The sequence below is a fragment of the Pseudomonas putida genome (assembly GCF_004357765.1).
Lineage (GTDB): Bacteria > Pseudomonadota > Gammaproteobacteria > Pseudomonadales > Pseudomonadaceae > Aquipseudomonas > Aquipseudomonas putida_U.
This window is the reverse complement of sequence record NZ_SMTE01000011.1, coordinates 226,547-284,217: the sequence shown is the minus strand read 5'-3', so window position 1 is coordinate 284,217 and position 57,671 is coordinate 226,547. Positions and strand designations below refer to the sequence as shown.

At 61.7% G+C, this 57,671-nt stretch carries 48 protein-coding genes, 2 tRNA genes and 1 other RNA gene (2 of these 51 running past the window's edge); 21 read left to right on the top strand and 30 right to left on the bottom strand.

Going from position 1 to position 57,671, the window contains the following annotated elements; all coding sequences use genetic code 11:
* From E2H86_RS18705 to E2H86_RS18670, 8 genes are all read left to right on the top strand, one after another.
* A protein-coding gene (locus E2H86_RS18705) for a polynucleotide adenylyltransferase PcnB (RefSeq protein ID WP_133330462.1) crosses the window boundary here: on the top strand, nucleotides 1-688 show its 3' end. It extends 704 nt beyond the left edge of the window; 688 of the gene's 1,392 nt are visible here — the last part of the coding sequence; its start codon lies off the left edge, out of view; it ends in the stop codon at nucleotides 686-688.
* A complete protein-coding gene (gene folK, locus E2H86_RS18700) occupies nucleotides 685-1,164 on the top strand; it encodes a 2-amino-4-hydroxy-6-hydroxymethyldihydropteridine diphosphokinase (protein ID WP_133330460.1) in 480 nt (159 codons plus the stop codon). The genes E2H86_RS18705 and folK overlap by 4 nt, the downstream gene beginning before the upstream one ends.
* 260 nt (nucleotides 1,165-1,424) lie before the next feature.
* Complete coding sequence (gene panB, locus E2H86_RS18695; RefSeq protein WP_133330458.1) at nucleotides 1,425-2,225, top strand: 3-methyl-2-oxobutanoate hydroxymethyltransferase; 801 nt, start codon at nucleotides 1,425-1,427, stop codon at nucleotides 2,223-2,225.
* Nucleotides 2,222-3,085 (top strand): pantoate--beta-alanine ligase, encoded by an 864-nt coding sequence (gene panC / locus E2H86_RS18690; RefSeq protein ID WP_133330456.1) that lies wholly within the window; start codon nucleotides 2,222-2,224, stop codon nucleotides 3,083-3,085. Before panB ends, panC begins: the two co-directional genes overlap by 4 nt.
* A 215-nt stretch (nucleotides 3,086-3,300) precedes the next feature.
* Nucleotides 3,301-4,965 carry a glucose-6-phosphate isomerase gene (pgi, locus tag E2H86_RS18685; RefSeq protein ID WP_133330454.1) on the top strand — a complete coding sequence of 555 codons (1,665 nt, stop codon included), beginning with the start codon at nucleotides 3,301-3,303 and terminating at the stop codon, nucleotides 4,963-4,965.
* Between the two features lie 187 nt (nucleotides 4,966-5,152).
* A complete protein-coding gene (gene acs, locus E2H86_RS18680; protein ID WP_133330452.1) occupies nucleotides 5,153-7,087 on the top strand; it encodes an acetate--CoA ligase in 1,935 nt (644 codons plus the stop codon).
* A 40-nt stretch (nucleotides 7,088-7,127) separates the two neighbouring features.
* Nucleotides 7,128-7,997 carry an oxygenase MpaB family protein gene (locus tag E2H86_RS18675; RefSeq protein ID WP_133330450.1) on the top strand — a complete coding sequence of 290 codons (870 nt, stop codon included), beginning with the start codon at nucleotides 7,128-7,130 and terminating at the stop codon, nucleotides 7,995-7,997.
* Between the two features lie 78 nt (nucleotides 7,998-8,075).
* Entirely contained in the window at nucleotides 8,076-11,012 is a 2,937-nt protein-coding gene (locus E2H86_RS18670; protein ID WP_133330448.1) for a DUF748 domain-containing protein, read from the top strand.
* A 709-nt stretch (nucleotides 11,013-11,721) separates the two neighbouring features.
* Here E2H86_RS18670 and E2H86_RS18660 read toward each other — a convergent pair.
* The 16 genes from E2H86_RS18660 to rlmE all read right to left on the bottom strand — a co-directional run bounded on the left by E2H86_RS18660 (nucleotide 11,722) and on the right by rlmE (nucleotide 27,859).
* On the bottom strand, nucleotides 11,722-12,078 hold the full coding sequence (locus tag E2H86_RS18660; protein ID WP_133330444.1) for a BON domain-containing protein: 357 nt from the start codon (nucleotides 12,076-12,078) through the stop codon (nucleotides 11,722-11,724).
* A 422-nt stretch (nucleotides 12,079-12,500) separates the two neighbouring features.
* Nucleotides 12,501-14,606: a polyribonucleotide nucleotidyltransferase gene (gene pnp, locus E2H86_RS18655; RefSeq protein WP_133330442.1), complete on the bottom strand. Its 2,106-nt coding sequence runs from the start codon at nucleotides 14,604-14,606 to the stop codon at nucleotides 12,501-12,503.
* A gap of 249 nt (nucleotides 14,607-14,855) precedes the next feature.
* Nucleotides 14,856-15,125: a 30S ribosomal protein S15 gene (gene rpsO / locus E2H86_RS18645; RefSeq protein WP_003249971.1), complete on the bottom strand. Its 270-nt coding sequence runs from the start codon at nucleotides 15,123-15,125 to the stop codon at nucleotides 14,856-14,858.
* A gap of 147 nt (nucleotides 15,126-15,272) precedes the next feature.
* Complete coding sequence (truB, locus tag E2H86_RS18640) at nucleotides 15,273-16,190, bottom strand: tRNA pseudouridine(55) synthase TruB (RefSeq protein ID WP_133330438.1); 918 nt, start codon at nucleotides 16,188-16,190, stop codon at nucleotides 15,273-15,275.
* A 3-nt stretch (nucleotides 16,191-16,193) separates the two neighbouring features.
* Nucleotides 16,194-16,592 (bottom strand): 30S ribosome-binding factor RbfA, encoded by a 399-nt coding sequence (gene rbfA / locus E2H86_RS18635; RefSeq protein WP_133330436.1) that lies wholly within the window; start codon nucleotides 16,590-16,592, stop codon nucleotides 16,194-16,196.
* Nucleotides 16,593-16,711: 119 nt separating this feature from the next.
* Complete coding sequence (gene infB, locus E2H86_RS18630) at nucleotides 16,712-19,249, bottom strand: translation initiation factor IF-2 (RefSeq protein WP_133330434.1); 2,538 nt, start codon at nucleotides 19,247-19,249, stop codon at nucleotides 16,712-16,714.
* A gap of 27 nt (nucleotides 19,250-19,276) precedes the next feature.
* Nucleotides 19,277-20,758, bottom strand: a complete 1,482-nt coding sequence (nusA, locus tag E2H86_RS18625) for a transcription termination factor NusA (RefSeq protein ID WP_133330432.1) — start codon at nucleotides 20,756-20,758, stop codon at nucleotides 19,277-19,279.
* Between the two features lie 59 nt (nucleotides 20,759-20,817).
* Complete coding sequence (rimP, locus tag E2H86_RS18620) at nucleotides 20,818-21,276, bottom strand: ribosome maturation factor RimP (protein WP_165976091.1); 459 nt, start codon at nucleotides 21,274-21,276, stop codon at nucleotides 20,818-20,820.
* Nucleotides 21,277-21,406: 130 nt separating this feature from the next.
* Nucleotides 21,407-21,483: transfer RNA gene (locus E2H86_RS18615), tRNA-Met, on the bottom strand.
* A gap of 100 nt (nucleotides 21,484-21,583) precedes the next feature.
* Nucleotides 21,584-21,669 (bottom strand) — tRNA-Leu (locus tag E2H86_RS18610).
* 21 nt (nucleotides 21,670-21,690) lie between these two features.
* The gene (gene secG, locus E2H86_RS18605; protein WP_133330428.1) at nucleotides 21,691-22,083 is read right to left on the bottom strand and encodes a preprotein translocase subunit SecG; all 393 of its coding nucleotides are present in this window, start codon (nucleotides 22,081-22,083) and stop codon (nucleotides 21,691-21,693) included.
* A gap of 4 nt (nucleotides 22,084-22,087) precedes the next feature.
* Nucleotides 22,088-22,843 carry a triose-phosphate isomerase gene (tpiA, locus tag E2H86_RS18600; RefSeq protein WP_133330426.1) on the bottom strand — a complete coding sequence of 252 codons (756 nt, stop codon included), beginning with the start codon at nucleotides 22,841-22,843 and terminating at the stop codon, nucleotides 22,088-22,090.
* A gap of 66 nt (nucleotides 22,844-22,909) precedes the next feature.
* Nucleotides 22,910-24,250, bottom strand: coding sequence for a phosphoglucosamine mutase (glmM, locus tag E2H86_RS18595; RefSeq protein ID WP_133330424.1), 1,341 nt, complete (start codon nucleotides 24,248-24,250; stop codon nucleotides 22,910-22,912).
* A gap of 16 nt (nucleotides 24,251-24,266) precedes the next feature.
* Nucleotides 24,267-25,118: a dihydropteroate synthase gene (folP, locus tag E2H86_RS18590; protein WP_133330422.1), complete on the bottom strand. Its 852-nt coding sequence runs from the start codon at nucleotides 25,116-25,118 to the stop codon at nucleotides 24,267-24,269.
* Between the two features lie 8 nt (nucleotides 25,119-25,126).
* Nucleotides 25,127-27,031, bottom strand: a complete 1,905-nt coding sequence (gene ftsH / locus E2H86_RS18585; protein ID WP_133330420.1) for an ATP-dependent zinc metalloprotease FtsH — start codon at nucleotides 27,029-27,031, stop codon at nucleotides 25,127-25,129.
* Nucleotides 27,032-27,232: 201 nt separating this feature from the next.
* A complete protein-coding gene (gene rlmE / locus E2H86_RS18580; RefSeq protein ID WP_133330418.1) occupies nucleotides 27,233-27,859 on the bottom strand; it encodes a 23S rRNA (uridine(2552)-2'-O)-methyltransferase RlmE in 627 nt (208 codons plus the stop codon).
* A gap of 102 nt (nucleotides 27,860-27,961) precedes the next feature.
* Between rlmE and yhbY the strand changes: the two genes are divergently transcribed.
* Nucleotides 27,962-28,270: a ribosome assembly RNA-binding protein YhbY gene (gene yhbY, locus E2H86_RS18575; protein ID WP_054892619.1), complete on the top strand. Its 309-nt coding sequence runs from the start codon at nucleotides 27,962-27,964 to the stop codon at nucleotides 28,268-28,270.
* Nucleotides 28,271-28,282: 12 nt separating this feature from the next.
* On the opposite strand, the gene E2H86_RS18570 is transcribed toward yhbY, so the two are convergent.
* The 8 genes from E2H86_RS18570 to grpE form a co-directional block, all read right to left on the bottom strand.
* Nucleotides 28,283-28,732, bottom strand: a complete 450-nt coding sequence (locus tag E2H86_RS18570) for an MFS transporter (protein ID WP_133330416.1) — start codon at nucleotides 28,730-28,732, stop codon at nucleotides 28,283-28,285.
* Nucleotides 28,710-29,192: a transcription elongation factor GreA gene (gene greA, locus E2H86_RS18565; RefSeq protein WP_165976090.1), complete on the bottom strand. Its 483-nt coding sequence runs from the start codon at nucleotides 29,190-29,192 to the stop codon at nucleotides 28,710-28,712. The genes E2H86_RS18570 and greA overlap by 23 nt, the downstream gene beginning before the upstream one ends.
* Nucleotides 29,189-32,410, bottom strand: a complete 3,222-nt coding sequence (gene carB, locus E2H86_RS18560; RefSeq protein WP_133330414.1) for a carbamoyl-phosphate synthase large subunit — start codon at nucleotides 32,408-32,410, stop codon at nucleotides 29,189-29,191. Before carB ends, greA begins: the two co-directional genes overlap by 4 nt.
* Before the next feature lie 106 nt (nucleotides 32,411-32,516).
* On the bottom strand, nucleotides 32,517-33,653 hold the full coding sequence (gene carA / locus E2H86_RS18555; protein WP_133330412.1) for a glutamine-hydrolyzing carbamoyl-phosphate synthase small subunit: 1,137 nt from the start codon (nucleotides 33,651-33,653) through the stop codon (nucleotides 32,517-32,519).
* Nucleotides 33,654-33,852: 199 nt separating this feature from the next.
* Nucleotides 33,853-34,659 carry a 4-hydroxy-tetrahydrodipicolinate reductase gene (dapB, locus tag E2H86_RS18550; protein ID WP_133330410.1) on the bottom strand — a complete coding sequence of 269 codons (807 nt, stop codon included), beginning with the start codon at nucleotides 34,657-34,659 and terminating at the stop codon, nucleotides 33,853-33,855.
* Between the two features lie 13 nt (nucleotides 34,660-34,672).
* Nucleotides 34,673-35,797, bottom strand: coding sequence for a molecular chaperone DnaJ (gene dnaJ, locus E2H86_RS18545; protein WP_133330408.1), 1,125 nt, complete (start codon nucleotides 35,795-35,797; stop codon nucleotides 34,673-34,675).
* Nucleotides 35,798-36,000: 203 nt separating this feature from the next.
* Nucleotides 36,001-37,923, bottom strand: coding sequence for a molecular chaperone DnaK (dnaK, locus tag E2H86_RS18540; protein WP_133330406.1), 1,923 nt, complete (start codon nucleotides 37,921-37,923; stop codon nucleotides 36,001-36,003).
* 101 nt (nucleotides 37,924-38,024) lie between these two features.
* Entirely contained in the window at nucleotides 38,025-38,579 is a 555-nt protein-coding gene (gene grpE / locus E2H86_RS18535) for a nucleotide exchange factor GrpE (RefSeq protein ID WP_133330404.1), read from the bottom strand.
* Nucleotides 38,580-38,769: 190 nt separating this feature from the next.
* On the opposite strand from grpE, the gene recN reads away from it, so the two are divergent.
* On the top strand, nucleotides 38,770-40,443 hold the full coding sequence (recN, locus tag E2H86_RS18530; RefSeq protein ID WP_133330402.1) for a DNA repair protein RecN: 1,674 nt from the start codon (nucleotides 38,770-38,772) through the stop codon (nucleotides 40,441-40,443).
* A 76-nt stretch (nucleotides 40,444-40,519) separates the two neighbouring features.
* Here the strand turns inward: recN and fur are convergent, their stop codons facing one another.
* The gene (gene fur / locus E2H86_RS18525) at nucleotides 40,520-40,924 is read right to left on the bottom strand and encodes a ferric iron uptake transcriptional regulator (protein ID WP_008096237.1); all 405 of its coding nucleotides are present in this window, start codon (nucleotides 40,922-40,924) and stop codon (nucleotides 40,520-40,522) included.
* A 97-nt stretch (nucleotides 40,925-41,021) separates the two neighbouring features.
* On the opposite strand from fur, the gene E2H86_RS18520 reads away from it, so the two are divergent.
* A complete protein-coding gene (locus E2H86_RS18520) occupies nucleotides 41,022-41,552 on the top strand; it encodes an outer membrane protein assembly factor BamE (protein WP_133330400.1) in 531 nt (176 codons plus the stop codon).
* Nucleotides 41,553-41,617: 65 nt separating this feature from the next.
* On the opposite strand, the gene E2H86_RS18515 is transcribed toward E2H86_RS18520, so the two are convergent.
* Entirely contained in the window at nucleotides 41,618-42,052 is a 435-nt protein-coding gene (locus E2H86_RS18515) for a type II toxin-antitoxin system RatA family toxin (RefSeq protein WP_133330398.1), read from the bottom strand.
* A gap of 162 nt (nucleotides 42,053-42,214) precedes the next feature.
* On the opposite strand from E2H86_RS18515, the gene smpB reads away from it, so the two are divergent.
* Nucleotides 42,215-42,697, top strand: a complete 483-nt coding sequence (smpB, locus tag E2H86_RS18510) for an SsrA-binding protein SmpB (protein WP_133330396.1) — start codon at nucleotides 42,215-42,217, stop codon at nucleotides 42,695-42,697.
* Between the two features lie 124 nt (nucleotides 42,698-42,821).
* Here smpB and E2H86_RS18505 read toward each other — a convergent pair whose 3' ends face one another.
* A complete protein-coding gene (locus E2H86_RS18505) occupies nucleotides 42,822-43,589 on the bottom strand; it encodes an FCD domain-containing protein (protein ID WP_133330394.1) in 768 nt (255 codons plus the stop codon).
* 253 nt (nucleotides 43,590-43,842) lie between these two features.
* Here E2H86_RS18505 and E2H86_RS18500 point away from each other — a divergent pair, with 253 nt between their 5' ends.
* The 8 genes from E2H86_RS18500 (at nucleotide 43,843) to E2H86_RS18465 (ending at nucleotide 53,085) form a co-directional block, all read left to right on the top strand.
* Entirely contained in the window at nucleotides 43,843-45,513 is a 1,671-nt protein-coding gene (locus E2H86_RS18500) for a lactate permease LctP family transporter (RefSeq protein ID WP_133330392.1), read from the top strand.
* A 61-nt stretch (nucleotides 45,514-45,574) separates the two neighbouring features.
* The gene (lldD, locus tag E2H86_RS18495) at nucleotides 45,575-46,720 is read left to right on the top strand and encodes an FMN-dependent L-lactate dehydrogenase LldD (protein WP_133330390.1); all 1,146 of its coding nucleotides are present in this window, start codon (nucleotides 45,575-45,577) and stop codon (nucleotides 46,718-46,720) included.
* 81 nt (nucleotides 46,721-46,801) lie between these two features.
* Complete coding sequence (locus E2H86_RS18490; RefSeq protein WP_133330388.1) at nucleotides 46,802-49,612, top strand: FAD-binding and (Fe-S)-binding domain-containing protein; 2,811 nt, start codon at nucleotides 46,802-46,804, stop codon at nucleotides 49,610-49,612.
* 403 nt (nucleotides 49,613-50,015) lie between these two features.
* Nucleotides 50,016-50,297 (top strand): hypothetical protein, encoded by a 282-nt coding sequence (locus E2H86_RS18485; RefSeq protein WP_133330386.1) that lies wholly within the window; start codon nucleotides 50,016-50,018, stop codon nucleotides 50,295-50,297.
* A gap of 150 nt (nucleotides 50,298-50,447) precedes the next feature.
* Nucleotides 50,448-50,699 (top strand): DUF3077 domain-containing protein, encoded by a 252-nt coding sequence (locus E2H86_RS18480; protein ID WP_133330476.1) that lies wholly within the window; start codon nucleotides 50,448-50,450, stop codon nucleotides 50,697-50,699.
* A 162-nt stretch (nucleotides 50,700-50,861) separates the two neighbouring features.
* Nucleotides 50,862-51,158, top strand: a complete 297-nt coding sequence (locus E2H86_RS18475; protein ID WP_133330384.1) for a hypothetical protein — start codon at nucleotides 50,862-50,864, stop codon at nucleotides 51,156-51,158.
* A gap of 102 nt (nucleotides 51,159-51,260) precedes the next feature.
* Nucleotides 51,261-51,652, top strand: a transfer-messenger RNA (tmRNA) gene (gene ssrA / locus E2H86_RS18470).
* A 185-nt stretch (nucleotides 51,653-51,837) separates the two neighbouring features.
* Nucleotides 51,838-53,085: an integrase domain-containing protein gene (locus E2H86_RS18465; RefSeq protein ID WP_133330382.1), complete on the top strand. Its 1,248-nt coding sequence runs from the start codon at nucleotides 51,838-51,840 to the stop codon at nucleotides 53,083-53,085.
* A gap of 202 nt (nucleotides 53,086-53,287) precedes the next feature.
* Here the strand turns inward: E2H86_RS18465 and E2H86_RS18460 are convergent, their stop codons facing one another.
* Nucleotides 53,288-54,166, bottom strand: coding sequence for a helix-turn-helix transcriptional regulator (locus E2H86_RS18460; RefSeq protein WP_133330380.1), 879 nt, complete (start codon nucleotides 54,164-54,166; stop codon nucleotides 53,288-53,290).
* A 349-nt stretch (nucleotides 54,167-54,515) separates the two neighbouring features.
* On the opposite strand from E2H86_RS18460, the gene E2H86_RS18455 reads away from it, so the two are divergent.
* The gene (locus E2H86_RS18455; RefSeq protein WP_019470431.1) at nucleotides 54,516-54,761 is read left to right on the top strand and encodes a hypothetical protein; all 246 of its coding nucleotides are present in this window, start codon (nucleotides 54,516-54,518) and stop codon (nucleotides 54,759-54,761) included.
* 56 nt (nucleotides 54,762-54,817) lie between these two features.
* On the opposite strand, the gene E2H86_RS18450 is transcribed toward E2H86_RS18455, so the two are convergent.
* Together E2H86_RS18450 and E2H86_RS18445 are read right to left on the bottom strand one after the other, a co-directional pair.
* Nucleotides 54,818-57,166: an AAA family ATPase gene (locus E2H86_RS18450; RefSeq protein WP_133330378.1), complete on the bottom strand. Its 2,349-nt coding sequence runs from the start codon at nucleotides 57,164-57,166 to the stop codon at nucleotides 54,818-54,820.
* A gap of 9 nt (nucleotides 57,167-57,175) precedes the next feature.
* A protein-coding gene (locus tag E2H86_RS18445) for a DUF1269 domain-containing protein (RefSeq protein ID WP_133330376.1) crosses the window boundary here: on the bottom strand, nucleotides 57,176-57,671 show its 3' portion. It continues 758 nt past the right edge of the window; 496 of the gene's 1,254 nt are visible here — the last part of the coding sequence; its start codon lies beyond the right edge, outside the window; the stop codon is at nucleotides 57,176-57,178.

The following is a 57,671-nucleotide window of genomic DNA, read 5'->3' as shown; positions in this document are numbered from 1 at the left end:
AATCCCCCCGGCTCGCCTGTTCGAAGAAAGCCTCAAGCTGTTCCTCTCTGGTCAGGGTGCGATCGCCTTCGAGATGCTGGTCGACCTGCACTTGTTCGAGCCGCTGTTCCCGGCCAGCGCCCACGCCCTGGAAGAGCGCCCGACCTATACCCATACCCTGATCAGTCAGGCACTGAACAACACCGACCTGCGAGTCAAGCAAGGCAAGCCGGTCACCCCGGCGTTCCTCTTCGCCGCCCTGCTCTGGCCAGCCTTGCCGGGCCGCGTGCTGCACCTGCAAAACCAGGGTGTACCACCGATCCCGGCCATGAACGGCGCGGCCCACGATCTGATCGCCGAACAATGCCAGCGCATTGCCATTCCAAAGCGCTTCACCCTGCCGATCCGCGAGATCTGGGACATGCAGGAGCGCCTGCCACGACGCAGCGGCAAGCGTGCCGACCAACTGCTCGACAACCCGCGTTTCCGCGCCGGTTACGATTTCCTGCTTTTGCGTGAAAGCGCCGGCGAAGAAACCGATGACCTCGGCCAATGGTGGACCGATTACCAGGACGCCCACGACAGCGAGCGCCGCGAGATGATCCGCGAGTTGGGCGGTCGTGATGACGGCGGCAGCGGTGCCGGTCCACGCAAACGCAAGCGCAGCGGCAGCAAGCGCAAGCGTTCGGGTGACGAGGCAGGCGAGTGATCACGCGCGCCTACGTAGGTCTGGGCAGCAACCTCGATGCGCCTGCCGAGCAGTTGCGCAGCGCATTGCGTGCGCTCGACCAGCTCGATGGCTGCCGGCTGGTCGCCAGTTCCGCGCTCTATACCAGCGACTCGCTGCTCCCCGGCCAACCACGTTACACCAATGCCGTGGCCGCGCTGGACACCTCGCTCGAGCCCTTGGCCCTGCTCGATGCGCTGCAGGCCATCGAAAACGACCAGGGCCGCGTGCGCGCCGAGCGCTGGGGCCCGCGCACGCTCGACCTGGACATCCTGCTGTTCGGCGAGCAGGTGCTCGACCTGCCCCGTCTGAAGGTCCCGCATTACCATATGCACGCTCGCCCGTTCGTGCTCTACCCCTTGGCCGAGCTGGTAGCCAGCGACTTCGTGCTGGCCGACGGCCGCACCCTCGCCCAACTGCTGCAAGCCTGCCCATTCGTCGGCCTGGAGCGCCTGTAAAAGGCGCAGCCGACCAGACACAGCCTCGGTAACGCCAGTAACATCTTTACCGTAACAACGCGGTAACAGGATGATTGACTTCCCACATCTTGCTCACGACTATAGGCGTCCTTGAGTGGCACCCAAGTGCCGCATACCCGTATCTAGGCCCGGACGGACCTGTGCCCGAACATCACACCCGATGATGTGCCGCTCCGGAAGATGACTACACGCGTTGTCCGCAGTCGTTTTTCACAGCGCCTGAACGAGGATTTTGCCAAATGCCTGAAGTAACCCTGACCACCCTGCACGGCCTGAAGGCCAAAGGGGAAAAGATCACCATGCTGACCTGCTACGACGCGACCTTTGCCCGGGCTGCCAGCCAAGCCGGCGTCGAAGTGCTGCTGGTGGGCGACTCCCTGGGGATGGTCTTGCAGGGCCACGACAGCACCCTGCCGGTCACCACCGCCGAAATGGCCTACCATACTGCCTGCGTGAAACGCGGTAACGATGGCGCACTGATCCTCGCCGACCTGCCGTTCATGGCCCACGCCACACCCGAACAGGCCTTTGCCAACAGCGCCAGCCTGATGCAGGCCGGTGCGCACATGGTCAAGATCGAAGGCGCCGCCTGGCTGGCCGAGACCATTCGCCTGCTGGCCGAGCGCGGTGTGCCGGTGTGCGCGCACATGGGCCTGACTCCACAAACCGTCAACGTGCTGGGCGGCTACAAGGTACAGGGCCGCCAGGAGGCCCAGGCGAGGCAGATGCGTGCCGATGCCATCGCCCTTGAGCAGGCTGGCGCCGCCATGCTGCTGCTCGAATGCGTGCCCAGCGAGCTGGCCAAGGAAATCACCCTCGCCGTGAACATCCCGGTGATCGGGATCGGCGCCGGCAGCGCCACCGACGGCCAGGTCCTGGTGCTGCACGACATGCTCGGCCTGTCACTGAGCGGTCGCGTACCGAAGTTCGTGAAGAACTTCATGGCCGACCAGCCGGACATCGCCAGCGCCCTGGCTGCCTACGTCAAGGCGGTCAAGGAGGTCAGCTTCCCCGGCAGCGAACATGGATTCAGCGCATGAACACAGTCAAGACCGTCCGTGAGCTACGCGCCGCTGTGGCGCGCGCGCGCAGCGAAGGCAAGCGCATCGGTTTCGTGCCGACCATGGGCAACCTGCACGCCGGCCATGCCGCATTGGTGACCAAGGCGGCGCAACGTGCCGACTTCGTGGTCGCCAGCATCTTCGTCAACCCACTGCAGTTCGGTGCCAACGAAGACCTCGACAAGTACCCCCGGACCCTTGCCGCCGACCAGCAACGTCTGCTCGACGCCGGTTGCAACCTGCTGTTCGCCCCCAGCGTCGAGGAAATGTACCCCGACGGCATGGCGGTGCAGACCCGGGTCGCCGTGCCGCAGTTGTCCGAGGGCCTGTGCGGCGCCAGCCGACCAGGCCATTTCGAGGGCGTGGCGACCGTGGTCAGCAAGCTGTTCAACATGGTCCAGCCAGACCTCGCGGTGTTCGGCGAGAAGGACTTCCAGCAACTGGCAGTGATCCGCGCCATGGTGCGTGACCTGAACATGCCGATCCAGATCATCGGCGAACCCACTGTGCGCGCCGAAGACGGCCTGGCGCTGTCGTCGCGCAACGGCTATCTGACCCCGGAAGAACGCGCCACCGCTCCGGTGGTGTACCGCACGCTCAAGCAGATGGGAGAGGCCATCGTTGCTGGCCAGGTCGATTTCCCGGCACTGGTCGAGCAAGGTAAGCAGCAACTGCAGACGGCAGGCCTGCGCCCGGATTACCTGGAAGTTCGTCACGCCGTAACCCTGCGGCCAGCGACCTTCGGCGACCGCGACCTGGTCATCCTGGTGGCGGCGTACCTGGGCAAGACTCGCCTGATCGACAATTTGTATCTGCATCTGGACGAACCGAGCGCCTGATACGCGCGCTTCTGCGCAGCCTGATCAGCGCTGGCTGACGCTTGGCCGAACCCGCCCCCGGCAGTGACGGGTTCGGTCAAGGATTGATCCTACGCAACTCCTCTTCACTCCCCCCATTCCCTGCGCGCGGGCTATGCCTATAATGATGGCCAGCCTGAACCCGGCAGTGACCGCCAAGGTCAAAGGCCACACCACGCATCAAGGAACTCCGCGCAATGGCGTATTACCGTACACCCCACGATGTTACGGCCCTGCCCGCTTGGCAGGCACTCCAGCAACACCGCGACGCCATGCAGGGATTCAGCATGCGCGAAGCGTTCGCCGCCGATGGGCAGCGTTTCGACCAGTTCTCGCTGAGCAGCTGTGGGCTGTTCCTGGACTATTCGAAGAACCTGATCACCGAGCAGACCCGCGAGCTGCTGGTGAACCTGGCCAACGAGGTCGACCTGCAGGCAGCGATCAAGTCGATGTTCAGCGGCGAGATCATCAACGCCTCCGAAGGCCGCCCGGTGCTGCATACCGCGCTGCGCCGGCCGGTGGGCGACAAGCTCAGCGTCAACGGCGTCAACGTGATGCCCGAAGTGCACAAGGTGCTGAACCAGATCACCGAACTGGTCGGCCGTATTCACGACGGCCTGTGGCGTGGCTACAGCGAAAAGCCCATCACCGACGTGGTCAACATCGGCATCGGCGGTTCGTTCCTCGGCCCCGAACTGGTGTCCGAAGCTTTGCTGCCTTATGCCCAGCGCGGCGTGCGCTGCCACTACCTGGCCAATATCGACGGCAGCGAGTTCCACGAACTGTCGGCCAACCTGCGCGCCGAGACCACCCTGTTCATCGTTTCGTCGAAGTCGTTCAACACCCTGGAAACCCTGAAGAACGCCATGGCCGCGCGTACCTGGTACCTGGCCCAGGGCGGCTCGGAGGCCGAGCTGTACCGCCACTTCATCGCCGTTTCCAGCAACAAGGCCGCTGCCGTGGCCTTCGGCATCCGTGAAGAGAACATCTTCCCGATGTGGGACTGGGTCGGTGGACGCTACTCGCTGTGGTCGGCCATCGGCCTGCCGATCGCCCTGGCCATCGGTACCGCCAACTTCAAGGAGCTGCTGTCCGGTGCCTACACCATGGACCAGCACTTCCAGACCGCGCCATTCGACAAGAACATGCCGGTACTGCTGGCGCTGCTCGGCGTCTGGTACGGCAATTTCTGGGGCGCCAAGAGCCACGCCATCCTGCCGTACGACCACTATCTGCGTAACATCACCAAACACCTGCAGCAGCTGGACATGGAGTCCAATGGCAAGAGCGTGCTGCAGGATGGCAGCCCGGTGCACACTGATACCGGTCCGGTCATCTGGGGCGGCGTCGGCTGCAACGGTCAGCATGCCTACCACCAGTTGCTGCACCAGGGCACGCAGATGATTCCGGCCGACTTCATCGTACCGGTGGTCAGTTTCAACCCGGTCGCCGACCACCACCAGTGGCTGTACGCCAACTGCCTGTCGCAGAGCCAGGCGTTGATGCTCGGCAAGACCCGCAGCGAAGCCGAAGCGGAGTTGCGCGCCAAGGGCCTGAACGAAGCGGATGTGGCCAAACTGGCCCCGCACAAGGTGATTCCGGGTAACCGCCCGAGCAACACCCTGGTGGTCGAGCGCATCAGCCCACGCCGCCTCGGTGCCCTGGTTGCGATGTACGAGCACAAGGTATTCGTGCAAAGCGTGATCTGGGGTATCAACGCCTTCGACCAATGGGGCGTGGAGCTGGGCAAGGAACTGGGCAAGGGCGTGTACCAGCGCCTCGTAGGCAGCCTGGAAGAAGGTGCCGAGGACGGCTCGACACAAGGGCTGATCAACTACTTCCGCGGCCGTCACCGCGGTTGACCCGGCCGTGCCCTTGCCCGCTGTCGTGCGCAAGGGTACCTGCTGAATATCTGCCAAGGCCCACTTCACGTGGGCCTTGGCTTGTCCGGGATCCTACCCTGACAGAACGGGCGAACCCAGCCTGTCTACACTTGTCCATCGAATAGCCGTTGCAGTCCATCGCCCCACAAGAGCAGGACCACCCGCCATGTTCGATATCCGCAATTACCCCCAGGCATTGGCTGTCAGCCAATCTGCCGCCCTCAGCCAAGACGACTACCAGCGCCTGTACCGCCAGTCGGTGGAAGATCCCGATACGTTCTGGGCCGAACAGGCCAAGCGCCTCGACTGGATAAAACCCTGGTCGAGCGTGCAGCAATGCGACCTGAAAACCGGCACCGCCCGTTGGTTCGACGGCGCTCAGCTCAACGTCAGCTATAACTGCATCGATCGCCACCTGGCCCAGCGCGGCGAACAGACCGCCCTGCTCTGGGAGGGTGACGACCCCAAGGATGCCAAGGCCATCAGCTACCGCGAGCTGCATCGCCAGGTCTGCCGCCTGGCCAATGCCCTCAAAGCACGCGGCGTGAGCAAGGGCGACCGGGTGTGCATCTACATGCCGATGGTGCCCGAGGCCGCCTACGCCATGCTCGCCTGCACACGCATCGGTGCCATCCACTCGGTGGTCTTCGGTGGTTTCTCACCCGATGCCCTGCGTGACCGCATTCTCGACGCCGACTGCCGTACCGTGATCACCGCCGACGAGGGCGTGCGCGGCGGCAAGCGCATCCCGCTCAAGCAGAACGTCGACCAGGCCCTGGCCAGTTGTCCGGGCGTCAGCAGCGTGTTGGTAGTCCGTCGCACGGGCGGGAAGGTCGACTGGAACGACAATCGGGATCTCTGGTACCACGAAGCGATTGCCACAGTCGACGACGACTGCCCGCCCGAACCCATGGAAGCCGAAGACCCGCTGTTCATCCTGTACACCTCCGGTAGCACCGGCAAACCCAAGGGCGTGATGCACACCACGGCCGGCTACCTGCTACAGGCCACGCTGACGTTCAAGGTGGTGTTCGACTACCGCGACGGCGAGGTGTTCTGGTGCACCGCCGACGTCGGCTGGGTCACTGGGCACAGCTACATTGTCTATGGCCCGTTGGCCAACGGCGCCATCAGCCTGATGTTCGAAGGGGTGCCCAATTACCCGGACACCTCACGCTTCTGGCAAGTGGTGGACAAGCACCAGGTCAACATCTTCTATACCGCGCCCACCGCCCTGCGCGCACTGATGCGAGAAGGACCGTGGCCACTGCGCAGCACCTCGAGAAAGAGCCTGCGCCTGCTCGGCAGTGTCGGCGAGCCGATCAATCCGGAAGCCTGGGAATGGTATTTCGAGGAGGTCGGGCAGACCCGCTGCCCCATCGTCGACACCTGGTGGCAGACCGAGACCGGCGGCATCATGTTGACTCCACTGCCCGGCACCCCGGTACTCAAGCCCGGTTGCGCCACCCAACCGATGTTCGGCGTGCAGCCGGTACTGCTGGATGACAAGGGGCAACTGATCGAAGGCCCGGGGGCGGGGATGCTGGCGCTCAAGGCCAGCTGGCCAGGGCAGATCCGCAGCGTTTATGGCGACCACCAGCGCATGGTCGACACCTATTTCAAACCGATGCCGGGTTACTATTTCACTGGCGACGGGGCTCGTCGCGATGCCGATGGCCATTACTGGATCACTGGCCGTGTCGACGATGTGATCAACGTGTCCGGCCATCGTATCGGCACTGCAGAAGTGGAAAGCGCGCTGGTGTTGCACGACAGCGTGGCGGAAGCGGCAGTGGTCGGCTACCCCCATGATCTCAAAGGCCAGGGCGTGTATGCCTTCGTCACGCCCATGAACGGTGTCAACGCCACAGACGCGCTCAAGGCCGAACTGCTGGCATTGGTCAGCAAGGAGATAGGCAGCTTTGCCAAGCCCGAACTGATTCAATGGGCACCGGGTCTGCCCAAGACCCGCTCGGGCAAGATCATGCGGCGTATACTGCGCAAAATCGCCTGCAACGAACTCGACAACCTGGGCGACACCTCGACCCTGGCCGACCCGAGCGTGGTCCAAGGGTTGATCGACAATCGCCTCAACCGATAGCCGGCGGCCATGCCGTGGCCGCCCCGAACGACAGGTCACCATGGAAGCCATCCGCCGTCGCATCGAAACCCAGGTCATGAGCCTCACCGGGCTGGCCCTCGGCCAGCTCGATCTGGAGTCTCCCAAGGGCGACCCTGGCTTGTTCGGCCCGCAGAGCATGAGCTGGCGGGTGCATGGCGATTTCCCCAGCATGCTGATCGGCGGCATCGCCGCCTTGCTCCTGCAATTGCTGCATCCAGCCGCACTGGCCGGAGTATGGGACCACTCCAACTTTCGCGGCGACCTGCTCGGCCGCTTGCGCCGCACCAGCCAATTCATCTCCGGCACCACCTTCGGCTCCACCCGCGATGCCGAATGGCTCATCGCCAAGGTGCGCGACATTCATCTCAAGGTCACCGGCAACACGCCCGATGGTCAGCCCTACGCCGCAAGCGACCCGGACCTGCTGACCTGGGTGCACGTGGCCGAAGTCAGCTGTTTCCTGGCCGCCCACCTGCGCTACCGCGACCCTCACCTGCCCCGCACGGAACAGGACCGCTACTACGATGAAATCGCCCTGATCGCCGAGCGCCTAGGTGCCCGGAACGTGCCGCGCTGCTGTCAGCAGGTCGATGACTACCTGCGCGCCATGCGCCCAGACCTGAAATGCGACGCACGCAGCCAGGAGGTGGTCGCGATCCTGCTCGCCGCCCCTGCACCCAGCCGCCTGGCGCAGCCGGTCGGAAAACTGATGCTTCAGGCAGGGATCGACCTACTGCCCGAATGGGCCGTCGAGATGCTGGCCCTTCAGCAAGGCCCGCTGCACCGGCAACTGGTGCGCCAAGGGGTATTGCGCACTGCCCCGGTGTTGCGCTGGGCCATGCGCAATGGCTCGGCACAGCGGGCCAAACGCCGCATGGGTCTCGAGTGACACTATTTGGCCCTCTCAGCGGAACCGATTTAACGTGCCATACTCCAAGCACTCCTGCTAAGCCAGACGAAGCGACACATGTACAAAGGACTGATACGCGCCCTTGGCGCTCTGCTTGCTCTCGTAGCGCTCTACAGCCTTCTTGGCTTCCTGATCCTCCCCGGCATTGCGCTGCGCATCGCCAACCAGCAACTGACCCAGTACGCGACGGTGCCGGCGCACCTGCAGCGGATCGAACTCAATCCGTTCAGCCTTGAATTGACCTTGTGGGGCCTGCAGATCGGCGAACCTGGCAAGGAACAGGTCGGCTTCGAGCGGCTGTACGCCAACCTGGCGCTGGACAGTCTATGGAGCGGCGCCTTGCACCTGGATGCCGTGGAGCTCGACAAGCCGCGCAATGAGGTGCTGTTCGCCAAGGACGGTACGCTCAACCTGACCCAGCTGTTCAAACTACCGGCCAGCGAACCGAAGCCGGACGAGCCGCCCAGCGACCCGTTCCCGCTGCGTATCGGCAGCATCAAGCTGAGCAACGGCTACCTGCACTTCGAAGATGCGCGGCCAAGCGAGCCGATCGAGTTCGTCTACGACGATATGAACCTTGAGCTGAAGAATCTCAGCACCCTGCCTGACGACAGCGCCGACATGACCCTGGTAGCCCTCGGCCCCAACGGTGGACGTGTCGACTGGAGCGGCACGCTCAGCCTGACCCCATTGGCCTCCGAGGGTAAGCTGAAGATCACCGACGGCAAGATGAAGCTGTTCTGGCCCTATGTCCGCGATACGGTGCCGCTGGTGCTCGAAGAGGGCGTGTTCAACCTCGATACTCACTACACGCTGAACCTGGCCAAGGAAACCGAGCTGCTGCTGGACAACCTGTCGTTGCGCGTCGCCCCCTTCGCCATCAAGGCCCCGGACGACCGTCAACTGGCACGCTTGGCCAGCCTGGAGGTCAATGAGACCTCCATCGACCTGGCCAAGCAATTGGTCACCGTCGGCAAAGTCCGCAGCGAAAAGCTTGAGACCTGGGCCGCATTGGAGAAGGACGGTCAGCTGGATTGGCAGAAGCTGTTCGCCAGCCAACCGGCCAAGGCCACACCGAAGCAGAAGGCCGAACCTGCCGCCGCCGAACCCGCACCCGAGCAGAAAGCCGCCCAGATACCGAGCAAACCCTGGCAGGTCCTGCTCAAGGACGTCCAGTTGCGCAACTATCAGGTGCACTTGGCCGACCGCAGCCAGAAGGAGCCGGTGGCCCTCGACGTCGGCCCGCTGAACCTGGACATGCAGGGCTTCGATAGCCTCAACGAGTCGCCCTTCACGCTCAAGCTCGATACTGGCGTCGGCAAGCAGGGCAAGCTCCAGGCTGCAGGTCAGGTCAACCTTGCTCCGGTCACCGCCAAGCTCGACGTCAGCACCCGCGACATCGACCTGCGCGTGGCCCAGGCCTATATCAGCCCGTTCATTCGCCTGGAGCTGCGCAGCGGTATGCTCGCCAGCGACCTCAAGGTCGACCTCAAAAACACCGATCCACTGGCATTCACTGTTACCGGCAAGGCCCAGGTCAACCAGCTGCACACCCTGGACACCATCAAGGACCGCGATTTCGTCAAATGGCAGCAGGTCAACGTCGATGGCCTTTCGTATGTCCATGGCGATGCCCTGTCGATCGACAAGGTCACCCTGCAACAGCCCTACGCACGCTTCATCATCAACGAAGACCGCACCACCAACGTCGACGACCTGCTGATCCCGCAACCAGCGACGCCTGCTGGCGGCTCGCCGGCCAAATCGGCCAGTGCCGGTAGCGATAAACCGCTGGGCATCCGCATCGGCCAGATCGCCATCAACGACGGTTCGGCCAACTTCGCCGACCTGACCCTGACACCGAACTTCGCCACCGCCGTCCAGCAGCTCAACGGCCAGATCGGGACCATCGACAACCGCAAACCGACGCCGGCCAAGGTCGACATCAAGGGCAAGGTGGACCGCTATGCACCCGTGACCATCAAGGGTGCGTTGAACCCATTCAACCCGTTGGCCAGCCTGGACATCGCCACCAGCTTCAAGCGCGTCGAGCTGACCACGCTGACGCCCTACTCCGGCAAGTTTGCCGGCTTCAGAATCCGCAAGGGTCGCTTGAACCTCGACCTGCACTACCTGATCACCAACGGTCAGCTCAAGGCGGAAAACAAAGTGGTGGTCGAGCAACTGCAACTGGGCGAAAAGGTCGACAGCCCGGATGCGGTGGATCTGCCGATTCGCCTGGCAGTGGCCTTGCTGAAGGACACCGAGGGCAAGATCTCCATCGAACTGCCCGTCACCGGCGACCTCAACAACCCTCAATTCAGCGTCATGCCGATCGTGTGGCAGACCCTGCGCAACCTGGTGTTGCGCGCGGCCCAGGCGCCGTTCAAGTTCATCGGTGGCCTGATCGCTGGCGGCGGCGCCGAAGACCTCGGCAGCGTGGCTTTCGCACCGGGCTCCAGCGAACTCAGCGGCGATGCTCGGGGCGCCCTCGACAAACTGGCAGCGGCCTTGCAGAAACGCCCGGAATTGCGCCTGGAAATCGAAGGCACCAGTGCCCAGAGCAGTGACGGCCCCTTGATTGCCCAGCAGCGCCTGGAGCGCGAATATCAAGCCACCTGGTACAAAATCCTGCAACGCCGGGGTGACAAGGTGCCGGCCAATGCCTCTATGCTCACCGTCGATGACAGCGACAAGCCGGCCATGCTCGAAGGTATCTATCGCAGCCGCCTGAAACAGCAGCCACCGGCGGAGTGGGAAAAGCTCAGCCGCGACGAGCGCACTGCCAAACTGCGTGAGGCGGTGATCAAGTCATGGGCCGAAAGCCCCTCTCTGCTACGTACTCTGGGCCAGGAGCGAGCCAGTAGCATCAAGGACTACTTGGTCGACAAGGGCAAGCTCGAAGACGACCGGGTCTACTTCATCGACACGACCTTGGGCCAGGCCGAGAGTGATGGCCGAGTCATCACGCCCATGCATCTGGATGCCGAATGAGCTGATGCACAGCGTCTATGAAAAAGGCTCTTCACGGATTGTCGCAGAGCTGGTTTGGTTTGGTTTGGTTTGGCAATGGGAGTGGGAACGATCCATTTTGTGTAGCGGCGCTACCGGCCCCTTCCGCCTTTACGGCGACGGCGCCGCCACTGGCGTTATCTTCGAAAGACAGATCGCGCGATCCGCAACAACACAAAACGATAGGTAAAGGGAAAAGCGAGAGCGCAGCGATTCGCCTGCCATTGCTCTGGCTTTTGATCTTGCTTTTGATCTTGCTTTTGATCTTGCTCTTGCTCTTGCTCTTGCTCTTGATCTACCCGCGACCTCAGGAGGCCGAGTGGAGGTGGCTGGAGGGCCAGGTGCGCAGCACCCTCCGGCGTAGCCGGAGGCGCGAGATGTAGACTTGCGTAGCAAGTCGTAGGCCGCGCGGGCCCGCAAGCCGCCGGAGCGAGGGGACCCCGAAGCGCAGCGTAGGGGCCGTATGTGGGAGCAAGCGGTTTTGCGTCCCTTTTGCCAAGACAAAAGGGACCCGCCGTAAAGGCGGAAGGGGCCAGTAGCGCCGCTACACCCCTCGGATCAGCCACCCAGCCCCAAGCCCCAAGCCCAAACCCCAGCCCCACTAATCCGTAAGCCACGAAAAAGCCCCGGCAAATATGCCGGGGCTTTTTTTACATCGGTGGCCAAATCCATCTGGCCGGCTGGACGTTCCTTATTCGGCTTTCAGGCCGTCAGACATGACGCTCTTGACGCCCTTGATGTTCTTGGTGATGCGTACGGCTTCTTCTTTCTGCGAAGCGGTGACCTTGACGTCCGAGGACAGCGAGACGACGCCCTGGCTGGTTTCAACTTTGATGTCGCTGCCTGGAATACCTTTCTCGGTCAGCAGGTCTGCTTTGACCTTGGTGGTGATCCAGGTGTCGGAGCCTTCTTGCTGAACTTGGTCCACTGTATCGTTAGCAGCCAGCATGACCGGAGCTTGGGTTGGCTGTTGCGCGGCGAAGGCGCCGTTGGCCAGAGTCAGGGTCAGGGCGGTAGCAGTAGCGGCAGCAATGGCAAACTTCTTCATGTGGGTCACTCCTGTTTTTCGAAAGGTCTGCGCCGTGGTTCCTGGCGTCAGGTACAAGAGTAATTGCACGCCCTGTGCCAGCTTTTCCGTTTCGCCTGAAGCCTTATAAATCAATGGGTTAGGCCATTACCCAGGAAGACTGCATCGTGCAATCTGCAATGGCGGCGGAAAAACCCTATGCAAGATGCATGTTCGCAACGTCGCAATTCATTGCAGGAGCAACCATTGCGCCATTCACCAGGCACAAAAAAGGTTCTTCACGGAATATTGGGTAAGACTGGCTGTGATGGGTCTAGCGGCAGACTGGTGGGAGCCACCAAGTGCTTGGCTGGGGGTGGAGGCGGCGCTCGATCTCACAGGCGCCAAATACCTTACAGCATTGAAAAAGGGCCCCGAAGGGCCCTTTTCACTACTGCAGTCGCTTAGACGCCGGAGGCCTTGGCCGCAGCTACGTCTTTGATCGACAGCTTGATACGGCCGCGGTTGTCCACGTCCAGTACCAGCACTTCGACTTCCTGACCTTCTTTCAGCACATCGGTCACTTTCTCTACGCGAGCATCGCTCAGCATCGAGATGTGCACCAGGCCGTCTTTGCCAGGCAGGATGTTGACGAAGGCACCGAAGTCGACGATGCGCTCGACCTTGCCCACGTAGATCTTGCCGATCTCCGCCTCGGCGGTGATGCCCAGGATGCGCTGCTTGGCAGCTTCCGCCGCTTCCTTGGTTTCGCCGAAGATCTTGATCGAGCCGTCGTCTTCGATATCGATCGAAGCCTTGGTCTCTTCACAGATCGCGCGGATGGTGGCACCACCTTTACCAATGACGTCACGGATCTTGTCGGTGTCGATCTTCATCGCGATCATGGTCGGTGCGTTGGCCGACAGCTCGCTGCGCGATTGAGCGATGATCTGGTTCATCTGGCCGAGGATGTTCAGGCGCGCTTCCAGGGCCTGGCCCAGTGCGATTTCCATGATCTCTTCGGTGATGCCGTTGATCTTGATGTCCATTTGCAGCGCGGTAACGCCTTTGGCGGTACCGGCGACCTTGAAGTCCATGTCGCCCAGGTGGTCTTCGTCACCGAGGATGTCGGTCAGGACCGCGAACTTGTCGCCCTCCTTGACCAGACCCATGGCAATACCGGCAACCGGCGCTTTCATCGGTACACCGGCGTCCATCAGGGCCAGAGAAGCACCGCAGACCGAAGCCATGGAGCTGGAGCCGTTGGATTCGGTGATCTCCGACACCACACGGATGGTGTAGGGGAACTCGCTGTCGCTCGGCAGCATGGCTTGCACGCCACGACGGGCCAGACGGCCGTGGCCGATTTCACGGCGACCGGCGCCACCCATGCGACCACACTCACCGACCGAGAACGGCGGGAAGTTGTAGTGCAGCATGAACGGATCTTTTTTCTCGCCTTCGAGGGTGTCCAGCAACTGGGCGTCACGCGCGGTACCCAGGGTCGCGACGACCAGGGCCTGGGTTTCGCCACGGGTGAACAGGGCCGAACCGTGGGTCTTGGGCAGTACACCGACTTCGATGTTCAGCGGGCGCACGGTGCGGGTGTCACGGCCGTCGATACGCGGCTTGCCGTTGACGATGTTCTCGCGGACGGTGCGGTATTCCAGCTCGCCGAAGATTTCCTTGATGGCGCCGGCCGATGGACCGGTCTCTTCGTTGGCCAGACGGGCGATGGCTTCGTCACGCAGCTGGCCCAGACGGTTGTAGCGGTCGGCCTTCTGGGTGATGGTGTAGGCCTGCGAAATGGCCTCGCCGAACTCGGCACGTACCAGATTCAGCAGTTCGGTGTTGGCAGCAACCGGCTGCCAGTCCCAAGTCGGCTTGCCAGCTTCGGCAGCCAGTTCCTTGACGGCCTGGATAACGGCCTGGAACTCGTCGTGGGCGAACAGTACAGCGCCCAGCATCTGGTCTTCGGTCAGCTCCTGGGCTTCCGATTCAACCATCAATACGGCCGACTCGGTACCAGCGACGACCATGTCCAGGCTCGAAGCCTGCAGCTGTTCGTAGGTCGGGTTCAGCAGGTAGCCGGTGCTCTCGTGGAAGGCAACGCGGGCTGCGCCGATCGGGCCTTCGAACGGAATGCCGGAAATGGCGAGGGCCGCCGAGGTACCGATCATCGCGGCGATGTCCGGATCGGTCTTCTTGCTGGTAGAGACGACGGTGCAGACGACCTGCACTTCGTTCATGAAACCTTCTGGGAACAGCGGGCGGATCGGACGGTCGATCAGGCGCGAGGTCAGCGTCTCTTTCTCGGAAGGACGGCCTTCACGCTTGAAGAAGCCACCTGGGATCTTGCCGGCAGCGTAGGTTTTTTCCTGGTAGTGGACCGACAGCGGGAAGAAGCCCTTGCCTGGATCGGCCTGCTTGGCGCCGACCACGGTCACCAGCACGGTGACGTCGTTATCGACGGTGACCAGTACGGCGCCGGTCGCCTGACGGGCGATTCGGCCGGTTTCGAGCGTTACGGTCGACTGACCGAACTGGAATTTCTTGATTACCGGGTTCACGGTTTCCTACCTTTTCAGTGGCTCTTGGGGGAACTGGTTTCTTGCGAATTCTTGGGCAGAACGGGGAATCGGCCCCGTTGACCGTCCAGATACAACACGAGGCTGGGAGCCTGGCGCCAAGCGGAAAAACCGCTCAGCACTGCCAGGCTGCCAACCTCGGAGATACGCGTGGCGTGTCCAACCCAAGCGCTGCGAAACCGCGCTTGCGAAGCCTGCGACACGCCATGCACACCACTGGCCAGGCCGCTATTAGCGACGCAGACCCAGGCGACCGATCAGGGCGCTGTAACGAGTGGTGTCTTTGCCCTTCAGGTAATCCAGCAGCTTACGACGCTGGTTGACCATGCGAATCAGACCACGACGGGAGTGGTGGTCTTTGTCGTTGGCCTTGAAGTGGCCTTGCAGCTTGTTGATGTTGGCGGTCAGCAGAGCAACCTGCACTTCCGGGCTACCGGTATCGCCGGCGGCTTGCTGGTATTCGGCAACGATCTGAGCTTTTTCTTCAACGCTGAGGGCCATTTGGCTTCTCCTGATAAACGGATCCCGCAAGCGGGTCCAATAGGCCAGGGACAAATCCCTGTATTAATAAAAAAGGCGTGACCGTGCCTACTAACAGCCACCCTTGGTTCCGCAGGCCTTGGGGTTAGCCTCGGCCTGAGGTTTCGATCATTCCGATCGAATCAGTCGACGTGGCGCAATACGCCCGTCTTCGCTCACTTCACCGATACCGATGAAGCGACCATTGTGATCCTGTACCCGGACCATGCCGAATTGCGGCGCGTCCGGCGCCCGTACTGCCTGCCCATGCAGCCAGTAAAAGGCACTGTGTTCCGACAGGCACACCAGGGGCCAGTCTTGCAGGCCGCTGTCTGCTGGCATCAGGAAGCGATCGAGCGCTTCGTTGCCGCCTTCGGCGTGGGCCTGCTCGAGTTCCTCGAGGGTGACCGTCTGGGCCAGTTCGAACGGCCCGGCTTGGGTTCTACGCAGCTCGGCGACGTATGCGCCGCAGCCCAGAGCCTCGCCGATATCCTCCACCAGGGTGCGGATATAGGTGCCTTTGCTGCAACCGACCGACAACCGCGCACGGGTGCCTTCGCACTCGAGCAACTCCAAGCGGCCAATAGTAACAGAACGCGCCTCGCGCTCCACTACCTCTCCTGCACGTGCCAGCTTGTACAGCGGTTGGCCATCACGCTTGAGCGCCGAGTACATAGGCGGTACCTGGCTGATCGGACCGCGAAAACGCGGCAGCACAGCTTCGATATCGGCGCGACCAACGGTCACCTCGCGGGTCTGCAGCACTTCGCCTTCGGCGTCCGCGGTGGTCGTAGTCTGCCCCAGTTGCATGACCGTCTCGTAGCCCTTGTCGGAATCGAGCAGGTACTGCGAAAACTTGGTCGCCTCGCCGAAGCACAGCGGCAGGACGCCGGAAGCCAGCGGGTCGAGGCTGCCGGTATGACCGGCCTTCTCGGCGTTGAGCAACCAGCGGACTTTCTGCAGCGCTGCGTTGGAGGTGAACCCCAGGGGCTTGTCGAGCAGGATGATGCCGCTGACATTGCGGCGGATACGTTTGACCTGGGCCACCGCTTACTCCTTGGTGTCCGGCTCGTCGGCATCCTTGTGCAGGCGGTCTTCGGCCACCGCACGCTCGATCAGCGCCGACAGGTGGGCACCGCGGCTGACGCTTTCATCGAAATGGAAGTGCAACTGCGGCACGCTACGCAACTGCATGGCGCGGCCCAGGTGCAGGCGCAGGAAGCTCGCGGCGCTGTTGAGGGCCTTGAGGGTCTGCGGCACGGCATCTGCGTCGTCCTGGCCCATGACGGTGATGAACACCTTGGCATGGCCCAGGTCGCGGCTGACGTCGACGGCGGTGATGGTCACCAGGCCGACGCGTGGGTCTTTGACTTCACGGCGGATCAGCTCGGAAAGCTCACGTTGCATCTGATCGCCGATGCGTTGGGTACGGCTGTATTCTTTTGCCATTCTTGCTACCTGTAACGTAAAGCGGCAAACGCCCGGTCAAGCTGAAGCCTGACCGGGCGCTACCTTCAGAGGCGCAGCCAACTGCCTTGCGGCGGGGCCTGCACCACGACTCGGGCCCCTTACAGGGTACGAGCCACCTGGACTTTCTCGAAGACTTCGATCTTGTCGCCGACCTTGACGTCGTTGTAGCTCTTGACGCCAATACCGCACTCCATGCCCGAACGCACTTCGGCAGCGTCGTCCTTGAAGCGACGCAGCGACTCCAGCTCGCCTTCGAAGATGACCACGTCCTCGCGCAGTACGCGGATAGGACGGTTGCGGTACACGGTACCCTCGATGACCATACAGCCAGCGATGGCGCCGAACTTCGGCGAACGGAACACGTCACGTACTTCGGCGACACCCAGGATGTTCTCGCGAACATCGCTGCCGAGCATGCCGGTCAGGGCCTTCTTGACGTCTTCGATGATGTCGTAGATCACGTTGTAGTAACGCATATCCAGACCTTCCTGCTCGACGATCTTGCGCGCGCCGGCATCGGCACGCACGTTGAAGCCGAACAGCACCGCGTTGGACGCCAGCGCCAGGTTGGCGTCGCTTTCGGTGATACCACCGACGCCGCCACCGATCACGCGAACCTGAACTTCGTCGTTGCCCAGGCCCGACAGCGAACCCTGCAGTGCTTCCAGGGAACCGCGCACGTCGGTCTTGAGGACGATGTTGAGGGTCTTCTTCTCTTCCTGACCCATGGTCTCGAAGATGTTTTCCAGCTTGCCGGCATGAGCACGGGCCAGCTTGACCTCGCGGTACTTGCCCTGACGGAACAGAGCCACTTCGCGGGCCTTCTTCTCGTCGGCAACCACGGACAGCTCGTCACCGGCTTCCGGAGTACCGTCCAGGCCGAGGATCTCGACCGGGATCGACGGGCCGGCTTCCTTCACAGGCTTGCCGTTCTCGTCGAGCATGGCGCGCACGCGACCATAGTTCGAGCCGCACAGGACCATGTCGCCCTGACGCAGAGTACCGTCCTGAACCAGGATGGTCGCCACTGGACCGCGGCCCTTGTCCAGGCGCGATTCGACGACCACACCACGACCAGGAGCGGTCGGCGTTGCGGTCAGCTCGAGGATCTCGGCCTGCAGCAGGACAGCTTCGAGCAGTTCGTCGACACCGGTACCCATCTTCGCGGAAACCTTGACGAACGGCGTATCACCACCCCAGTCCTCGGAGGTCACGCCTTCGACGGCGAGTTCGTTGCGGATGCGATCGAGGTCGGCACCCGGCTTGTCGATCTTGTTGACCGCGACCACCAGTGGAACGCCAGCTGCCTTGGCATGCTGAACGGCCTCACGGGTCTGCGGCATCACGCCGTCGTCCGCTGCCACCACGAGGATGACGATGTCGGTGGCCTTGGCACCACGAGCACGCATCGCGGTGAACGCGGCGTGGCCCGGGGTATCGAGGAAGGTGACCATGCCGCGGTCGGTTTCCACGTGGTAGGCACCGATGTGCTGGGTAATACCACCGGCTTCGCCAGCGGCAACCTTGGCACGACGGATGTAGTCGAGCAGCGAGGTCTTACCATGGTCGACGTGACCCATGACGGTCACGACCGGAGCGCGCGATTCGACTTCACCTTCGAACTTCAGCGATTCGGCCAGGGAATCTTCCAGGGCGGTATCGCTGACCAGGGTCACTTTGTGGCCCAGTTCTTCGGCGACCAGCTGAGCGGTTTCCTGGTCGAGCACCTGGTTGATGGTGACCGGGGTACCCAGCTTGAACATGAACTTGACCACCTCAGCGGCCTTGACCGACATCTGCTGGGCCAATTCCGAAACGGTGATGGTCTCGCCGATGGTCACGTCACGGATGACAGGACCGGTCGGGTTCTGGAAGCCGTGCTGATTGCGTTTCTTCAGCTTGCTCTTGCCACCGCGGCCACGGCGTACGCCATCGCTCTCTTCATCGGTGGTGCGCGGTGCGGCGCGAGGAGTCGGAGCCTTTTCCTTCTCCTTGACCTTGACCTTGATCGACACGCGCGGCGCCTCGCCACGACCGCCACGACGGTCTTCGTCGCGGGCACGGCTTTCGTTGCGACGGGTCTCGTCCTTCTTGCGCTCGGCGGCACGGGCAGCGGCATCTTCCGATGCCGGAGCCTCGGCGACGACTGGAGCGGCGGCCTGGGCAGGCGCGGCTTCGGTCGGCGCAGGCGCAGCGGCAGGCGCGCTGGCAGCCGCTTCGGCAGCCTGACGACGAGCCTGTTCCTCGTTGCGCTGGCGCACTTCGGCCTCGACCTTTTCGCGAGCGGCGTTTTCGGCCGCGCGGCGCTCTTCCAGCTCACGCTTCTGCTCAGCCTGGATTTCTTCCGGGCTGCGCTGAACGAATACTTTCTTCTTGCGTACTTCTACGCTGATGCTTTTGCTACCGGCGACACGCAGCGTGCTGGTGGTCTTGCGCTGCAAGGTAATCTTGCGCGGCTCTTCCGCCTTGCTCTTGTGGCTGCTCTTCAAATGGGTCAGCAGCGTCTGCTTTTCATTGTCGGTCACTACCTGACCGGCGTCGGTGTGCGGCAGACCTGCCTCACGCATCTGCTGCAGCAGGCGCTCTACCGGTGCCTCGACCTCTTGGGCCAGTTCTTTCACCGTGACTTGCGTCATGCACTTCTCTCCTCAGGCCGCGCCTAATTACTCGAACCAATGGGCTCGGGCGGCCATGATCAACTTGCCGGCACGCTCTTCGTCGATGCCGTCGATGTCGAGCAGGTCGTCAATCGACTGCTCGGCCAGGTCTTCGCGGTTAACCACGCCGCGCACCGCCAGTTCAGCCGCCAGGTCCTTGTCCATACCCTCCAGGGAGAGCAGGTCTTCGGCCGGGTGGGCGTCTGCCAGTTTTTCTTCGGTAGCGATGGCCTTGGTCAACAAACGATCCTTGGCACGAGCGCGGAGCTCGTCGACGATTTCCTCGTCAAAGCCGTCGATGTTGAGCATTTCTTCCAACGGTACGTAGGCAATCTCTTCGAGGCTGGTAAAGCCTTCGTCGACCAGCACTTGGGCCAGCTCCTCGTCGACTTCCAGTTCCTCGATGAAGTTGCGCAGGATGTCGCCGGTTTCAGCCTGTTGCTTGGCTTGGATATCCTTCTCGGTCATCACGTTCAGGGTCCAGCCGGTGAGCTGGCTGGCCAGGCGAACGTTCTGACCACCACGGCCAATGGCCTGGGCCAGGTTGTCCTCGGCGACGGCGATGTCCATGGCATGGGCATCTTCATCAACGATGATCGCCGCGACTTCAGCCGGCGACATGGCGTTGATGACGAACTGCGCCGGGTTCTCGTCCCACAGGACGATATCCACACGCTCGCCGCCCAGCTCGCCGGATACGGCTTGGACGCGCGACCCACGCATGCCGATACAGGCACCTTGCGGATCGATGCGCTTGTCCTTGGAGCGGACGCCGATCTTGGCGCGCGAACCCGGATCACGGGATGCGGCCATGACCTCGATGAGGCCTTCAGCGATTTCCGGCACTTCGATGCGGAACAGTTCGATCAGCATCTGCGGCGCGGTGCGCGACAGGATCAGCTGAGGACCGCGGTTCTCGGTGCGGATTTCCTTGAGCAGTGCACGCAAGCGTACACCGACACGGAAGGTCTCACGTGGAATGATGTCTTCGCGGGCCAGCAGCGCTTCAGCGTTGTTGCCCAGGTCGACGATAACGTTGTCGCGGGTGACCTTCTTGACGGTGCCGGAGATGATCTCACCCACGCGTTCGCGGTAGGCGTCGACCACTTGGGCACGCTCGGCCTCGCGAACCTTCTGCACGATGACCTGCTTGGCAGTCTGGGCGGCGATGCGGCCGAATTCGATCGATTCGATCTTCTCTTCGATCACGTCACCGACCTTGGCTTCCGGGTGCGTCTCGCGGACCTTGCTCGGCCAGACTTCGATCGCCGGGTCGTCGAGGTCGTCTTCTTCGACCACGGTCCAACGACGGAAGGTCTCGTAGCTACCGGTGTGGCGGTTGATTTCCACACGCAGGTCGACTTCGTCCTCAAAACGTTTCTTGGTCGCAGTGGCCAGGGCCACTTCCAGCGCCTCGAAAATGACGCCGGGCGGTACACCTTTTTCGTTGGATACCGATTCAACAACCAGCAGTACTTCTTTGCTCATCGTACGCCTCGCCTTGCGCAAGCCATTGGGCCCGGATAGTCCGCCGGGCCCGGCACGTCTCAGTCAAAACTGGGAATAATATTGGCCTTGTCGATCGAGTCGATCGGCAACAAGAATTCGTGATTGTCCACCTGGACCACCACGTCCTGCTCCTCCACACCGCGGAGAAGGCCCTGGAAGTTACGACGACCTTCGAAGGGCGTACGCAGCTTGATCTTCACCTGCTCGCCGGCATGCGAGGCAAACTGTTCAAGCGTGAACAGTGGGCGATCCATGCCAGGAGAGGACACCTCAAGGGTATATTCGGAGCTGATCGGATCTTCCACATCGAGGATGGCACTGGCCTGACGGCTGACCGCTTCGCAGTCGTCCACCAGGATCCCGCCTTCCTTGTCGATGTAGATACGCAGTACCGAATGCTTACCTTGGGAGATGAATTCGACCCCCCAGCATTCGTAGCCCAGACCCTCGACAACCGGGGCCAACAAGGCCTGCAACTGTTCTAGCTTGCTCGACACCTGAACCCCCTCGTGCATGCTGTGCAAATAAAAAATGGGCGAAGCGCCCATCCCTGAAAGCGCCGTTGGACAACGACGCCGATAACTGTTCGGCTAGCAAAAAGCCCCTGAAAAGGGGCTCCGCTGAAGCTGGTTGCGGGGGCTGGATTTGAACCAACGACCTTCGGGTTATGAGCCCGACGAGCTACCAAGCTGCTCCACCCCGCGACAAAGCTGGGGCGAAAGTATAAGACCGAACCCTCTGCAGGGTCAATCCGAGACCTCCACCTGCAAGAAAGCCCGCTAAAGCGGGCTCTCAAGCTTTAATTGGTACCGAGAAGGGGACTCGAACCCCTACACCCTATGGGCACAACCACCTCAAGGTTGCGTGTCTACCAATTCCACCACCTCGGCAATACTACTACTTGAAACCCGTTACTTCTGCTCTTCGACCGGAGGAGGTACATCACCTTGAGGGGTGGTTTCACTCTTCTGTTGCTGGAGCACCGGTACATCATCATTTACTGCCGGCTTCTGCTCTTTCACTTCCAACACTGCTGGATCTGGCAGACCTGCTTGAGTCAGCTCGTGAGCTTTCTCCTTTGCGAAGTATCCTAACCCAAGTGCTGTCAAAAAGAAAGTGGCAGCGAGTATAGCAGTAAACTTACTTAGGAAGGTAGCAGAGCCCTGGCTTCCGAACACAGTATTTGAAGCACCTGCGCCGAAAGATGCACCTGCTTCCGCACCTTTACCCTGTTGCAGCAACACCAGCACTACCAGCGAGAGCGCTGCCAACAGATGAAAAACAACGATAACTGTTTCCAGCATTTGTTCAGTTTCCTGCGGCGCGACAAATTGCACCGAATTCGTCTGCGTTCAGGGACGCTCCACCAATGAGCCCCCCATCGATATCCGGCATGCCGAACAGTTCGGCCGCATTGGCCGCCTTCACGCTGCCGCCGTAGAGAAGCTGCACGCACTCGGCAACTTCGGCGTCCTGCGCCGCCAACTGGGCACGGATGGCTGCATGCACATCCTGCGCCTGTTCAGGCGAGGCCGTCAAACCTGTACCAATGGCCCAAACAGGCTCATAGGCAATAACTGCATTGGCAAAAGCGGCAACACCGAACGCGTCGATGATACTGCTTAGTTGACGCCCTACAACTTCCAGCGTCTTGCCTGCCTCGCGCTCTTCGAGAGTTTCCCCTACACAGAGCACCGGCTTCAAACCACTTGCCTGAGCGGCTGCAAACTTGCGATTGAGCACTTCGTTAGTTTCACCAATAACCTGGCGACGTTCCGAGTGACCGATCAACACCAACTTGCACCCTGCTTCGGCCAATTGACTCGGAGCAACTTCCCCGGTCAACGCACCCTGATCGGGCTGTACAGCAGAATTCTGTGCGCCGACGATAATTTCCGTTCCAGCCAGGGCATCGACGACATCGTTGATGAACAAGGCAGGCGGGAACACCGCGACTTCCACTCCGCTCGGCAGGGCCAGATTGCTCAGGCCTCGGGTCAGCTCAGCGACGCTGGCGCGGGTACCGTGCATCTTCCAGTTACCAGCTACCATGGGGCGACGCATGCTTTACCTCGTCGGTCAAAGTGGGCGCAGATAGTACCCAACCCTATCTGCGCTGGCAAGGCCCTTTCAGACACAAACTTCAGCAACCAGTTTGGCCAGGGCTTCAGCATGGCCACGTACCTGGGTTGCGTCGTCGCCTTCGACCATGACTCGCACCAGCGGCTCGGTGCCCGACTTGCGCAGCAGCACACGGCCGCGGCCCGCCATGTCCTCGGTGGCCTTGGCACTGGCTTCCTTGACCGCCGGATGCTCGAGCGGGTCGACGGTGCTCGCGCCGAAGCGCACGTTGATCAGCACCTGCGGGCACTTGCGCACGGCCTGACGCGCCTGGGCAAGGGTCTCACCGCGGCGCTTGAGGCCCATCAGCACCTGCAGTGCAGCGATAATCGCATCACCCGTCGTGGTGTGATTGCAGCAGACGATGTGGCCGGAGTTCTCACCACCGATCTGCCAGCCACGCTCGAGCAACTCGGCCATCACGTACCGGTCACCGACCTTGGCGCGCACGAATGGGATATCCAGCTCCTTCAAGGCCAGCTCCAGCCCCAGGTTGCTCATCAGGGTACCCACCGCCCCGCCGTCGAGCTTTCCACGCTCGTGCAGGTCGCGGGTGATGATGTACAGCAGCTCGTCACCGTCGACTATGGCACCGGTGTGATCGACCATCAGCACCCGGTCACCGTCGCCGTCGAAGGCGATGCCCATGTCGGCATGCCCCACCAGCACGGCGGCCTGGAGCGATTCGATATGGGTCGAGCCGCAGCTTTCGTTGATGTTCAGACCGTCGGGCTGGGCGTGCAGCACGGTCACCTCAGCACCCAATTCGCGGAACACGCTCGGCGCGACCTTGTAGGTAGCGCCGTGGGCACAGTCAACCACCAGCTTGAGCCCCTCGAAACTGGTGCTACTGGGCACGCTGCTCTTGCAGAACTCGATGTAGCGGCCGGCCGCATCGTTGATACGCGAAACTTTGCCCAGCTTGCTCGACTCGACCACGGTCATCGGCTGGTCGAGCAGCTCTTCGATCATCAACTCGATCTCGTCGGGCAGCTTGGTGCCCTGCCCCGAGAAGAACTTGATGCCATTGTCATCGTGCGGATTGTGCGAGGCACTGATGACGATACCGGCTTCGGCGTGGAAGGTACGGGTGAGGTAGGCGATGGCAGGCGTCGGCATCGGCCCGAGCAGGAGCACGTCGGCGCCTGCAGCGGACAACCCGGCCTCCAGCGCGGATTCGAACATGTAGCCGGAAATCCGCGTGTCCTTGCCGACCAGCACCTGGCACTTGCCCTGCTTGCGGAAGGCCATGCCCGCTGCCCAGCCGAGCTTGAGCATGAAGTCCGGGGTGATCGGGTATTCGCCGACGCGGCCACGGATGCCGTCGGTACCAAAGTATTTTCTGCTCATAACGACTCCAATGTGCTTATTCGGCGTTCTGGACCGCGGCGATCATGCGCACCACGTCGACCGTCTCGGCCACGTCGTGGACCCGCAGGATGCTCGCGCCCTTGGTCATCGCCAGGGCGGCCAGGGCCAGGCTGCCATACAGCCGCTCAGCCACCGGGCGATCCAGGGTGAGGCCGATCATGCTCTTGCGTGAGACGCCCACCAGCAGCGGGCGGCCCAGGCGATAGAGCGCTTCCATGTGTTTGAACAGGCTCAGGTTGTGCTCCAGGGTCTTGGCAAAACCAAAGCCCGGGTCGAGAACGATGCGCTCGGCACCGATTCCTGCAGCGGCACAGGCAGCCATGCGCTGTTCAAGATAGCGTGTAACGTCGACCGTCACATCGTCATAGTGCGGAGAATCCTGCATGTTGCCCGGCTCGCCACGCATGTGCATCAGGCACACCGGCAGGCCAGTGTCGGCGGCGGCATCCAGGGCGCCATCACGCTCCAGGGCGCGCACGTCGTTGATCAGCCCGGCACCCAGGCGGGCGGCCTCACGGATCACAGCGGGCGTGGAGGTGTCGACCGAGATGACCACGTCCAGACGACCGTTGATCGCCTCGACCATGGGCGCCACGCGCTCAAGCTCTTCGGTGACCGAGACCGCGCGCGCACCAGGGCGCGTCGACTCGCCGCCGATATCGATCAGCGTGGCACCTGCGGCAACCATGGCCTCGGCATGGCGAAGGGCCTCGTCGCGCCGATTGAAGCGCCCGCCGTCGGAGAAGGAGTCGGGGGTGACATTGAGGATACCCATGACATGGGTTCGGGAAAGATCAAGAACCCGGTTGCCGCAAGGCAACCGGGTCGGGTACTGCTTAGAGCTCATAGATGCCCTTAGTGTTGAGCCGCTGGGCCGCCAATCGGCGATTCCGGGCGATCACCCTGGGGTGCCGAGGTGCCCGAAGCGGAATCGTCATCCCAGTCGCGAGGTTCGCGAGGGGTACGGCCGGCCATGATATCGTCGATCTGCTCGGCGTCGATGGTTTCGTACTTCATCAGCGCTTCGGCCATGGCATCGAGCTTGTCGCGGTTGTCGGTGAGCAGTTGCTTGGCCGTGGCATAGCACTGGTCGATGATGCTGCGCACTTCGACGTCGATCATCTTGGCGGTTTCACCGGAAACGCTGGCGTGCTGGCTGCCGGCGCTGCGCCCCAGGAACACCTCGCCTTCTTCCTCGGCATACATCAACGGGCCAAGCTTTTCGGACAGGCCCCATTTGGTGACCATGTTCCGGGCGATCTGGCTGGCACGCATGATGTCGTTAGAGGCGCCGGTGGTCACACCATCGAAGCCCAGGGTCATTTCTTCGGCGATACGACCGCCGTACAGCGAGCAGATCTGGCTGATCAACGCGCGCTTGGACAGGCTGTAGCGGTCTTCCTCAGGCAGGAACATGGTCACGCCCAGGGCTCGGCCACGGGGAATGATCGACACCTTGTAGACCGGATCGTGCTCGGGCACCAGGCGACCGACGATGGCGTGACCGGCCTCGTGATAGGCAGTGTTCTGCTTCTCTTTTTCGGACATGACCATGGTCTTGCGCTCGGCACCCATCATGATCTTGTCCTTGGCCAGTTCGAATTCCTTCATCTCGACCAGGCGCTTGTTGGAGCGAGCGGCGAACAGCGAAGCCTCGTTGACCAGGTTGGCCAGGTCGGCACCGGAGAAGCCTGGGGTACCACGGGCAATCACGGCGGCGTTGACGTTGTCGCCTACCGGCACCTTGCGCATGTGGACCTTGAGGATTTGTTCACGGCCACGGATGTCCGGCAGCCCTACCACCACCTGGCGGTCGAAGCGACCGGGGCGCAGCAGCGCCGGGTCGAGCACGTCAGGGCGGTTGGTGGCGGCGATGACGATGATGCCGTCGTTCATCTCGAAGCCATCCATCTCGACCAGCAACTGGTTGAGGGTCTGCTCGCGCTCATCGTGACCGCCGCCCATGCCGGCGCCACGGTGGCGACCAACGGCGTCGATCTCGTCGATGAAGATGATGCACGGCGCGTGCTTCTTCGCCTGCTCGAACATGTCACGGACACGGCTGGCACCCACGCCGACGAACATCTCGACGAAGTCCGAACCGGAAATGGTGAAGAACGGCACCTTGGCTTCGCCGGCGATGGCTTTGGCCAACAGGGTCTTACCGGTACCTGGTGGGCCGACCATCAGCACGCCACGCGGGATACGGCCGCCCAGGCGTTGGAACTTGCCCGGATCGCGTAGGAACTCGACCAGCTCGCCGACTTCTTCCTTGGCTTCGTCGCAGCCTGCGACGTCGGCCAGGGTAGTCTTGACCTGATCCTCGGACAGCAGGCGCGCCTTGCTCTTGCCGAAGCTCATGGGGCCGCCCTTGCCACCTGCGCCGCCTTGCATCTGGCGCATGAAGAACATGAACACGGCGATGATCACCAGGATGGGGAAGCTGGCAACCAGCAACTGGGTCCAGATGCTCTGCTGCTCAGGCTGCTTGCCCTCGACGGTGACGTGATTGTCGACCAGATCGCCGATCAGGCCATTGTCGGTGATGGCCGGACGCACGGTCTTGAAGTTGTCGCCATCGGTGCGCTTGCCGGTAATGATGTAGCCGTCGACGGTCACGCGCTCGACTTTCCCGTCTTTTACCTGCTGGATGAAGTCGGAGTAGTTGAGGGTCTGCGGCTCGTTAGGGCTGGAGAAGTTGTTCATCACCGTCACCAGGACAGCTGCGATGATCAACCACAGGATCAGATTCTTTGCCATGTCGTTCAATTCGCTACCCTCTGAGGCCGGCGCACGACGCAGCCGTTCCTCGCATGATATTCATCGCCCTAACTTACTACATTACCTACGCATCCGCAGGCACCGTCTGTAACCCTTTGTGAAACCTAGACTACACGAAGATCGGACGATCCTGACGGCGTAGCCGATTGGAAATAACTATCGGCCACCCCGCTACACGCCTCATGCTCCCTTGTATCCCCGGGCCAGCAGATACTGCTCGCGAGAGCGATCCCGCGATGACGAAGGCTTGCGCATCTGCACCTTGTCGAACTTGCTACGCACGTCCTTGAGGTACACATCGAAGCCTTCGCCCTGGAAAATCTTGATCAGGAAGTCGCCGCCGGGCTTGAGCACGCGGGTCGCCAGATCGAGGGCCAGCTCGCAGAGGAACATGGCACGCGGAATGTCCACCGCGGGCGTACCACTCATATTGGGGGCCATGTCGGAAATCACAAGGTCTACGTGCGAATCGCCGACCGCTTCGAGAATGCGTTGCAACACCTCATCCTGGGTGAAGTCCCCTTGAATGAAGGTCACATCAGCGATCGAGTCCATTTCCAGGATATCGGAAGCGATCAGACGACCCTGCCCACCAATCAGACGACTGGTCACCTGGGACCACCCGCCTGGGGCCGCACCGAGGTCGATTACGCTCATGCCGGGACGGATCAGGCGGTCTTTTTCCTGAATCTCCAGCAGTTTGTAGCTCGCACGCGAGCGGTAGCCATCCTTCTGTGCCTGTTTCACAAAAGGATCGTTGAAATGTTCTCGCAGCCAATTTGCGCTGCTTTTGGAACGTTGTACCACGGGGCACCTCGATGATATGCGTCGTGATTGACTGGGCGGAGCCGGTGGCCCTCGGGTAAAATGCCGGTCAATTTTACAGAATCAGACGGAAAGGGTCAGATTATGCCGCTCAATAACGAGCAGAAGAAGCAATACAAGTCCATTGGTCATGACCTGAAGCCGGTCCTGATCGTTGCTGGCAATGGTTTGAACGAAGGCGTGATCGCCGAATTGGAGCGCGCACTGGCCGACCACGAGCTGATCAAGGTCGAGATTCGCTCGGAAGACCGCGAAGAGCGTGCCGCCGCCATTGCCGAACTGTGCAAGGCAGGCCGTGCCGAGCTGGTACAGACCATCGGCAAGAAGGCACTGATCTACCGCAAGAACCCACAGCCGAACAAGCAGCTGTCCAACATCCACCGCTACAAGTGACGGTGACTCCGCTCAGTGGCGCGCCTGGCGCGCCCTGACCGGGACCGGTTGGGCCACCAGCACGATGCCGGAGAAGCCCAGCACCAGGAAGCAGAACATCTGCCAACGCTCGCCGACCGAAATACCGTAGCGCAGCGTGTAATACCCCACGCAGGCGCCAAAGCCGAGCAACAGCATCTGGCCGCGGAACTGTCGCCACCAGGCCGCCAGGCCATCCACCCTCGCCAGCACCGCCAGCTGGGTCAACAGCCCGAGCATGGCCACACCGATCAACCAGCGGTCGATCTGCCCGGCCACGTCCTGCACCAGCAATGGCGCCAGCCCGCTGACCTTTAGCGCCGGCACCAAGCCCACGTGGAACACCCACAAGCCCCCGACCCAGAAAACCTGGGCCAGTTGCCAGAGGATGCCCTCGAGGGATGGCGCCCGCAGGCGCCGATCAGATGTGCTTGACTTCGACAATCTCGTACTCGACCGTACCGCTTGGCGTCTTGACGACAACGGTATCACCTTCTTCCTTGCCGATGATTGCACGTGCGATCGGGGCGCTGTTGGAGAGCTTGCCCTGTTTCACGTCGGCTTCATCCTCGCCGACGATCTGATAGGTCACCTCATCATCAGTTTCGGTGTTGGCCAGCACCACGGTGGTGCCGAAAATCACCTTGCCGGTATGGGCGATGGTGGTGACGTCGATCACCACCGAGTTCTGCAGACGGCCTTCGATGTCGCGGATACGCGCCTCGACCATGCCCTGCTCCTCGCGGGCAGCATGGTACTCGGCGTTTTCCTTGAGATCGCCCAGCTCACGCGCTTCGCCAATGGCCTGGCTCAGGCGCGGGCGCTCGGTCTTGCTCAGAAAGGTCAGCTCGTCCTCCAGGGCGCGAGCGCCCTGGACGGTCATCGGGTACTTGGTAATGCTCATGCTTTGAGTCCTGCATGCAGATCCTGCAAGCGACGAACGGTCTTCTCAGGGCCGAATTTCAGCGCTTCGCAGATGGCTTCACCGGCCGCAATGGTAGTGGTGCAGTAGATCTTGTGCTGCAACGCATTGCGACGAATCGAGTACGAATCAGCGATCGACTGGCGGCCTTCGGTGGTGTTGATGATCAGCGACACTTCGTCGTTCTTGATCATGTCGACCACGTGCGGGCGACCTTCGGTCACTTTGTTCACACGGCGCACTTTCAAGCCGGCCGCTTCGATGACCTTGGCGGTACCGGCAGTGGCGACCACTTCGAAGCCCAGGGCGATCAGGTCGCGGGCAACGCCAGCCACTTGCGGCTTGTCGTCGTCGCGCACGCTGATGAAGGCGGTACCGCCGGTCGGCAGCACTTCGCTGGCACCCATCTGGGCCTTGGCGAAGGCTTCACCGAAGCTGTCGCCGACACCCATGACTTCACCGGTCGATTTCATCTCAGGGCCGAGGATCGGGTCAACCCCTGGGAACTTGGCGAACGGGAAGACGGCTTCCTTGACGCTGTAGAAGTTCGGGATGATTTCCTCGGTGAAGCCCAGCTCCTTGAGGGTTTTACCGGCCATGACACGGGCCGCGATCATCGCCAGGGAGGTGCCGATGCACTTGGAGACGAACGGCACGGTACGGGAGGCGCGCGGGTTGACCTCGATCACGTAGATCTTGTCGCCCTGCAGGGCCAACTGCACGTTCATCAGGCCGACGACGCCGAGCTCCAGGGCCATTTTCTTGACCTGTATACGGACTTCGTCCTGCACTTCCTTGCTCAGCGAGTAAGGTGGCAGCGAGCACGCCGAGTCACCGGAGTGAACACCGGCCTGTTCGATGTGCTGCATGATTGCGCCGATGACCACGTCGGTGCCGTCGCAGACCGCATCCACGTCCATCTCGATGGCGCAGTTGAGGAAGTGGTCGAGCAGCACCGGGCTGTCGTTGGACACCTGGACCGCTTCACGCAGATAGCGCTTGAGCTCATCCAGCTCGTAGACGATCTCCATCGCGCGGCCGCCCAGAACGTAGGACGGACGCACCACCAGCGGGTAACCGATGTCGCCAGCGGCGCGGATGGCTTCGTCTTCGCTGCGCACGGTGGCGTTCGGCGGCTGACGCAGGTTCAGGCGCTGAACCATCTGCTGGAAGCGCTCACGGTCTTCGGCGCGGTCGATCGCGTCTGGACTGGTGCCGATGATCGGTACGCCGGCTTCTTCCAGGGCGCGGGCCAGTTTCAGCGGGGTCTGGCCGCCGTAGTGGACGATCACGCCTTTCGGTTTCTCGACGCGGCAGACTTCCAGCACGTCTTCCAGGGTCAGCGGCTCGAAGTACAGGCGGTCGGAGGTGTCGTAGTCGGTGGAGACGGTTTCCGGGTTGCAGTTGACCATGATGGTCTCGTAACCGTCGTCACGCAGCGCCAGAGCAGCGTGTACGCAGCAGTAGTCGAACTCGATCCCTTGGCCGATACGGTTCGGGCCACCACCGAGGATCATGATCTTGTCACGGGTCGACGGGTTGGCCTCGCACTCTTCCTCGTAGGTCGAGTACAGGTAGGCGGTGTCGGTGGCGAACTCGGCGGCGCAGGTGTCGACGCGCTTGTACACCGGGAACACTTCCAGCTTGTGGCGGTGACGGCGCAGGTTCTTGTCGGTGATGCCGAGCAGCTTGGCCAGACGCTGGTCCGAGAAGCCCTTGCGCTTCAGACGCAGCATGTAGTCCTTGTCGATGGCCGACAGGGCGAGGGTCTTGACCTTCTCTTCTTCCTTGATCAGATCTTCCATCTGCACCAGGAACCACAGGTCGATGCCGGTCAGTTGGAAGATCTCTTCGATGGTCATGCCCGAACGCATGGCGTCGGCGACATACCAGATACGCTCGGCGCCCGGTACGGTCAGCTCGCGCTTGAGGATGCTGCTGGCATCGGCGCTGGTCAGGTCGACTTTCGGATCGAGACCGCATGCGCCGACTTCCAGGCCGCGCAAGGCTTTCTGCAGGGACTCCTGGAAGGTCCGGCCGATGGCCATGACTTCACCCACGGATTTCATCTGGGTAGTCAGGCGGGCGTCGGCTTTCGGGAATTTCTCGAAGGCGAAGCGCGGCAGCTTGGTGACGACGTAGTCGATCGACGGTTCGAACGAAGCCGGAGTGCGACCGCCGGTGATGTCGTTCTGCAGCTCGTCGAGGGTGTAACCGACGGCCAGCTTGGCGGCGATCTTGGCGATCGGGAAGCCGGTAGCCTTGGAGGCCAGGGCCGAAGAGCGCGACACGCGCGGGTTCATCTCGATCACGACCATCCGGCCGGTGTTCGGGCAGATACCGAACTGCACGTTGGAACCACCGGTTTCGACACCGATTTCACGCAGCACCGCCAGCGAGGCGTTGCGCATGATCTGGTATTCCTTGTCGGTCAGCGTTTGCGCGGGGGCAACGGTGATCGAGTCACCGGTGTGCACGCCCATCGGGTCGAAGTTCTCGATGGAGCAGACGATGATGCAGTTGTCCTTCTTGTCGCGGACCACCTCCATCTCGTATTCCTTCCAGCCGATCAGCGATTCGTCGATCAGCAGCTCCTTGGTCGGCGACAGGTCGAGGCCACGGGCGCAGATTTCTTCGAACTCTTCACGGTTGTAGGCGATACCGCCACCGGTGCCGCCCATGGTGAAGGACGGACGGATGATGCACGGGAAGCCCAGGCGCTCGAGAACGGCGTTGGCTTCTTCCATGCTGTGAGCGATACCGGAGCGCGGGCACTCCAGGCCGATGGCCTTCATCGCCTTGTCGAAGCGCGAACGGTCTTCGGCCTTGTCGATGGTGTCGGCATTGGCGCCGATCATTTCCACGCCGAACTTCTCCAGCACGCCGTGGCGCTCGAGGTCCAGGGCGCAGTTCAGGGCAGTCTGGCCACCCATGGTCGGCAACAGTGCGTCAGGACGCTCTTTTTCGATGATCTTGGCCACCGATTGCCACTTGATCGGCTCGATGTAGGTGGCGTCGGCCATGGCCGGGTCGGTCATGATGGTGGCCGGGTTGGAGTTCACCAGGATGACGCGGAAACCTTCCTCGCGCAGTGCCTTGCAGGCCTGGGCGCCGGAGTAGTCGAATTCGCAGGCCTGGCCGATCACGATCGGGCCAGCGCCGAGAATCAGGATGCTTTTGATGTCTGTACGTTTTGGCATGGTTGTCACTCAAATCCGCGGGTCAGTCGGCAAGCCGTCTTGAACAATCTGGGTCAGGCGCTTCCGGGCGCGGCACATGCCGCCCCGGGGCCTTGATGCAGGATGCTCAGCGGCGCTTGGCCATGGCATCGATGAAACGATCGAACAGTGGCGCGACGTCGGTCGGGCCTGGGCTCGCTTCAGGGTGGCCCTGGAAGCTGAACGCGCTCTTGTCGGTGCGCTCGATGCCCTGCAGGGTACCGTCGAACAGCGACTTGTGGATGGCGCGGACGTTGCCCGGCAGGGTGGCTTCGTCGACGGCGAAGCCGTGGTTCTGGCTGGTGATCATGACCACGCCGGTGTCCAGATCCTGGACCGGGTGGTTGGCACCGTGGTGGCCGTGACCCATCTTCACGGTCTTGGCGCCGGAGGCCAGGGCCAGAAGCTGGTGGCCGAGACAAATACCGAATACCGGGATCTCGGTCTCGAGGATTTCCTTGATCGCCTGGATGGCATAGTCGCAAGGCTCGGGATCACCTGGGCCGTTGGACAGGAACACACCGTCCGGATTCAGCGCCAGCACTTCGCTGGCCGGGGTCTGCGCCGGTACCACGGTCACGCGGCAGCCACGGGCGACCAACATGCGCAGGATGTTCAGCTTGACGCCATAGTCGAAGGCGACCACGTGGTAAGGCAGGTCGGCTGCGTCGATGGTCGGGTGGCTGTCGGTTTTCAGTTCCCACACGCTGGAACGCCATTCGTAGCGCTCGGTGGTGGAGACGACCTTGGCCAGGTCCATGCCCTTGAGGCCTGGGAAGGCGCGGGCGGCGGCGATGGCCTGCTCTTCGGTGATGTCGTCACCGGCGAGGATGCAGCCGTTCTGGGCGCCTTTTTCACGCAGGATACGGGTCAGGCGACGGGTGTCGATGCCGGCGATGGCAACGACGTTGTTGGCCTTCAGGTACTCAGGCAGCGACTGGGTATTACGCCAGTTGCTGGCCAGCAGCGGCAGGTCGCGAATGACCAGACCAGCGGACCAGACTCGGTTCGACTCAGCGTCTTCCGGGGTGGTGCCGGTGTTGCCAATGTGCGGGTAGGTCAGGGTAACGATTTGCTGGGCGTAGGAAGGGTCTGTAAGGATTTCCTGGTAGCCGGTCATAGCAGTGTTGAACACCACCTCACCAACGGTCTGACCGTCGGCACCGATGGCTTCACCGCGAAAAATACTGCCATCGGCAAGGGCGAGTATGGCTGGCTTTGTCAAGAAGACCTCCCGTAAATCAAGCATGAAAGGGCGATCGCAGGTTGCAAAAAAGCGGAGTGACGTATGGACACGTCACCCCGCTTTCATGTGCTGAATTCAATTCGCTGCGCGCTTTTAGTGGACACACTAAAGCTGTAGCTTACAGAAAAGAGCGTTTCCGGTCTACCGCAAATGCGACAGAGGGTTACTGCGCCAACCCTCAACGCAGCTCGAGCACGTCCTGCATGTCGTACAACCCCGGCTCACGACCATCGAGCCACAGCGCCGCACGCACGGCGCCCTTGGCGAAGGTCATGCGACTGGAGGCCTTGTGGGTGATCTCCACGCGCTCGCCTTCGGCAGCGAACAGCACCGTGTGGTCGCCAACCACATCGCCGGCACGCACGGTCGCGAAGCCGATGGTCTGACGATCACGCGCCCCCGTCTGCCCTTCACGGCCATATACGGCCACTTCGCGCAGATCACGCCCCAGCGCCTGGGCAACCACTTCACCCATACGCAGCGCCGTACCCGACGGCGCATCGACCTTGTGCCGGTGGTGCGCTTCGAGAATCTCGATGTCCACATCGTCACCCAGCACCCGCGCCGCCGTATCCAGCAGCTTCAGGCACAGGTTGACGCCGACGCTGAAGTTGGCGGCGAAGACGATCGGGATTTCCTTGCCTGCTTCGGCCAGTTGCTCTTTCTCTTCCGGCGTGAAGCCGGTGGTGCCAATGACCATGGCCTTGCCCGCCTTGCGGCAGAACGCCAGGTTCTTCAGGGTGACCGACGGGTGGGTGAAGTCGATCAGCACGTCGAACTCGTCGGCGACCTTGGCCAGGTCGTCGGAGATCGGCACGCCGATACGGCCCAGCGCCGCCAGCTCGCCGGCATCGGCACCGACCAGGGTACTGTCCGGGCGGTCGATCGCCGCCGTCAGGCCTGCCTGGGGCGCTTGTTGCTGCACAGCCTCGACGAGGGTCTTGCCCATCCGCCCGGCCGCACCCATCACTGCAATACGTCGCATAACCTGTTCCTTGTCAGAGATCGCCAAAGAAACGCTTCACACCTTCGAACCAGCCACTGGCCTTGGGCGAATGGGAACTGTCGCTGTCCAACGAGTCGCGGAACTCTTCGAGCAGTTCGCGCTGGCGACGACTGAGATTGACCGGGGTTTCCACCGCCACGCGGCACAGCAGATCGCCCGCAGCCCCGCCACGCACAGGGGCTACGCCCTTGCCACGCAGACGGAACTGCTTGCCGGTCTGGGTACCTTCGGGAATTCTGAGCTTGACGCGACCATCGAGGGTCGGGACCTCGAGCTCGCCACCCAGGGCAGCATCGGTGTAGCTGATCGGCACTTCACAGTACAGGTGCTTGCCGTCACGCTGGAAGATGGCGTGCTCGCGCACGTTGATGACCACGTACAGGTCGCCGGTCGGGCCACCATGAGTCCCCGCCTCGCCTTCGCCGGACAGGCGAATGCGATCGCCGGTATCGACACCGGCCGGCACCTTGACCGACAGAGTCTTGTACTCCTCGACACGACCTTCGCCATGGCACGAAGTGCAAGGGTCGGTGATGATCTTGCCCTGGCCATGGCAGCGCGGGCAGGTCTGCTGCACTGAGAAGAAGCCCTGCTGCATACGCACCTGGCCGATGCCGCCGCAGGTCGGGCAAGCCGCCGGGGACGAGCCTTTCTTGGCGCCGGAGCCGTCGCACGGCTTGCATTCGACCAGCGTGGGAACGCGGATATTGACCGTCGTGCCACGCACCGCCTCTTCCAGGTTCAGCTCCAGGGTGTAGCGCAGGTCGCTGCCGCGCTGGGCGCCGCCACGCGAGCCGCCACGGCCACCACCGAAGAAATCGCTGAATACATCGCCGAAGATGTCGGAGAAGTTGGCGCCACCGAAACCGGCACCGCCGCCACCCATGTTCGGATCGACGCCGGCATGGCCGTACTGGTCGTAGGCCGCGCGCTTGCTCGCATCGGACAGCACTTCATAGGCCTCGTTGGCCTCCTTGAAATGCTCTTCCGACTCCTTGTCACCGGGATTGCGGTCGGGGTGGTACTTCATCGCCAGGCGGCGATAGGCCTTTTTGAGATCACCTTCACTGGCGCCACGCTCGACACCCAGCACCTCATAATAATCACGCTTTGCCATAGGTCATTTGCACTCTTGAGGGCGTTCGGCATACCTCTGCGCTATGCGCTGTGCCGCAACACCTGCCAACCTCCGAGAGGCTCTGACAGATGCTGTAAAAATTCTCGTATTCCAGACACACCAACGCGGGAGCAAGCCCCCGCGCGGCGACATCCTACCAGCTCACCGCCAAACGGCGGTGGCTGACCGACAACATGCAGGCATTACTGCTTGTTGTCTTTCACTTCCTCGAACTCGGCGTCAACCACGTCATCGTGCTTGGCTTCCGGCTCGGCCTGCTGGGCGCCGCCCTGAGGCTGTTCGGCCTGCTGCTCGGCGTACATCTTCTGGGCAACCGGCGCGGAGACTTTCGACAGCTCTTCGACCTTGGCGTCGATGGCGGCCTTGTCGTCGCCTTTGACAGCGGCTTCCAGGGCAACCACGGCAGCCTCGATGGCGGTTTTCTCTTCCGCGGTGACTTTGTCACCGGCGTCAGCGACCATCTTGCGGGTCGAGTGAACCAGCGCGTCGCCTTGGTTACGGGCTGCGGCCAGCTCTTCGAACTTGCGGTCTTCCTCGGCGTTGGCCTCGGCATCACGCACCATGCGCTCGATTTCGTCATCCGACAGGCCGGAGTTGGCCTTGATCACGATCGACTGCGACTTACCGGTAGCCTTGTCTTTCGCGCTGACGTGCAGAATGCCGTTGGCGTCGATGTCGAAGGTCACTTCGATCTGCGGCACACCGCGTGGAGCCGGCGGAATGTCAGCCAGGTCGAACTTGCCCAGCGACTTGTTCTGCGCAGCCTGCTTACGCTCACCCTGCAGCACGTGGATGGTCACGGCGCCCTGGTTGTCGTCGGCAGTCGAGAACACCTGCGACTTCTTGGTCGGGATGGTGGTGTTCTTCTCGATCAGCGGGGTCATCACGCCGCCCATGGTTTCGATACCCAGGGTCAGCGGGCTGACGTCCAGCAGCAGTACGTCTTTCACGTCACCGGCCAGGACCGCGCCCTGGATGGCTGCACCCATGGCGACAGCTTCGTCCGGGTTGACGTCCTTGCGCGCTTCCTTGCCGAAGAAATCGGCAACCGCTTTTTGCACCAGCGGCATACGGGTCTGGCCACCGACCAGGATCACGTCGTCGATCTTGCTGGCGTCGATGCCGGCGTCTTTCAGGGCGATGCGGCATGGCTCGATGGTACGCGACACCAGGTCTTCGACCAGCGACTCCAGCTTGGCGCGGGAAATCTTCACGTTCAGGTGCTTAGGACCGGTGGCATCTGCAGTGATGTACGGCAGGTTGACGTCGGTCGACTGAGCGGAGGACAGCTCGATCTTGGCTTTCTCAGCGGCTTCTTTCAGACGCTGCAGAGCCAGGGGATCGTTCTTCAGGTCCATGCCGGACTCTTTCTTGAACTCGTCGACGAGGTAGTCGATCAGGCGCATGTCGAAGTCTTCGCCACCCAGGAAGGTGTCGCCGTTGGTGGCCAGTACTTCGAACTGGTGCTCACCGTCGACTTCGGCGATTTCGATGACCGAAACGTCGAAGGTACCACCACCGAGGTCATAGACGATGACGGTGTGGTCGCCCTTGGCCTTGTCCATGCCATAGGCCAGCGCAGCGGCGGTCGGCTCGTTGATGATGCGCTTGACGTCGAGACCGGCGATGCGACCGGCATCCTTGGTAGCCTGGCGCTGGCTGTCGTTGAAGTAGGCCGGAACGGTGATGACCGCTTCGGTGACGGGCTCGCCGAGGTAGTCTTCGGCGGTCTTCTTCATTTTCTTCAGGACTTCGGCGCTGATCTGCGGCGGAGCCATCTTCTTGTCGCTGGCCTCGACCCAAGCGTCACCGTTATCGGCCTTGACGATCTTGTAGGGCACCAGCTTGATGTCTTTCTGCACGACGTCTTCTTCGAAGCGGCGACCGATCAGGCGCTTCACTGCGAACAGCGTGTTGTGCGGGTTGGTGACGGCCTGGCGCTTGGCCGACTGGCCGACCAGGATTTCGCCGTCGTTGGCGTAGGCCACGATCGACGGAGTGGTACGCGCGCCTTCGGCGTTTTCGATGACCTTGACGCTACCGTTTTCCAGGATGGAGACGCACGAGTTGGTGGTCCCCAGGTCGATACCGATGATTTTACCCATGTTAACTCTCCCGAAACTTGAATGGGGTGGCAGCCGCTACTTTGGGCAACTGCGGTAATACTTGAACGCTTGACACCTAGATGGGGATGCCCCGAAGGATTTCAAGCCTGCTCGTCGATAGAAGGTTGCGGAGCAACCGGCGCCTTGCTGACCACCACCATCGCGGGGCGCAGCAGGCGACCATTGAGCAGGTAGCCCTTCTGGAACACCTTGAGCACGCTGTTGGGCTCGACCTCTGCGCTTTCCTGCATGGCCATGGCCTGGTGGTGCTCGGCGTTGAATGGCTCGCCGTGCGGATCCAGCGGCTCGAGGTTGTAGCGCTTGAGGGTGTCGTGGAACATTTTCAGGGTCAGCTCGATGCCTTCACGCATCGGCTTGATGTTCTCGTCGTCGGCGCTGGACAGCTCCAGGCCACGCTCCAGGCTGTCGATCACCGGCAGCAGGTCACCGGCGAACTTCTCCAGGGCGAACTTATGGGCTTTCTCGACATCCTGCTCGGCGCGGCGACGCACGTTCTGCAGGTCGGCGACAGCGCGCAGGGATTGATCCTTGGCCGCGGCCAGCTGCTCCTCGAGCTCTTGAACGCGGGCATCGGTGTTGTCTGCGCCAGCTTCTTCGGCGTTAAGGTTCTTCTCATCCAGCTGTTCGTCAGCCATTGGGGTTCTCCTTCGCAATTTCTGTAGGGCGAGCCAAGCTCGTCGTGTCTGCCGGCTATATGGGGTCGGAAAAATCAGGTTCAAGGGCTGACCGCCCGACGACGGCCCAGGAGATTCTCCGGACGGGCCTTGGCAGAGTCGAAAAAACTACTGTATAAATAACCAGACACGATCTTCGGGAGCCGCCCTCATGCTGGTGCACCTGTCCATCCATAACTACGCCATCGTCGAACACCTCGATCTCGAACTTGACCGCGGCATGTCCGTCATCACCGGCGAGACCGGTGCGGGCAAGTCGATCATGCTCGACGCCCTCGGCCTCGCCCTCGGCGACCGTGCCGACAGCGGCGTGGTGCGCCCCGGCGCGGACAAGGCAGACATCCTCGCCACCTTCGACCTCGCGGACATTCCCGAGGCAGGCACCTGGCTGGCCGAGCGCGACCTGGCCAACGACGGGCCGTGCATCCTGCGCCGGGTGATCACCGCCGAAGGCCGCAGCCGTGGCTACATCAACGGCACCCCCTGCCCACTGGGCGACCTCAAGGCGCTGGGCGAGCTGCTGATCGACATCCACAGCCAGCACGAACACCAGTCGCTACTGAAGACCGACACCCACCGCCGGCTACTGGATGAGTACGCCGGTGCCATCGACCTCGCGCGTCAGGTGCAACTGGCCGCCAAGCGCTGGAACCAGACGCGCCTGGAGCTGGAACGGCTGACCAACTCCGGTGACGAGCAACGCGCCCGTCATCAGTTGCTCAGCTATCAGCTCGAAGAGCTCGACAACCTCGGCCTGGGCGAAAACGAGCTGGAACAGCTCGAACAGGAGCACAAGAACCTGACCAACGCCGAGGCCCTGTTCGGCATTTGCCGACAGGTCATCGACCAGTGCAGCGAAAGCGATTCGGGCAACGTGCTAAGCGCCCTCACCTCAAGCCTCAATCGCCTGGGCGCCGCAGCCAATGCGCCCAAGGCACTCGGCGAAGCGGCCAACATGATTGCCAGCGCGCAGATTCAGGTCGAAGAGGCGGTCGGCGAACTCAACCGCTTCCTCGACAATTTCGACGCCGATCCCATGCGCCTGCAGGCCCTGGAAGAGCGCCTCGACACGATCTACACCCTTGCCCGCAAACACCGGGTGCACCCGACCGAGCTGCCACACCTGCAACAGCAGTTGATGGATGAACTCGAAGGCCTCAACGCCAGTGACGAAGCGCTCGAACGCCTGGCCGATGAGCAAGCGGCTTTCGCCCAGCATTACCAGGCCAAGGCCGCCGAGCTGAGCGCCTTGCGCCGACAGGCCGCCCAGCAACTGGCGGTCGCCGTGGAGCAGGAGGTGCAGCGCCTAGGCATGCCGGGCGGTCGCTTCTGCATCGAACTCACGCCCAACGAAGGCACCGATCTCTCCCCTCACGGCCTGGAGCAGATCGAGCTGTTGGTCAGCGCCAACCCGGGGCAACCACTGAAAGGCCTGGCCAAGGTCGCCTCCGGCGGGGAACTGTCGCGTATCAGCCTGGCGATCCAGGTCATCACCGCGCAGACTTCACGCATCCCGACCCTGGTGTTCGATGAAGTGGATGTGGGCATTGGTGGCCCCACGGCGGAAATCGTCGGCCAACTGCTGCGTCGACTGGGCGAGCGTGGTCAGGTGCTGACCGTGACCCATTTACCGCAGGTAGCCGCCCAGGGACATCACCACCTGTTCGTGCACAAGGTACGCAACAGCGATACCACGCACACCGCCGTGGCAAGCCTGGGCAAACGCGAGAGGGTCGAAGAGGTGGCAAGGATGCTGGGCGGCATCGACCTGACCAAGGAATCACTGGCCCATGCGCGCAAGATGGTGGTGAGCAGCAAGGTATAGAGCCAGCTCGAACACCAACGCAGAAAGCACAAAGGCGACCCGAAGGTCGCCTTTGCTATTTATAACGATTTAATCGTTACTTTTTCTTACGCACATAGAGGACCAGATTGTGGTCCACCAGTTCGTAGCCATGCTCGGCCACGATCTCTTTCTGACGACGCTCGATTTCAGCATCCATGAACTCGATGACCTCGCTGGTCTCCACGTTGACCATATGGTCGTGGTGACCGCCATCTGCCAGCTCGAACACCGCATGGCCGCCGTCGAAGTTGTGGCGAACCACCAGGCCTGCCGCCTCGAACTGGGTCAGAACGCGATAGACGGTTGCGAGACCGACGTCCTCGCCAGCCTCCATCAGCGCCTTGTAGACATCCTCGGCACTCATGTGGCGTTGCTCGGTCGAATCGAGCATTTGAAGGATCTTGACTCGAGGCAGGGTCACCTTGAGACCGGCTTTGCGCAATTCGCTATTTTCAACCATGGTCAGCTTTCTCGCCGATGCTGCTTCGCAGCTTCTCTTAATACGGGTATGATCGGTGTTTACGTTGTCCAGCCAAGATAGTGGAAGTCGCCCACCGATGCAAAACACCAAGCTCTTGCTAACCAGCCTCACGTTCGTGGGACTGCTCGCACTCGCCGGTTGCTCGTTTCCCGGGGTTTACAAAATCGACATCCAGCAGGGCAATGTCGTCACGCAAGACATGATAGACCAATTACGCCCCGGAATGACCCGTCGGCAAGTAAGGTTTATCATGGGTAACCCCCTCCTCCAGGACACCTTCAACACCAATCGGTGGGACTACCTGTACAGCCTGCAGCCAGGCGGCGGCAAACGCCAGCAGGAGCGCATGAGCGTGTTCTTCAACGACAGCGACCAACTGGTCAGCCTGTCGGGCGACTTCATGCCGGGCGTGAGCCGCGACCAGGAGATCCTCGGCGGCAGCGGCGACACTACCGTCAGCCCAGCAACCGAAGGCCAGGCGCCAGCTCAACCGGAAGAAAAGCCGGCCAAGCCAGGCTCCACCGAAGAGTCGATCCAGCGCGAGATCGACACCATCGAGACCACCCCTGTCCCGACGCCGGCACCGCTGGAAACTTCACCGCAGTAATTGCAGGCGTATACAGAAAAAGCCCGGGCCATGGCCCGGGCTTTTTTGTGGATGCTGCTGAAACCTCAGCCGTGTAGCTGCTTGGCGCGCTGACAGAAGGCATCGACCAGGGTATTGGCCGCCTGATTGAACAGCGGACCGAGGGTAGCGCGCACCAACGGGCCTGCGTAATCGAACGACAGGTCCAGGCTGATCTTGCAGGCCTTTTCGCCCAGCGCCTTGAATACCCACACCCCATGTAACTGGGTGAAAGGCCCCTCCTCCAGGTTCATCTCGATCGATTGCCCAGGCACCAGCGAGTTGCGCGTGACGAACTGCTGGCTCATTCCGCCCTTGGCCACTTCAAGCTTCGCGCGCATGTGCGCGTCGCTGGCTTCGAGCACCGTGGAGTCCGAGCACCAAGGCAGAAACTGCGGGTAGCTGGCCACATCGTTGACCAGATCGTAGAGCGCCTGGGCGGGGTACGGCAGCAGGGCGGAGCGTTGAATATGGGTAGTCATCCAGGCATCACTTCCAAGGCTGGGTGGCGGCGCTTCGCAGCGTGCCGAAAACAGGTTCTGTACATGTGACAGGTTTTGTATTGTCCGGTATTCATTGCAGTGGCTCAAGCACACTGAAATCCCGTAGCCGACGACGCGGCGACTGCCTATAATGCCGCCCCTATGGCTAAGCAAAAGAAACATCCGACCGGGACCATCGCGCAAAACAAGAAAGCGCGACACGATTACTTCATCGAACACAAGTTCGAGGCCGGACTGGTCCTGTCCGGTTGGGAAGTAAAGAGCCTGCGGGCCGGCAAGGCGCACCTGACCGACAGCTACGTGCTGCTCAAGGATGGCGAAGCCTGGCTGTTCGGCAGCCACATCACCCCGCTGACCACCGCCAGCACCCACGTCATCGCCGACCCGATCCGCACCCGTAAGCTGCTGCTGAACAAGCGCGAACTCGAGCGCCTGGAAGCGGCTGTCGCGCAGAAGGGTTATACCTGCGTGGCACTGGCGCTGTACTGGAGCAAGCACCTGATCAAGTGCGAAATCGCCCTTGGCAAGGGCAAGAAGGAGTTCGACAAGCGCGATGTCGTGCGCGAACGCGACTCCAACCGCGAGCTGCAGCGTGCGGTGCGCAACAAGGGCAAGGAAGACTGAGTCTTCTCTAGCCTGCTGCGGCCCTTTCGCGAGACAAGCCCGCTCCCACAGGATCTGCGCTGACCGACGCTCGGCACAGATCCTGTGGGAGCGGGCTTGTCCCGCGAATGACCCAATACAGCTTTCAGCGCCCGCTGCGCCGCTCCGCCCGTGCCACTCGCTGGGCCTCGTCCTGGGCTTCCTCGAGCACTTCCTGCACATACAGAATGTGCCGGCTCGACACCTCCCGCGCCTCCTCTGCCCGACCCTCGACGATCGCCTGATACAACTCGCGGTGCTGACTGATCAGCATGTCGCGCGTCTCCGCGCGCTGTTGATACATGCCGCCGATGTTGGTCACCACATTACGCTTGAGCAAATCGAACAACCCGCGGATGGTGTGCAACAGCACCGCGTTATGGCTGGCCTCGGCAATCGCCAGGTGGAAGCGTGCATCGGCTGCGCCTTCCTCTGCCCGAGTGACTTCGTCGGCCCTGGCGTAACAATCCTGCAGGGTGTCGAAGGCTGCCTTCAGGCGCGCGCGGTCAGGCTCGGTAGCGCGCAGCGCGGCGTAGTAGGCGCAGGAGGCTTCCAGGGTATGGCGAAATTCCAGCAGGTCGCGCTGGGCCTCGGCACTGTGCTCCAACAGCTGCAGCAGCGGATCGCTGAACGTCGAGCCGAGCGACTCGGCGACAAAATTGCCACCCCCTTGGCGACTGACCAGCAAGCCCTTGGCCACCAGCTTCTGGATCGCCTCACGCAGTGACGGGCGGGACACGCCGAACTGCTCGGCGAGGACGCGCTCGGCCGGCAGCCGCTGTCCCGACGTCAGCGTGCCTTCCAGAATCATCCCTTCCAACCGGTCGACGATATCGTCCGACAGGCGCCGTTGGCGGACCTGATCAAAAACCATCACATGCTCTCCACAAACCCCTGCTGAATTCGGGGTCGGCCATTCTCACTGATTCGGGCCGTGCCAGCACCCATCAGTTAGGTTTTTTTGCAGCCGTTCAGCCACCGCTCATCGCCGCTCGACCAAAGTTTCAGCCAGGACAAATTGACACAGGCATCAGCGCGCTTTTAACCTAGCGTCCAGCCATTGTAAATTGGTCTTACCAATTATCCAATGCCAGTGCTGACCAACAACAATTAGGGGCTACCCCATTATGCAAACCTGGCAACAACTCTATACCCCCCTTGGTAGTCTGGGCCTGTCTGCCCTGGCAGCCGTCATCCCGATCGTGTTCTTCTTCCTCGCCCTGGCCGTGTTCCGCCTCAAAGGCCACGTGGCCGGCAGCATCACGCTTGGCCTGTCGATCCTGGTGGCGATCTTCGCCTTCCAGATGCCTGTCGACATGGCCCTGGCTGCCGCGGGCTATGGCTTCCTCTATGGCCTGTGGCCAATTGCCTGGATCATCGTCGCGGCGGTGTTCCTGTACAAACTCACGGTCAAGAGCGGCCAGTTCGAAGTGATCCGCAGCTCGGTGCTGTCGATTACCGACGACCAGCGCCTGCAGGTGCTGCTGATCGGCTTCTGCTTTGGTGCCTTCCTCGAAGGCGCGGCCGGCTTCGGCGCGCCGGTGGCGATCACCGCCGCCCTGCTGGTGGGCCTGGGCTTCAACCCGCTGTACGCCGCGGGCCTGTGCCTGATCGCCAACACCGCGCCCGTGGCTTTCGGCGCCCTGGGCATCCCGATCATCGTGGCCGGCCAAGTCACCGGCATCGACGCCTTCCACATCGGCGCCATGACCGGTCGCCAGCTGCCGCTGCTGTCGCTGTTCGTGCCGTTCTGGCTGGTGTTCATGATGGACGGTCTGCGCGGGGTAAAGGAAACCTGGCCTGCCGCCCTGGTGGCCGGCCTCAGCTTCGCCGTGACCCAGTACTTCACCTCGAACTTCATCGGTCCGGAGCTGCCGGACATCACCTCGGCGCTGGCCAGCCTGATCTGCCTGACCCTGTTCCTCAAGGTCTGGCAACCGAAGCGCTCGTTCGCCGAGGCCAAGGGCAGCGTAGGCGCCGCCGTTGTCCAGCCAAGCGGCAGCCAGCCGAGCCCATACAGCTTCGGCGAGATCTTCAAGGCCTGGTCGCCGTTCCTGATCCTCACCGTACTGGTGACCATCTGGACCCTGAAGCCGTTCAAGGCGGCCTTCGCCCCAGGCGGCGCGATGTACAACTTCGTGTTCAACTTCGCCATCCCGCACCTGGACCAACTGGTGGTCAAGACCGCGCCGATCGTCGCGACACCGACCGCCATGCCTGCAGTGTTCAAGCTCGACCCGATCTCCGCCACCGGTACCGCGATCTTCCTCTCGGCGCTGATCTCGATGGCGGTGCTCAAGATCAACTTCAAAACTGGTCTGACCACTTTTAAGGAGACCTTCTGGGAGCTGCGCTGGCCGATCCTGTCGATCGGCATGGTCCTGGCCTTCGCCTTCGTCACCAACTATTCCGGCATGTCCTCGACCATGGCGCTGGTCCTGGCCGGCACCGGCGCGGCGTTCCCGTTCTTCTCGCCGTTCCTTGGCTGGCTGGGGGTGTTCCTGACCGGCTCCGACACCTCGTCCAATGCCCTGTTCAGCTCGCTGCAGGCGACCACCGCGCACCAGATCGGGGTCAACGACACCCTGCTGGTGGCTGCCAACACCAGCGGCGGCGTGACCGGCAAGATGATCTCGCCGCAGTCGATCGCCGTGGCCTGCGCCGCCACCGGCCTGGTCGGCAAGGAATCGGACCTGTTCCGCTTCACCGTCAAGCACAGCCTGTTCTTCGCCACCATCGTCGGCCTGATCACCCTGATCCAGGCCTACTGGCTGACCGGCATGCTGGTTCAACACTAAAGTGAAAGGGGCCGGGCGCTCGGGCGCCCGGCATCTCCTTCAACCCACGCTGCGAGAATCCATGATCATTTCCGCCTCCACCGACTATCGCGCCGCGGCCCAACGCAAGCTGCCCCCTTTCCTCTTCCACTACGCCGACGGCGGCGCCTACGCCGAATACACCTTGCGGCACAACGTCGAGGACCTGGCGAGCATCGCCCTGCGCCAGCGCGTGCTGAAGAACATGTCCGAGCTGAGCCTCAAGACCGAGCTGTTCGGTGAAACCCTGAACATGCCCGTGGCCCTCGCCCCGGTCGGCCTCACCGGCATGTACGCCCGCCGTGGCGAAGTGCAGGCGGCACGCGCAGCGGCAGCCCATGGCATTCCGTTCACCATGTCCACCGTCTCGGTGTGCCCGATCGAGGAAGTCGCTCCGGCCATCGACCGGCCGATGTGGTTCCAGCTGTACGTGCTCAAGGACCGCGGTTTCATGCGCAACGCGCTGGAGCGGGCCAAGGCCGCAGGCGTGAAGACCCTGGTGTTCACCGTCGACATGCCGGTGCCCGGTGCCCGCTACCGCGACGCCCACTCCGGCATGAGCGGCAAAAACGGCCCGATGCGCCGTGTGCTGCAGGCCATGACCCACCCTGAATGGGCCTGGGACGTCGGCGTCATGGGCCGCCCGCACGACCTGGGCAACATCTCCACCTACCGCGGCAATCCGACTGGCCTTGCCGACTACATCGGCTGGCTGGGCGCCAACTTCGATCCGTCGATTTCCTGGAAGGACCTGGAGTGGATCCGCGACTTCTGGGATGGCCCGATGATCATCAAGGGCATCCTCGATGCCGACGACGCCCGTGACGCGGTCAAGTTCGGCGCCGACGGTATCGTCGTCTCCAACCACGGTGGGCGCCAGCTCGACGGCGTGCTGTCCAGCGCTCGGGCCTTGCCGGCCATCGCCGACGCGGTCAAAGGCGATCTGAAGATCCTCGCCGACTCGGGTATCCGCAGCGGCCTGGATGTGGTGCGCATGATCGCCCTGGGTGCCGATAGCGTGCTGATCGGCCGCGCGTTCCTATGGGCCCTGGCGGTGCATGGCCAGGCCGGAGTGAAGAACCTGCTCGAACTGTTCGAGAAGGAAATGCGCGTGGCCATGGTGCTCACCGGCGCCAAGTCGATCGGCGAAATCACCCGCGACTCGCTGGTCCGCGAACTGGGCGCTTGAGCGCGCCTACCTTGAGTAACACCGCCTGAATGACCGGGGCACAACGGCGCACCAGACGCCGTGGCCCCGCGAGGAGATTGCATGAGCCTGCCCGCCGCGTTCCTGCGTGATGTCGAGCGCCTGATACCCGCCGAACGCCGTTTCGACGACCCCACTTCGACCCTGGCTTTCGGCACCGATGCCAGTTTCTACCGGCTGATTCCGAAGCTGGTAGTACGGGTCGAATCCGAGGACGAGGTGGTCGGGCTGATCCACCTGGCCCAGCGCGAGCGCGTGCCGGTCACCTTCCGCGCCGCCGGCACCAGCCTTTCAGGCCAGGCCATCAGCGACTCGCTGCTGATCGTGCTCGGCGACAACTGGAATGGCCGCGAGATCCGTGGCGCTGGCGAGCAGATCCGTCTGCAACCCGGCGTGATCGGAGCCCAGGCCAATGCCTGGCTGGCCCCCTTCGGGCGCAAGATCGGCCCTGACCCCGCTTCGATCAATGCCTGCAAGATCGGCGGTATCGTCGCCAACAACGCCAGCGGCATGTGTTGCGGCACGGCGCAGAACACCTACCACACCTTGGCCGGCATGCGCCTGGTACTGGCTGACGGCACCCGCCTGGACAGCGAAGACCCGGCCAGCGTCGCCGCCTTCGAGCGCAGCCATGCCGACCTGCTCGAGGCGCTTGCCCGGCTTGGTCGGGAAACCCGCGCCAACACCGAACTGGCCGACCGCATCCGGCATAAATACCGCCTGAAGAACACCACTGGCCTGTCGCTGAATGCACTGGTGGACTACGACCAGCCGCTGGATATCCTCCAGCACCTGATGGTCGGGTCCGAAGGCACGCTGGGCTTCATCAGCGCGGTGACCTACGACACCGTGCCCGATCACCCCCATAAGGCCAGCGCATTGCTGGTGTTTCCCAGCGTCGAGAGCTGCTGCCGCGCGGTGACCGTGCTCAAGCGCCAGCCGGTGTCGGCGGTGGAGCTGCTCGACCGCCGCAGCTTGCGCTCGGTGCAGGACATGCCAGGCATGCCGCTGTGGGTGAAAGGCCTGTCGGCCAATGCCTGCGCGTTGTTGATCGAGTCCCGTGCCGCCAGCCAGAGCCTGCTGCACGAGCAGTTGGGCCAGGTCATGGCGTCGATTGCCGACTACCCGCTGGAGCAGCAGGTGGACTTCAGCGAAGACCCGCTGGTGTACAACCAGCTGTGGAGAATCCGCAAGGACACCTTCCCGGCAGTCGGCGCGGTACGCGAGACCGGCACCACGGTGATCATCGAGGACGTCACCTTCCCCGTCGAGCAGTTGGCCGAGGGCGTGAATCGCCTGATCGAGCTGTTCGACAAGCACCGCTACGACGAGGCGATCATCTTCGGCCACGCCTTGGAGGGCAACCTGCACTTCGTCTTCACCCAGGGCTTCAACAGCCCCGAGGAAGTTGCCCGCTACCAGGCATTCATGGACGACGTGGCGCAGTTGGTGGCCGTGGAATTCGGCGGGTCGTTGAAGGCCGAACATGGTACCGGGCGCAACATGGCGCCGTTCGTGGCGCTGGAGTGGGGCCAGGATGCCTACCAGCTGATGTGGGCGCTCAAACGCCTGCTCGACCCCAATGGCATTCTCAATCCCGATGTGGTGCTGAGCGAAGATCCGGACATCCACCTGAAGCACCTCAAGCCGCTGCCGGCTGCCGACGAGATCGTCGACAAGTGCATCGAGTGCGGCTTCTGCGAACCGGTCTGTCCGTCCAAGGGGCTGACCCTAAGCCCGCGTCAGCGCATCGTCATGTGGCGCGATATCCAGACCAAAAAGCGCGCTGGCATCGACACCCGAGAGCTGTTGCAGACCTACCAGTACCAGGGCATCGACACCTGCGCCGCCACCGGCCTGTGCGCTCAGCGCTGCCCGGTGGGCATCAACACCGGCGAGCTGGTGAAGAAACTGCGCAGCCAGGCCGCCAAGCAGGAAAAGACTGCCGACTGGCTGGCCGAGCATTTCACCACGGCTTTGGGCGGCGCACGCCTGACCCTGACGGCCGCCGACACCGCGCGCAAGCTGCTCGGCGCCCCCCGCCTGGCGCGGGTGAGCGCGGCTTTGAGCAAGGCCAGCAAGGGCCGCCTGCCACAGTGGACACCGGCGATCCCGCAACCGGTACGCGGCCTGACCTTCGGCCCGGTGAGCAACGATGCCCGGCCACGCGTGGTGTACCTCGCCGCCTGCGTGTCGCGGGCGATGGGCCCAGCCTACGCCGACCGCGAACAGAGCACGCTACTGGACAAGACCCGTGCGCTGCTGGAAAAAGCCGGCTATCAGGTGGTGTTTCCGGACAACGCCGACAGCCTGTGCTGTGGCCAGCCGTTCGCTTCCAAAGGCTATCCCGAGCAGGCCGAGCACAAGCGCCAGGAGTTGATCAACGCCCTGCTGCAGGCCAGCCGTGGCGGCCTCGACCCGATCTACTGCGACACCAGCCCCTGCACCCTGCGCCTTGTGCAGGACATGGCAGACACCCGGCTCGACCTGTACGACCCGGTGCGGTTCATCCGCACTCATCTGCTCGACCGGCTGGAGTTCACCCCTCAGGACGAGCCGGTGGCCGTGCATGTGACCTGCAGTACCCAACACCTGGGCGAAAGCCAGGCGCTGATCGACCTGGCGCGGCGCTGCAGCAAGCAGGTGGTTGTACCCGAAGGAATTCATTGTTGTGGGTTTGCCGGGGACAAGGGGTTCACCACGCCGGAGCTCAATGCCCACTCGCTGCGTAGCTTGAAGGATGCGGTGCAGCATTGCAGCGAGGGGATTTCGACCAGCCGGACCTGCGAGATCGGGCTGTCGAGCCACAGTGGGATCGATTATCACGGGTTGGTTTATCTGGTCGATCGGGTGACGCGGCCGCGGAGTATTTGAGGGTTGAGTGGGAGGCAGAGTGCTCGCCGATGTTGTTGTAGTGGCGCGGATATCGAGCGCCGCCCGCGCAAGCAACACAGGCCATATCCCTCGCCGCTCTCAGATTCATCTTACCCACCGATACTAGCGATCCCGCGCCCAGCGAAATACCCTACAACCCACGTCGACACGCGTCTGATTGTCCCGGAAATCCTGGCCCCCTAGGCTGTCCGAGTCGCTGATGTTCAGCGATCGGGTGTGGAGCCCCGGCCTAGCATTCTGGAGCGTGTCGTTAATGGCGGCTGTACGCGGGAGGCCTCGTGCCTACCGAGTACTCCTGAATGCACTCGGGTTCCACCCTGTGTACAGCTGCCACCCTTCCTGTGGAACGGAAGCGGCAGTCCTTCAGCATTCAGGAGGCTGCATGAAAAAAATCGTCCCCGACCCACCGCATTTCTACCAAATCCCCGACGGCACCACCCTCTGCAACGCCATCATCGAGCGCCATGTGCCCTTGAACCATGTGGTGATGAACGTCACCCATTACCTGATGATCGCCTATAACCGATGCCGCTATGCCGTCGACAGCATCGAAGATGAAGCCATGCGCGAATCGGTCGAGAACGGCCTGCGCGCCATGCAGATCGCCTGGGCTCAGGCGGATGCCCTGCTGTTGGCATTGGAACGCAAACCAAGTCTGCATTGATAGCGGCCTAACCGGCCTCTTCGCGGGTAAACCCGCTCCTACAGGGGAATCGCCAACTTCGAGCTCGGCGCTGTACCTGTGGGAGCGGGCTTGCCCGCGAACACCGGCTACGCCGGTGCCATCCCCCACCGAATTCAGGAAACCAATCCCATGGACACCACCGACCCCACCCACGCCACCACCGCCGGCATCGAAACCTTCGACCTGTTCCGCCTGCAGCCGGGCATCCCCTTTGACCACGCCTTCAGCCAACTCTCGGTCCTGCTCGGTTGCATCCGCCACCTCACCACCGAAGCCGAAATGGAAAACGACCGCAAGGCCGGCAGCGCCGCACGCATCCTCAGCGAAATGGCCAAGGCGCTGATCGACGACATCGAACTGGGTCTGAACAAAACCAACTGACCCATGAGGAGCAGCCCTGTCTCGACGCAAGGGCGCTCCCGCCCGCAACATCTCGCCACACTCCATCATGCCGCCCCGCCATCATCCCGATTGAACCCCCGCAAATCCGCCACAGTCAATCGTTACAGGCCCACCCTCCAGAGGCCCTAAAAGGAGATACCCATGAAAGGCACCGCACTCTCGGCCCTCTTCGCGGCCGCTACCCTCCTGGCTTCCCCGGTATTCGCCGCCGAAGACCTGTGCGCCATTAACCTGCAGAAAATCGATGACAGCATGGCCACCGCCGGCGCCACCTCCGAAGGCCTGGACAAAGCCGTCACCATGCACATCGACAAGGCCAAGGCAGCCCAAGCGTCGGGCGACACCAAGGAATGCATCGCCATTACCTCCAAGGTGCTCGAGCGCCTGGAAAAAACCGACAAAGGCAGTGGTTCGGCAGGCGGCAGCGGCGGTGCTTGAGCCTTCGCGGCGGGAGCGAGGCGGCATGTTGTCGACGCCGCCCGCGCAATCACGTATACTGCCCGTACGTGCCGACAGGTACGTGAGCTAGAGCTGTAGCGTGGGGCCGATTAGGATTCGACGCCGGTTGCGAAACTCTAGGTGCATGCCGAGTTGGTAACAGAACTCGTAAATCCACTGTTGCAACTTTCTATAGTTGCCAATGACGAAAACTACGAGGGCTACGCTCTCGCTGCGTAAGCAGCTGAGCCCGCTCTCCTGGTAGCTTCGGCTCCAGCAATCACCAGGGGATGCCTGTAAACCCGAAGTGATTGTCATACAGAACAGGATCGTCGTGTAGCACGTTGGGGGCAAAGCGACTAAAACTTACCCAACTCGTCCAAAGCACCCTGCCCGTCGGGCGGCTGCGGATTAACTCAGTAGACACGGCTAAGCATGTAGTACCGACAGCGGAGTACTGGCGGACGGGGGTTCAAATCCCCCCGGCTCCACCAAATAATCATCTAAAGACGTCCATGGACGTCTTTTTTTGTGCCTGAAACCCAGTAAATACGCGGCTTTCAGCGCCACCAGGGTCCGTTAGCGTCCAGCAGGGTCCACGACATTCGGTATTCCAAGTGGTATTCCAAGCCATCTACTGGTAATTTTTGGAATACCGAAACCGCTCTTGGAATACCGCATGTGCGCTCAAGCCACCCGCCTCTCGGACCTCAAAGTCAAAGCCGCCAAGCCTCAAGAGAAGGACTATGTCCTAAGCGATGGTGACGGCCTTCAAATGCGAGTGAGAAGTAATGGCTCTAAGCTCTGGAACTTCAACTACCGGCACCCGGTGACGAAGAACCGGATCAACATGGGCCTCGGGACCTTCCCCGAAGTTTCATTGGCGCAAGCCCGAAAGCGCACCGTTGAGGCACGCGAGCTCCTCGCTCACGGCATCGACCCCAAAGAGAAACGGGATGCAGTGCAGCAAGCTAAGAAGGCAGCGACTGAGCACACTTTCCAGAACGTGGCGACGGCCTGGTATGAGCTGAAAAAGGATGCAGTGACACAGGCCTACGCTGAGGACATCTGGCGCTCCCTCACGCTGCACATCTTTCCGTATCTGGGACACACCCCACTCTCGACCATTAGTGCTCCTCAGGTCATTAACCTGCTCCGGCCACTCGAAACCAAAGGCAGCCTTGAAACCGTGAAACGACTGACACAGCGGCTCAACGAGATCATGACCTACGGGGTCAACTCGGGACTGATTCACGCGAACCCGCTCAGTGGCATCCGCTCCGTTTTCAAGAAACCGAAAAAGAAAAACATGGCGGCACTACCTCCCGATGAGCTGAAAGAGCTCATGGTGGCAATCGCCAATGCCAGCATAAAAAGAACAACACGCTGCCTGATAGAGTGGCAGCTTCACACCATGACCCGGCCAGTCGAAGCAGCGACCACCTGCTGGGCAGATATCGACATCGAGAAGAAGATCTGGACGATTCCTGCGGAGCGCATGAAAAAGCGCCGCGCGCACATTGTCCCGCTTACTGAGCAGGCTCTTGCACTCCTCGACGCGATCAGGCCCTACAGTGGACATCGGGAATTTGTGTTCCCTGCAGACCGAAACCCACGTACCCACTGCAACAGCCAGACCGCCAACATGGCGCTGAAACGAATGGGCTTCGAGGGGCGTCTGGTCAGCCACGGCATGCGGTCGATGGCCAGCACCATCCTCAACGAGCATGGTTGGGATCCCGAATTGATCGAGGTAGCACTTGCCCACGTCGATAAAGACGAGGTTCGCAGCGCCTACAACCGTGCGGACTACATCGAGCGGAGACGACCGATGATGATCTGGTGGAGTGAGCATATCCAGGAAGCAGCGACGGGTAATCTGTCAGTGTCAGCTATCCAAGAAAATCGGCACAGGGAGGTCGTTTAGATCCGCTGACACTGCCTCGAAGTAGCCAGTCCCAACAGCCTAACGGCCAAAGGCGGTCATCCGCGATCAGCGTGATCGATAATGAGGCTTTGCTCAACCCCGCAGCCGAAACAACGGCAATGTATCTATCCTCGAACATAATGACTCATACATCGGCTTTAATGCCTAGCCTGGTAAAACCGCGAGGTCGACCAGGGACGCCTTAGTCTAAGCTCAGCCAGAGTTTCAACTCAGCCCGGTTCGCCAACACCAACTGCTGGGCTTCAGGGCGGGCGTCATGCTGGTTCGGATTTACGTGAAATCGTTTCACTACGTACTTCGCCAATGCTTGTGAGCTTTTGACCACAAGCTGCCCATTAGTCATCGCGTAGTCCACTTCAATGATCGACCGTTGCGCCGGCGTCAGGCGCTCGTCCGGCTTGAAGATCACATCGATCTTGGTGTTCCACTCCACGTCGTGCTCGACACCATTTTCCGTCTGATCGTCGAGCAGCTCCGGCTCGCCTCGAAAACGGCTCAACACAAAGTCCCGATACTCCCGGTTCTTCTCGCAGTAAGCCCGCACGTGCCAACGCATCCCGGTGTACACCAACGTGTGCGGCGCAATGGTGCGCCCTTCCACTTCCGGGGTTTTGAACGACACGTACTCGATGTCCAGACGCCGCTTTTCACGACACGCCTTGAGCAGTGGCCGCAGCACCTCGGGCCTCACAGAGCGATCGGGTACCTTCAACACTTCAGTGTGCGCGTAAGCTAGGTTCAACCCTTCGATATGCGGCGCACGCTCATCGTTGTGGTTGAGCAGGTCCAGGTAGGCACTGGCGCTGTCGTCGATGAACAACGGTTTGAACTGCCGGGTTGGCACGTAGCCTTTGATCTGCTTGTCGTAGACCAGATTCTTCGAGGCATAGTCGGTGATGTAGGTATTGATGTCCTTTGATGCCTGCTGCCGGCTGATGCCGAAGCACTGCATCAAGTGGTTGGTGGTCAGGCGCCCCTCCCACCAGACCACCGTTTCGATCAGGCGGTAGCGCAGGGCAAGGTCCCAGCGGATTTGATCCATGCTTTGCTTATGTTTCATCGTGGGCCCTGAATGATTGGCAGCGGGTAGCGACCAGACAAATGACGTGACGTGAAATCCTACGTGTCTGCTCAATTACGATCAACACGCGCTAGATATGTAAAGTATTTATACGTATCAAGCAGGCGGTCGAAAATCTCCATTGCGAGAGCGCTTCCCTCTTAAGACCATGCCATCCGCGGCCTACACGATAGCACATTGCTTTCACCCTCCTATCCACGCGCCAGCCAAGCGCAGGCCGGATCTGCACCAATCCTTTACCTGTACAAGTAGCCAATATAGACATGTAGCAGTACTAGACATATCGTTTCGCTTAACGGCAAACAGCCACTACTCAAGGAAGCGATAAATGGAAACCCTGCAGCTCGCACTGCTGAGCCTAAGCGGCATCACTCTGCTCGTTCTCGTGCTGGTGCACTCGCGGATGGGAGAGGTTTGGGATGTGGTCAGAAACGATCGGGATGTGCAGCGCATCGCTCGGATTCACGAGCACGAGAACAATGAACTGCGGTCCGAGTTGCGCGCTGAACGTGAGCTGGTGGGGCAACTGCGGCGTCAGGTTCAAATGCTGCTGGGAGTGGCGCCCGAGAGCTGAGGTATGCCGGGGTGTGAACGTGAGCCAGCACAAGCCTGGCTCACGGGTGGGTACTGCTAAAAACTGCTATGAATGCTGGAGAAAAACCCACCCCCACCCAGGTGCCTGTTCTCCATGATGTACTTCTTAAACTTCATTTTTTGCTCGTGATCAAGGCAGAGCGCTGGGTTGTCTGAAAGTGCTCGCTTGACCTGATAACTGCCGTCCTCGGCCAAGATTTGCTGAGCCTTTTTGATCAGCGAAGGATTGCTGGCCAGCTTCTCTCTTACATCCGGATCAGGATCGTTGGCGAGATTCAGTTGCAAGGCGGCAGACAGCTTGGGGTTTTTGCTGAGGGTCCCCCTGAGTGCAGGGCTCGCATTACTGAGCAGCGAACGCTGTTCATCCTCAGTCAAACCGGGGTGCCTGGCGAACGCTTGCTTAACACTACTTTTGCCTTCCTCAAGCAACTTGGACTTCACACTGGTTAGTAGTGAAGGATTTAAGATCAGGCCAGCCACCACCGACGCAAGTCGGTCGCGAGCCAACTTGAACTGGAGGGCTTCGCCTTTGGCACAGGCCGCCAACGACACACGTAAATCATCGTCGAGTACATCCTCATCGATCATGCGTATCAGCAGATCTTGCGGCGCATTGCCATTCAAGCAAGCCAGCTTGAACATCCCATGGTCATACTGCGGTTGACCCTTGACGAGGTTGAGCCGAATCGACAGCACGTGCTCAGGACACCGCGGATTTGTATAGACCGCTTCCGCCACACTGCGCTGTGCATCCATGGAAAGCTTCTCCAACTGATCACCAGGGCAATCAGGATTACGGGCCACCTCCTCCCGCTTCACATGGTTAGGGTCAGCAGCCATCTTGATCATCTGTGCCACGCTCAACCCCTGATACTCGGACGCCGGGCGCAGCTTCAGCTTCTCGAACAGCTCCTCGTACTTGCCGACCTGGTCACGCAAGGTTTCACGCAGAGGAATGGTGGACTGAATAGCGGCCTCCAGGTGCTGCTGCGTCAACGCGCCTCCGCTGATGAATGCGTTGGCGACGGCCTCGTTGATTGAGTTTTCGATATCGGCACCGCAGTAATCCCGACAGAGATTCACCAGCTCATCCATCCTTAAATCCGCGACCCGCTGGCCCGATTTACCCAGATGGATACCCAGTATCTTTTCGCGCTCCACAGGGTTGGGGAAGCCGACATAGAAGATCTCGTCGAAGCGCCCCTTGCGCAGCAACTCCGGTGGCAATGCGGTGATGTCGTTGGCAGTGGCGATGACAAATACGGCGCCGGTCTTTTCCTGCATCCAGGTGAGGAAGTAGCCCAGCAGCCGTGCAGTCACTTCCGAAGCGTTCCCGCCACCCATGCCTACAAACGCTTTCTCCAGTTCATCGACCCACAAGATGCAGGGGCTGACAGTCTCGGCCATGCTGAGTGCGCGCCGCATGTTGTGCTCGCTCTCCCCAACGTACTTGCCCAGTAGCGAGCCGATATCCAGACGCAACAGGGGCAGCTGGAACAAACCAGCAGCCACCTTGGCCGTCAGCGATTTCCCGCAGCCAGGCATACCGGCGATGAGCACGCCTTTGGGCGTCTTGACGCCCTGGCTTGTCGCCTCGTCCAGGCGGCGGATGATGGTCGAGCGTTGCTCAAGCCACTGCTTCAGGTTTTCCAGGCCGCCGATATCGCTTACGCTCACATCGACTCGGACCATCTCCAGCACACCGCTCTTGACGATGATCTGCTCTTTCTCATGGAGGATTGTGTTCAACGACTTCTCATCGAGGGTTTGGGTCTGTCTCCCAACCATCCTCAGTAACTGAGCCATCTCGCTGGAGGTCAGCCCACTCAGCCCAGATACGGCCAGGTCACTGAGGTGATCCGGAACGGTCAGTTGCCCACGAGACTCGACCTCGGCCAGCAACGTCTTGATTTCAGCACGGCTCGGCAGCGGCAAAGGCAGGAGCGTGACCTGGGCCTCGATCGGCGCGGGAATGCACACGGCTTCCGAGACCAGAATGACCGAGCATTCGCCTGCATAGTTGCGCTCGATCGAGTTCAACAGCTGTTTGAGTCGGGCGACCGCGAGCGTGTTGTTCTCCAGCGCGAGCCGAGCCCCCTTGATGACGATCAGCGATTCTTCCAGGTCTGCATCCAACAACGCCAGCAGCGCGTGTTCCAGCTCTGTTTTACTGGAGTCGAGGTTACTCAAGGGGCGCTTGTTTTCGACATCCACCCAGCCATAGCCAAGGTTCCACTCGTGGATGCGTTTGAGCTTGACCTTGTCCTTGAGTCGGTTCAGCAACTGATCGACACGCGCTTCTTCAGCCGACTGAATGTAGATGGCGGGAGCGCCAGCCAGAAAGTGCTCTTCCAGTTGGGCGTCAAAACTCTTTTTATCAGTCATCTCTCGGCCTCAACTAAACAACGACGAAAAGAAATCTGACACGCGTTCGACGGTCTTCGTCGCTACATCTTTGAGTGTGCCGACCACCTTGCGAACTACCTTGCTGGCAACCTCGATAACCTTTCGGCCGCCCTTCTCGATCAGGGTGCCGACGGCCTTCCCGGCCGCACGGCCAACGACACCACCGACAACCCCGCCAATAGCCGTACCTCCTGGACCAAACACAGTGCCCAGAGCTGCACCCCACTCGGCGCCGAGCGCCGCGCCTTTATGTTCAGCGGCCTGGGCCAATGAGCGAGCAGCCACCATGGTGGTCTGTTCGATGGCGTTGATCGCGGTATCCGCAAAAATGTCGCCTTGCCCGAGCTTGTACAAGGCTTTGGCACGCTCCAGGCCAACGTAGGTCGTGGTCGCGACCTCTTCGGCTGACGCGTCGCGGAAAAAGCTCAACCAGCCACTTTTTGCCGCAACCATCACGCCACCCGACACCGCAACCTGCGCGCCG

Bases quoted from the DNA above. Each gene is read 5' to 3' on its own strand.
- panB (WP_133330458.1), top strand. From the start codon at position 1,425: ATGCCTGAAGTAACCCTGACCACCCTGCACGGCCTGAAGGCCAAAGGG.
- panC (WP_133330456.1), top strand. From the start codon at position 2,222: ATGAACACAGTCAAGACCGTCCGTGAGCTACGCGCCGCTGTGGCGCGC.
- pgi (WP_133330454.1), top strand. From the start codon at position 3,301: ATGGCGTATTACCGTACACCCCACGATGTTACGGCCCTGCCCGCTTGG.
- acs (WP_133330452.1), top strand. From the start codon at position 5,153: ATGTTCGATATCCGCAATTACCCCCAGGCATTGGCTGTCAGCCAATCT.
- E2H86_RS18675 (WP_133330450.1), top strand. From the start codon at position 7,128: ATGGAAGCCATCCGCCGTCGCATCGAAACCCAGGTCATGAGCCTCACC.
- E2H86_RS18670 (WP_133330448.1), top strand. From the start codon at position 8,076: ATGTACAAAGGACTGATACGCGCCCTTGGCGCTCTGCTTGCTCTCGTA.
- E2H86_RS18660 (WP_133330444.1), bottom strand. From the start codon at position 12,078: ATGAAGAAGTTTGCCATTGCTGCCGCTACTGCTACCGCCCTGACCCTG.
- rpsO (WP_003249971.1), bottom strand. From the start codon at position 15,125: ATGGCCCTCAGCGTTGAAGAAAAAGCTCAGATCGTTGCCGAATACCAG.
- rbfA (WP_133330436.1), bottom strand. From the start codon at position 16,592: ATGGCAAAAGAATACAGCCGTACCCAACGCATCGGCGATCAGATGCAA.
- infB (WP_133330434.1), bottom strand. From the start codon at position 19,249: ATGACGCAAGTCACGGTGAAAGAACTGGCCCAAGAGGTCGAGGCACCG.
- nusA (WP_133330432.1), bottom strand. From the start codon at position 20,758: ATGAGCAAAGAAGTACTGCTGGTTGTTGAATCGGTATCCAACGAAAAA.
- secG (WP_133330428.1), bottom strand. From the start codon at position 22,083: ATGCTGGAAACAGTTATCGTTGTTTTTCATCTGTTGGCAGCGCTCTCG.
- tpiA (WP_133330426.1), bottom strand. From the start codon at position 22,843: ATGCGTCGCCCCATGGTAGCTGGTAACTGGAAGATGCACGGTACCCGC.
- glmM (WP_133330424.1), bottom strand. From the start codon at position 24,250: ATGAGCAGAAAATACTTTGGTACCGACGGCATCCGTGGCCGCGTCGGC.
- folP (WP_133330422.1), bottom strand. From the start codon at position 25,118: ATGAGCTCTAAGCAGTACCCGACCCGGTTGCCTTGCGGCAACCGGGTT.
- ftsH (WP_133330420.1), bottom strand. From the start codon at position 27,031: ATGGCAAAGAATCTGATCCTGTGGTTGATCATCGCAGCTGTCCTGGTG.
- yhbY (WP_054892619.1), top strand. From the start codon at position 27,962: ATGCCGCTCAATAACGAGCAGAAGAAGCAATACAAGTCCATTGGTCAT.
- greA (WP_165976090.1), bottom strand. From the start codon at position 29,192: ATGAGCATTACCAAGTACCCGATGACCGTCCAGGGCGCTCGCGCCCTG.
- carB (WP_133330414.1), bottom strand. From the start codon at position 32,410: ATGCCAAAACGTACAGACATCAAAAGCATCCTGATTCTCGGCGCTGGC.
- dapB (WP_133330410.1), bottom strand. From the start codon at position 34,659: ATGCGACGTATTGCAGTGATGGGTGCGGCCGGGCGGATGGGCAAGACC.
- dnaJ (WP_133330408.1), bottom strand. From the start codon at position 35,797: ATGGCAAAGCGTGATTATTATGAGGTGCTGGGTGTCGAGCGTGGCGCC.
- dnaK (WP_133330406.1), bottom strand. From the start codon at position 37,923: ATGGGTAAAATCATCGGTATCGACCTGGGGACCACCAACTCGTGCGTC.
- grpE (WP_133330404.1), bottom strand. From the start codon at position 38,579: ATGGCTGACGAACAGCTGGATGAGAAGAACCTTAACGCCGAAGAAGCT.
- recN (WP_133330402.1), top strand. From the start codon at position 38,770: ATGCTGGTGCACCTGTCCATCCATAACTACGCCATCGTCGAACACCTC.
- fur (WP_008096237.1), bottom strand. From the start codon at position 40,924: ATGGTTGAAAATAGCGAATTGCGCAAAGCCGGTCTCAAGGTGACCCTG.
- E2H86_RS18520 (WP_133330400.1), top strand. From the start codon at position 41,022: ATGCAAAACACCAAGCTCTTGCTAACCAGCCTCACGTTCGTGGGACTG.
- E2H86_RS18515 (WP_133330398.1), bottom strand. From the start codon at position 42,052: ATGACTACCCATATTCAACGCTCCGCCCTGCTGCCGTACCCCGCCCAG.
- smpB (WP_133330396.1), top strand. From the start codon at position 42,215: ATGGCTAAGCAAAAGAAACATCCGACCGGGACCATCGCGCAAAACAAG.
- E2H86_RS18505 (WP_133330394.1), bottom strand. From the start codon at position 43,589: ATGGTTTTTGATCAGGTCCGCCAACGGCGCCTGTCGGACGATATCGTC.
- E2H86_RS18500 (WP_133330392.1), top strand. From the start codon at position 43,843: ATGCAAACCTGGCAACAACTCTATACCCCCCTTGGTAGTCTGGGCCTG.
- lldD (WP_133330390.1), top strand. From the start codon at position 45,575: ATGATCATTTCCGCCTCCACCGACTATCGCGCCGCGGCCCAACGCAAG.
- E2H86_RS18490 (WP_133330388.1), top strand. From the start codon at position 46,802: ATGAGCCTGCCCGCCGCGTTCCTGCGTGATGTCGAGCGCCTGATACCC.
- E2H86_RS18485 (WP_133330386.1), top strand. From the start codon at position 50,016: ATGAAAAAAATCGTCCCCGACCCACCGCATTTCTACCAAATCCCCGAC.
- E2H86_RS18480 (WP_133330476.1), top strand. From the start codon at position 50,448: ATGGACACCACCGACCCCACCCACGCCACCACCGCCGGCATCGAAACC.
- E2H86_RS18475 (WP_133330384.1), top strand. From the start codon at position 50,862: ATGAAAGGCACCGCACTCTCGGCCCTCTTCGCGGCCGCTACCCTCCTG.
- E2H86_RS18465 (WP_133330382.1), top strand. From the start codon at position 51,838: ATGTGCGCTCAAGCCACCCGCCTCTCGGACCTCAAAGTCAAAGCCGCC.
- E2H86_RS18460 (WP_133330380.1), bottom strand. From the start codon at position 54,166: ATGAAACATAAGCAAAGCATGGATCAAATCCGCTGGGACCTTGCCCTG.
- E2H86_RS18455 (WP_019470431.1), top strand. From the start codon at position 54,516: ATGGAAACCCTGCAGCTCGCACTGCTGAGCCTAAGCGGCATCACTCTG.
- E2H86_RS18450 (WP_133330378.1), bottom strand. From the start codon at position 57,166: ATGACTGATAAAAAGAGTTTTGACGCCCAACTGGAAGAGCACTTTCTG.